We start from the raw sequence: 42155 nt of genomic DNA, 5'->3' as shown, positions 1-42155 counted from the left end.
GACTTATGCTTATCTTTTTTGACTCATCGCCTTATCTGGTTAAGTGGGAAGAACCAGATTTCTCTCCCTCAAACAGCGTTTAAATTTTCTTACAATCTTAAGTTGGTTTTATTCTTGAGAGGCACTAAGGCGCATCTCGATTTGGTCGATGTTGAGATTATTGATTTTTTCTTCGACAGAGATAAAGGCCTTTGTTTTTTCGTCCAAAGCGGCTTTCAGCTCATCAAGGCTCATGTCGTGGACTGATTTTTCGCCGAAGTTCAATTTATATCCGAAATAGGCGACGGCAGAAGTCAAAGCCGCGAAGGAAGCGCCCAGAAGAGTCTTCTTATAGATTTTCGCTTTTTCTCCGAACTGAACGAATTTACCTAAATTTCGCATTTGATAGATGTAGTCCTTGGTCAGTTTTGTGCGCATGACTTTTTGATTTTTTACCATGTCCAGAGATTTCTGAGAGAGAGCTTTTAGCTCCAGTTCAGAAACTTGAGGTTTCATGGTGGCTGCACGAAGCTCTTTGAGATGTGAAACATTTCCTTCGATGATCTCGCTATAGAGGAAGAGGCGGCGGGTGGCGACGGGATCATTCACCTTTTTGGACTTCAGTAATTGTAAATTCGCCTCTAAAGAGGAGATCATAGAGTCCATTCGTGCCGTCACCTGATCGGCGGCAATATTGTTTGAGGCCATAAGTTTTTTTAGCTCAAAAGATTGATACAACATTTGTCTGTTATTTTTTAACAAGACCAAAGTGTTTTCTAGTTCAGCTTTTGAACGTGCTCCGACCTCGATGGTTGAGTTCATCTCATCGACGTGACTCATTACGGCCAAGACACTTCCTGTGAAAACTGCAAAGAGAAGAGCTGTTTCCGGGCCTGCCTTGAGGGCTTGGCTACTTGATTTGGCCTCTCGATCCAAGAGCTCTTGATTTATTTCTAAAATATCGTGTTCTAATTGGCTTCGCAGTTCATATGATTTTTTAAGAGTTTCATCGACAGATGGGGTTGCTGCTGCTGTTGAGGACGTTGCCGCAAGGGCAGAGACCTGCGCTTGGGCGATAGAGACATTCATAGATAGGGCCATAACTAACGACAGGCAAAGAGCCTTCTTGCTTTGATTTTTCATAAATTCCTCCAATGCCTGATAAACAAAGCAACAAGTGGTCCAAGAAGGATTTGTCTCAAAACGAGACAAGATGATTTTCAAACTTGATTTATTGGAGATGGAGTGTGTGGGCAGAGGTCGCGAAGGACACGCCCCGTTGAAACTTTATGCGGAGTCCGACAAAGATTGTTTTTCGAGAGCAAGCTGCTCTCGAAGCTTGATATCAGTATTAAGTCTTAAGATTTTTAAAATCCCAAAGTTCCTGATCCATCAACTGGCTGGGTTTTACATTCGACATCGCTGTCTGAATGGAGGCGTAGATATTAGGGATTTCTTTTTCGAGATCCCGAACAAGTCGCTTCATACGTTGACGTTTTAATCCATCCTGGGACCCGCAGAGATTGCAAGGAATCACCGGGAACGCCCAAGCTGCGGCGAGTTCTTCAATATCTCTCTCTGAAACATAACATAAGGGGCGAACTAAAATATTACGTTCATCATCAGACTTCAGCTTAGGTGGCATGCTTGCTGTTGTTCCCACGTAAAATAAATTTAGAAGAGCGGTATGAACCACATCGTCTCGGTGGTGCCCTAAAGCCAGTTTGGTGAAGCCGTTGTCATGCGCATAATCGTATAAAATCGCGCGACGAAGGCGCGAGCACAAAGAGCAGTAAGTGTTTCCTTGAACTTTTTCTTTAACAATAGAGTAAGTATCGCGTTCAACGATATGCAGCTTCACGCCCAGGCTTTCAACCCAGAGTTTGAATTGACTGGGTTCAAATCCCGGCTGTTTTTGATCTAAAATGGCGGCTTCAAGTTGGAAGCGTCTTTCCGAGCGTCTTTGAATCTCGGTCAATAAAGCCAAGAGCACGCTGGAGTCTTTTCCTCCAGAAACGCACACCATGATTTTGTCGCCGTCTTCAATCATATTGAAGTCGTTAAGAGCTTGGACGATTTGTTTTCTGATTTTCACCGCTAAGGGGTGATTAAAATCTACTGCTGTTGTCATGATACGGGCGTTCTATCTGAAAGTTCGATCACTTGTCGAGCTAATTTCACACCCGCTGAGCGCAAGGACTCAACCCCGCGGACGTACACTTTATCTCCCACGCTGAACTGGGATCCATAATTGTCGATAAAGTAAATAATTTTTAGTTCAATCCAGTGTTCATTCGTATCGCTGACATAGGCCCACGGAGCGGGAATCCCCCGGACCTCTCCAATCCCCGCAGCGGTGCGCTCTAAAAGCTGTTTTGCCAGCTCGACATTTTCACCATAGGCAATGCGAAAAATTTGGCGACGCAGAATGGGGGTGTCAGGCGGGGAGTAATTCGAGATCGTGGCGTTCGCCATAAAACGATTCGGCAAAGTGATCAGCTCATCCGAGAAACCGACCAGGGTCGTTGAACGCCAGGTGATTTCACGCACCTGACCTACGGTCTTTTGAATACCGCTGACAATCTCAAGCCAGTCGCCGATTTCAAAGTTTCGATCCACCTGCAAAGAAATGCCCGCAAAAAGATTTCCCAAAGTGTCTTGCAATGCCAAACCCAGAATCACCGAAGCGGCTGCTGATGTCGCAAGCAAAGGCCCCACCTCAAGTCCGAAGACATGGGCAATACCCCAGAAGGTCAAAACAATAGAAAGGATTAAAGAGAAGATATTGACCAAGAGGAGAGGGACTCCATGTTTCATGGATCCGAGGAAAAGATACTGTAAAACGATCAGTCGAGAGGTCTTAACAAAAACAACGTTTCCCCAGATAAATAAAACCACGGCGACGTAGGGAGTGACTTTGGCCATATTGCCAAGTTGAGGCTCGGAGGTTTGCAAAAATATGAAAAGTAAAAAAAGAAAACTGAGAACCACATAGTGACGAAGCAAAGTGCGGAAGTGATTGCGAATGCTGCGATGTCTTTCTTCGCTGGCCTCGCGTAAAAAGAACTTATAAAAAACCCAGGTGATCGCAATTAAGCATCCAAGAAGAATGAAAGGTTCAAGCTCAAGAAGCCCATAAAGTGCCTGAATTCTGATAAACTTTTCTGCCATAGTGTGAAGGTCCTTTTAAAGTCCCATTATAGTGACTAATTTTTAGTCTAGTCGAGTCTAAAATTTGTGAGGAGGGTCATCTGTCGACTCAGAGCTGCCGATAAAGTCAGCATGAGAACGCACAGTATTTATTTTGCCCTTGGGGTAACGACGACCTTGATGATGACGGCCTGCGCCCCGAAAGGCTATGAAGCCGTAAATGATATCGCCTCCCAAACAGTTCAGGACATTGCCTGTAAAGACAACCAGCTTGAGACCAAGCTTTGGGATGGACTGAAGACCTATCTTCTAGAGCAAAAGTCGATTCCCGCTGCCGACACCATGAAGCAAGCGCTTCATGAGCAGTTAGAAAAATTGGCTAAGGAAAATCCTCAGCTTAACGATAAAGACCTAGAGCTTCTCTCTAAAGATTTAGACAAGCTTGTGGAAGCTCTTTTGGAAGAAGCCCCTCAAGGGGAGCGCGTGGAGAGTCCTGAGCAGCTCTTAATACTGCTTTCCGCCATTGATGTCGGGGATCGCTCGACTGTTTTCCGTGCCTATATGCAAGATAAGGTTCGTGGAAGTTTTGGTCGTCTTCAGAAGACGGTTCAAACTTTTGATTTAAACTGCCCGGCTCCTTCCACGGATACGGGAGACTCCAGCGCGGGGTCCGTCAGTGGAGGTGGAGCGGAACCTCAACCTCCCGTTTCAACTCCGGAGCCGAATCGTGATTATGAGTACCATAAAAACCAAGCCTTGAGCAGTGGTTCTAGTTTGGCTGTTTTTGGTGGCCGCTGGGCCTTTGCGACGGCTTATCAGAGTTGTCAGAGTTTACAACTGCCCTCCATGAATGAGCAAACTCCGGAAGTGCAAGGGATCAGCATTGTGGGTAAGCATCCCGACGGCGTGGGCAGTAAGCGTATGATTGCTAGTCTTCCTCAAGTTCAAAGTACTCACTACTATATTCGCGACATGAGCAGCTACGGACAGGGTTGCTTTAATGTGCGCCAAAGTCCTTTGATTTATGATTATGGCGGAAAACCTTACGCCACCACGGCCGCAGATTCTCCGATTGATTTGTTTAAGAACAATGGAGATGGAACCAGTGTTTTAGGAATTGATTGCTCGGGATATGTCTTCACGTCGATGGCGACGGCGGGACTTCGTTTGAAGGCGGGGCGACCTTTAAAAGCGTCGGACTCTTGGGCCTGGGGTTCAAGTTCCTATGTAGAGCCGCAGGACAATGGATTAACCTGTTTAAATAAAATCTCAGTGTCTGCGACAACAACCATGAAGGCCGGAGACATTGTGGCGGTCTATGGGCATGTGCTTCTGATTGATAAAGTCGGAGCGGATCCTTTTGGAATTTCGTCAGTAAAAACAGAAGCGGACTGCTCTAAACTCACGTCAGATCGTTTCGATTTCGTGGTTGCGCAAAGTGCCCCAAGCAAGGGGGGGATCGGAATTAACTATTACGAAGCCCGCAATTATCTTCCCACCAGCGCCAAGATGAAGACCGGTCTTGAGAAGTACGCCTACTATACCTGTTTGGCAAAATTCAACGGCAAGACGTACACACCCAATATCGGAACTCTCTCTGTTGTTCGCCACAAAGGGACTCCGGACTGTATGGCTCCTCGCGTGACCCTTGCTCGAGAAAGTTGCATTCAGTCTTGTTCGTCCATGAGTCGGTGATTTCGCTGACGAACTTTCTTACAAAGTGACAAGTTTAGGTCCTTGCAGAAGCGCAGGGACCATTTTATTTTCAGATAACACTTCAAAATGTTTTACAAAAAAATAAAACCACAAAGCCATGCTTCATAGGGCGGTCTGTGTTATAACTTCAAGTCATGAAAAAAACTCTTCTGGTGCTTCTAGCTTTAAGTTCTCTATCTACCCACGCTCAGGCGGCTTCGAAAGCCGCAGACAAGAACTATCGTTTTTGTAATGACATCACTCAGGTTGATAAGCTTTTAGATCGCTCGAATCAGACGGTTCAAAGACTTAAAGATGAAGGTGTGAAGATCGAGCGGATTGTGGTTTCCAAGGATCGCAAAGAACTTTATTTGATTTCGGGCGAAGTGGTCTTGCGATATTATCCCGTGGCTTTTGGTGGTAATCCCGTAGGGCACAAACAATTTGAGGGCGATAATAAAACACCCGAAGGCGTGTATTTTGTAGACTATAAAAATCCCCAAAGTCAGTACCTGAAAAGCCTGCACATTTCCTATCCCAACAAGAAAGACCTTGAATTCGCCAAAGCCCAAGGAAAATCCGCCGGCGGTGACATCATGATTCATGGCTTTCCGACGGATAAACGCAAACGCTATTGGGTTGAAATGGCGCATCCTGCGAATTGGACCCAAGGGTGTGTGGCTGTGACGGATCAAGAGATCGAAGAGATCTATTCTTTGGTTAAAGAAAATACTCTTGTAGAGATCTGTAAAATGACGGTCGAGGATAAGGGGGATGATGAAAAGAACCCTGAAGAGCCTAAGACGGTCATTTCAATTCCCGGAAAACGCACCAACTAAGGTCTGGCTAATCAAAGAAAACATCCTCAGTGAAGCCCCCTTCGTTTAGTATAAAAACGGAGGTTGGATGACACAGGCAGAGCTTAAAAAGCCCGCGGGGATTTTTCTTTTAGCATATCTTTTTCTTTTAGCCCCCCTTGGTAATTTAGCGATCAGTTTTGCTGGTAGTGGAATCTCGGAGTGGTATAAGCCTTCGGTTTTTTATGCATTTCTGCAGACGGTTTCTTCGTTAGATTGGTTCTGGTTAAGTCTTCTTTTTGTGACGGGTCTATTGCTTTTTCGTCCCCATAAAACCACGTGGTCTTTGGCGATCGGCGCCCTTTTTGTGGTTTTGGCAATCAATAGCTATCGTTTTTTAAGCCATGACCTTAATTATGAGGGGAATTTTGCCCAGTGGCAGTTGGGAATTTCTAGTTTAGTCACCGTTTCGATTTTATTTGTGGTTTTTTATTTCCGGTTTCCTTACTTGGATCGTCGGGCTCGTTGGCTTTTTCCAACGGCGCATCGTTACGAATTCCGCACCCCCGTGGAAGTCGTGGCTCAAGATATTTTTACCGGCGTGACAGAGTCGATTTCTGCCAGTGGTGCGCGCATTCGCTTGAAGCGGCACATGGCGGGTGGCTCCCGGGATCTTCGTTATGTGGATGTGATCTTTCCTGAAATTCGCAATATTAAAATCAAAGCCAGGGTGGTCGAGTATGGCGACAACCTTTTGCGTTTGAAGTTTAAAGGATTGGAAGGGCGGGATCGCGCTTACCTGCTGGACTGGTTTCGGTCTCAAATTGAGACAAATGAAGAAAGCTCAGGGTAAGTCTAGGTTCTTGTTAAGTTATTTAGAAAGTGTACCGAAAAGACTCAAAAGCATGAGGTCGTTATGAGATGGAATTTTAAACCTGTTTCTCTATTAAAACAATTTGCTGCCGGGATCTCCGTTGTGACGATGTGTATTTCCCCCGTGGCAGAAGGCGCCGCGGCCGCGAATCAGAAGAAGCTGATCAATCAATACTTAAAAGAAACGGCTCTGACTACAAAAAAAATGACAGTAGGTGAATTCTGGCGAATGGTTCGCCATGTGTATCCTGCGACTTTGCAAAAGCAGATGGATCAGTGGGTGGCATTGAATCACCAAGAGATGATGCCTTCCGTGGAAGCCACAAGCTTTAAAGATGCTGACGGTAAAGAACAGGTTCGTTTGACCTTGTCGAAGGACGGCCAAAGCACAAGTTTGACGTTCACAGGTGACGAAGAAAATCCATTGAAGGTCAATGGTGTTTCTTTTACGAAGAAAGAGCTTCTTAACTACAACAGCTTTAATGATCTTGCGGGAAAAATGGCGAAGCAAGATCCCATCGTAGGGAAAGCTCTCAAAACGGGGACTCAACCGGTTTTGGGTAAAAATTCTGTTTTGACGTTTAAAGAATATAAAAGCCTGACTTCTTATCAGAAAGCGGAATACCTCATCCGTTTGCGTTTAGCGATGGAGTCTGCGCAACGTGTTTATAAAGTTATCTACGGCGCTCAGGCGTATAACGAAATCAATAAAAAGTATGAATGGGTTTTGCAGTACTTCTTCGGTGAAGAGGCTCAAGCTGCAGGAACAGGTTTGACGGGAAAACCTTGTATCGTCGCGGGATACTTATCTATCTATGGTGAGTCCGGATCTTGCGGTGGAAGCAGCCAAGGCGCTTTAGATTTAAAAGCGAAAATGCGTGATAGTCAGGCTAGTTGTGCGAACAATGGCGTGGCATGTAACCCGATGGTTTACGGATTTGATCAAGGCGGGGGTGCGTACTGCGTATCTCGTTCTGAAGTAAAGTATGCGACGCGCGTTTGTAACTCTAAATCTCCCCTGCAAAATGCAGATCCTAAAAAAGAGGGTGAGAATAAAAAACGCATTATTGAGTCCTACTTGAAGAAAGTTAAAAACCAAGATATCAACTTAAATCTCAATGACGAGGGAAAGATCTCGGAAGAGCAATATGCGCAGATCTCTTCTTACCTTGGTGACTTGCAAACTTATATTAACTCGGCTATTGCAGAGTGCGGACAGGCTCCTTTAAAAGATATTCAAAAGAAGCGTGAAGACCAAGTGTCTGCGTGTGAAGAAATTAAGACTCGTGCCTTCTCGCTTCAGTCTTTTGCGGCGAACCCAGAACCTCCAGGCCCTCCGGGACCTCTTCCAAATCCTGGCGAACCTAATTGTAACGACAAAATGCCGGGCTCTGTGGCTGGACCCGATGGAAAATGCGTATGTGCTGAAGGCTCTAAAGAGGGTGAGATCGGCGAAGGCGATAAAAAAGGTCCTGGTTGCGTGGTCGTTGATGCTGGTGGAAGTGGTGATTTGCCCGGTGGTAAAGACACTCCTCCAATCAAAGGTGAAGACAGCAGTTGTGGATTCTGGTGTCGCAATAAGAACTGGATTATTCCAGTAGGTATCGGAGCTTTGGCTTTAGGATTGTTCTGGTGGATCACAAATAAAGACAGCAAAGCGAAAAACAATAGTCCTGTCTATATTCCACCAGCTCCAGTGCCTGAGCCGACAGCGACGACAAGTCCGACGGTGACTCCGGCGCCGACAGTGGAGCCTCCTCCTGTGGTTGTGCCTCCTCCGACTCCGACAACCACTGAGGGCGGTTCAAAAACAGATTCTCCAGGAAGAGCGGGCGGCGTTCGCTAAGACTCTTTGAAAGAGAAAAATGAATATTGATAAACATCAAGATAGATTGAATCCGCAGCGGGCTCCTCTAAAAAGAGAAGCCCCTGTGCCGTTAAGAGGGCCGACTCCGCGCCGACGTTCTCCAGGGGCCCCTGCGCCTTCAAGAATTAATAATCTTTTTAAAGATCGCCAGAATATTCAGTTTGATCAAAATACGGGATTTCATGGTGGCCCTTCCGCGCGTCGCAAAGGACACCGTTTGGCGCTATGGTCTTGGTTGGCGTCTCTTATTGATGGACTTATTTTGATTTCCGCAAGCTGTGTCTTTATTTTGATGTTTTCCCTTGTCGTGAAAACATCAGTCGGCGGTATTTTTAAAGGGCTTTTGCACAGCCAACATGAAGCCACTTTCTTTTTTGAAGTTTTCTTTGTTTGCGGTTGGATCTACATGGTGACCATTCGCAGTTTGATGGGATCCACCATTGGAGAGTGGTCCTGTGATTTACGCTTAGGGCAGCCCCATGAAAGACTTCAATCGGGTTACCTGGCTCGAGTGGCCTTAAGAAGCACCCTGATCCTACTGACGGGGGTCGTTACGTTGCCTATTCTTTCTCTTTGTTTAGGGAAAGATCTCGCGGGAATTATTTCCGGACTGCGTTTATTTTCTTTGAAGTAGCGCTAAAACTTCGTAGTGAGAGGTCTGTGGGAACTGATCGACGATGTAGACCTCCTCTAAATCATAACCACATTCTTTAAGTCGAACGACATCCTTCGCCATGGATTCAGGAAAGCAAGACATGTAAATGAAGAAGGGCGGCCTTTTGTTGGCAGGAAGTTCTTCAAGCGGACTTAAAAAATTCATAAGACCAGAACGGGGTGGATTCACCAAGACCCCATCGAATTGAGAAAAATCCTGAGTCAGCTTCTTTTGAAAGTCACCGCGATGGATCTCAATCTTTTGACGTAAAACTTGTAAATCCTCAGGCAGACTTTCAAGTGTCTTTTGGAGACCCTCTAAAGACAAGGCATCAATTTCACAGGCTGTCAGAGACTCCGCCGCAGCTAAAGCGGGCAACGTTAGGTTGCCGATACCAGATCCAAACTCAATCAAGCGTGATCGAGGAAAAGATTGAATCCAGCCATTAATAACATCACAGATAATCTTATTGGCGCGAAGACTGGGTTGAGTGAAGCTCGCCACTTGGCAAAATAAATCAACGGGACGCTCGTTCATCCAGGTTTGAAACCAAACATGCATTTCAGGATCACGAAGTTTAAATTCACTCCCGGTCCAAACAGGGACCTTGCGGCGTTGACCGATTTCCACCAAGGCCTCTTTTTGGAGGTTGTGTAAAATCGTCTTTTCATCGAGCAATGTTTTAATATCGATATTTGCAAAATCAAGCCAGACCCCCTTTTGTCCTTGGGGCCCGATGCGTAAGCGGATGGAACCTTTTTGAAAGGGCCATTGTATCTTTCGAAACTCCGAAAGCCAGGATTGTAAGACTGGGGAAAGCTGGGAACATCCTGGAATATCCAAAATCTCCCGTCGGTCTTTGCGGTAAAGCCCGAGGCGACCCTCTTCAAGGCTGAAATCCAAGCGGTCCCGAAGAAATGCAGGACCGGCAGATAGGACCTGGATGGATCCTAAATAAGGTAAACTAAATTCTGTAAATAATTGGAGTAATTGATCTTTTTTAAAGTCACACTGGGCCCCATAAGTGAGATCCAGATGTTGGCAGCCAGAGCACAGGTCTTGAAGGGGGCAAAGCACTCGCTCATCCCTGTTAAAACTTCCTTTTTTCAATAATTTGGCCATTGAATACTTGCCCCTGGTCTGCTGCTGTTATATTCCTTGGGCTCATTTTACCAGGAGTTTGGGGGGATGATGAGAGTTTTATTGCTTTCTATTGCGATGATTTTTTTGGGCGCGTCTTCAGGAATTGCCGCTAGCAACCCTTGGATGAGGACTTGCCGTATTGACCTAGGTCAGTTCTGGGTTTTAAAAGCGGGCAGCGAAGAACTTGCCATGTGTTTCTTTGGAGACGCCGGAGTTGGAGCTGAGGCCTTCTTTCTTTTTAAAACAAACTCTGGAGTGACTGAAGCTATCGAAGCTTATAAGAGCAGAAACTCGTCTTCCGCTCGTGGGGGAGTTTGCGGTGCTTTCGGTGCGGAGTTGGTTGAAGGAAAAGACACCAACGGACAAACGTTCAATGTCTGCCGTTTTACGGATCAGTCTTTGATTGAAGAAACCACTTTGTGGTTGGGACCTGGTTCTGCCGGACATGGCGGATTGGACCGCGCCCTGTCATCAACTTACTAATTTCTTTCGTTTTCTTCAGGGCGCAAGGAATAGATACAAGAACTTGCGTCCTTGATCACCCCATCTTCCAAGTGAAGATCTCTTTTGGTAAAGCCTAAGGTCACATGAGGATGATACGTTTCGGGGCTGAAGTCTTCCGCCTTTCCGCCTTTTGAAGTGTAGAGCAGATGTACCGCTTTACGAATCTGGAAAAGTCGATCTGATTCAACAACAACGTAATATGTGGACTCGTCCTTCCCGTGATCCTTCGCGGTCCCTTTTCCTACGCAAAGAAGCTTATAGGGAGCTTTATTTAAATCCATACTTTCTGCCAACGCAGAGATCTCTTTCATAGAGATTTTCTTCTGCATCTTTTTGTATTCCGGAGGAGTGATGACAGTGATATGCGCCTCTCCGCGATTTTGCAAAGAGGTATGTTGTGATTTTTCCACATCATGGCGGATCTTTTCAAAGGTCGCATAAGGCAGATCCAAAGAGAGATATGATTTATTCTCTTTTTTATGGTCAACCGAGGCGATGGATCGATTGGCGGTTTTTAGATCTTGAGGGGAGTAGCGCAGTTGAGAGAGGGCGTAGGGAGAAGGACTTGCACAGGCTGTCATTGAAAGGGAAATGATAATCCAGTGAAACGTGCGCATCATAAGTTCTCTTTTCATAGGCGTTGAGTTGACTTCAGCAAGACCTCCTTTTAGCCTACACACACTATGAAAAAAGTGAAAGTTCTTCTTACAAGTGCCTGCATTTTCTCTGTAATTTCCTGCCAATTTAAGGAAGCTAAACCAGTAAAATCTCCCTCTGAGACTGGCTCTTCCCAAGGGTCTTTTTTGAATGAACCCAACGCTTTGGTGGGTGAAGCTCGTCAGATGACCTTCGTAGGTCCTAAGTCGGGAGAGGGGTATTTCAGTCCCGATGGAAAAAAGATGATTTTCCAAAGTGAACGGGAACCGGGAAATCCTTTTTATCAAATGTATGTCATGGATCTTCTCACCGGAAATACCACCCGCGTTTCTCCGGGGCATGGCAAGACGACCTGTGGATGGATTCATCCGTCGATGACGAAGGTATTATACTCTTCAACTCATTTGGATCCCGAGACTCAAAAGAAAACTCAGGATGAATATGAAAGTCGTAAGAAGGCAGTGAAGGCTCGTTATGCTTGGAGCTTTGATGATAACTACGACATCTTCACGTCGGATCTGCAAGGTAAGAACATTCAGCGCTTAACCAAGGAAAAGGGATATGATGCCGAGGGCTCTTACTCTCCCGATGGTCAGTGGATCGCCTTTGCCTCCAATCGTGCTGGTTATACGGAAACTCTGACGGGGGAAGATAAAAAGCTTTTTGATCAGGACTCGTCCTATATGATGGATATTTACATCATGAAGGCGGACGGAACCCAGGTGAAGCGCCTTACAAACAGTAAGGGATATGATGGGGGACCGTTCTTCAGCGCGGATGGCAAAAAGATCACATGGCGTCGTTTTTCTCCGAATGGTTCAACGGCTGAGATCTTTACCATGAATGTCGATGGCAGTGATCAGAAACAAATCACGCACTTGAAGTCGATGTCTTGGGCACCCTTCTTTCATCCTTCTGGTGATTACGTTATTTTTGGGTCCAGCGTTCTGGGTTATTCCAATTTCGAACTCTTTATTGTGGATGCAGCGGGAACCAAAGCCCCTGTGCGCGTGACTTTTGATGACGGTTTTGATGGACTTCCGGTCTTCACTCCTGATGGGAATGGACTTTCCTGGACTCATAGAAATGAAAAGGGCGAATCGCAAATTCTAATTGCGAAGTGGGATGACGCTTTAGCGAGAAAGCTTTTGGGTCTTCCGGCTCAGGATCCCGCCCTAGGCTCTTTGAGTCCTGATGTGCGAGTGGAAGATGTTAAGAAATGGGTTTACTATCTTTCGTCTCCCGAGATGCAGGGGCGCGGAACGGGCACTGGCGAAGAAAAGGTTTATACGGAAAAGCTCGCGCAACTCTTGAAGTCTTGGGGGCTTGAAGGGGCTGGGCCTAAGGGTTCCTTCTTTCAGACCTTCGAATTCACTTCAGGTGTGAATTTGGGAGCTCAGAATTCACTTGAAGTTGTTGGCTCTTATGCCAAGAAATTCGAACTTTCTAAAGATTATGAGCCCGTATCATTCTCAAAAACCGGAGAGTTCAGAGAAGCGCCGATTGTTTTTGCCGGTTATGGAATTAAGGCGCCTGCCAGCGATAAAGAGGTCGAATACAATTCCTACAAAGGTCTGGATGTGAAAGGGAAGTGGGTTATGGTTCTTACGGACCTTCCTGCGGATATTTCCCCAGCACGCCGTCATTATTTGAATCTTTACTCTCGCTTGCAACATAAGGTGACCGTTGCGAAAAATGAAGGTGCGGTAGGTATTCTTGTTATCAACGGGCCTCTGAGTGGTGTGCCTGATAAGTTCGGTAAGGTGAAATTCGAGGGATCTTTGTCTGAAAGCACTTTAGGTGTTTTGAGGCTTTCGACTTCGGCTGCGACAGATCTTTTAAAATATGCAGGACATGATTTAAGTTCTTTGCAGAAGACCTTGGATAAAGGCGGCTCTATCGAAGCTGTAAGTATTCCTTCAGCGTATGTGAAGGCGAAGATTGATTTGCAGTTCCAGAAGTCTCAAGGCACCAACGTGATTGCGAAACTTCCCATCAAAGGGGCGAAGTCCGCAGTGTTGATTGGGGCTCATGGGGATCATCTGGGCTTTGGTCAGTTTGGCAACAGTCTGGCGCGTGGTGCAGAGGTAGGACGCCCTCATTATGGCGCTGACGATAATGCTTCGGGCGTTTCGGGCGTTATGGAGCTTGCGCATTACTATGCAAATCTCAAGAAGACAGCTCCGCATAAGATTCAAAAGAATTTGTACTTCGCTGTGTGGTCTGGGGAAGAGCTGGGTAATTTAGGCTCCTCTCATTTTGCCAAAGAAGCTGTGAAACATAATTTGGAGGCCTATATCAACATGGATATGATCGGCCGCTTGAAAGATCGCCTTTTTGTGCAAGGTCTAGGTTCGGCTGACAACTGGACCCGTATTGCTGAAGAAGTGGGAATTCGCACAGCGACGCCCATGATCATTCAAGAAGACCCCTATTTGCCAACGGACTCTTTGGCCCTTTACATGGCTGGCATTCCAACGGCGAACTTCTTTACAGGATCTCATGGGGAGTATCATACACCTCGAGATGTGGCGGATTTAATCAACTATGAGGGCGTGGTTAAGGTCCTCAATGCTGTTCAAGGATTTACGGATTTATTGACGGACTCAAAAGTGCAGATGGTCAAATACGTGAAGGTAGCCAGCGCCCAAAGTAAGATGGAAGGTCGTACGTTCCGTGTTTATCTAGGCACCATCCCAGATTACTCTCAAGAGGGAGTCAAAGGCGTCCGTATTACAGGCGCGTCCAAGGACAGCCCTGGTGAAGTTGCGGGATTAAAGGATAAAGACATCATCACTGAGTTTGATGGAACAAAGATTGAAAACCTTTATGATTACGTTTACACGCTTCAGTCGGTGAAACCGAATAAAGAGACGACGATGAAAGTCTTAAGGGATGGCAAGTCGTTGGAGTTGAAGATCACTCCTAAGCTGAAAGAGTAGCGACAAAGGAACAGTTTAGTTTTCAGATATTTATGAACCCACAATTCGGCAAAATTGTGGGTTTTCTTTTTTCAAAGGGCTCCCAAAGACGTTCTGGTATTGCCAATGACGGCAAGAGGGGCGGAGCATCAAACAAAAATAACCAAATCTGGACTCGATCCTTTTTAACCATTTGTGGTTTTATAAGAGTCTCCTTGTAAGTAGTGAGGCTCTGACGAAATGTCATCTTTTGTAGAAGAATTCAAAAAATATCAAAAACAAGAAGGCATACTGACGGGTGCTATTGTGTTGGTCTCGGTTCTGTCGCCGGTGTCTTTCACGTGGATGATGGAACATAAATTCCACTGGATTCTTTCAGTTTCCGTTGGGGTGATGATGCTTGTTGCTGCCTTTTGGATTCAGTTGATTCGCAATCGTGTCTCCGCAAAGCTTCTGGGAAAATATGAAACCCTGGATGTCGGTTCTATTCTTTCAAAAAAATTAACGCCCAAGCAGCCTCGTCGTTTTGTGATAACAAACAGAGGCTATAATCACTACTATCTGAAATGCCTCAATACGGGAGAGCAGGTGCTTGTGTCTAAGCACAGAGTTCGGGAAGATTTCGATATTGCAAATTGATTTTTTAAAGGCCTCAAGGGACCCTCTGTTTTATAGAGGGGGAAGCCATGAAGACTCTATTTGTGATATCGCTCCTTCTGTGCGTTTCAGTGTCATCTCAAGGTTCTTTTGAGAATGAAGTTGAAATAGAAAAAAGAAATTACTCTTGCGGCAGTGAAAACCTAAGCGGGATCTCTTTTCGATATTGTTATCGGAATGCAGAAGCCACCACAAGTAATGACATTATCTATTTTTTTCACGGCCTTGGAGGGTCTGAGGAAACCTGGTTCACGCAATGCCTTGGAACATTGGTGATTCAAAAATGGTGGCAGTTCCGAGGATACAGACCGCGAATCGTAGCGATTTCTTTTGGACCGCAGTGGCTTCTGGTGAACAACAAACGATTTCCTCTGCTCCCCTTATTTACTAAGGGAATTATGCCTTTTTTAGAGAAAAAAATGGGGGGACTACAAGGAGGTCGACGGCATCTGATTGGGCAATCCATGGGGGGATTTAGCGCGGCAGAGGTGGCCTTGCGTAATCCGGGTCTGTTTTCTCGGGTCGCTCTTTTATGTCCTGCGATCACGACGGTGGGGCCCTTTTCATCCTCGGAGGAGATTGAGAACTACATCGAGAGAACAAATGCAAATCCACGACTTGTCAAAAGGATGCTCAAGATCTCGCGAGGGGTCTTTCTTAATCAGAGAGACTGGGAGAATCACGATCCTTTGCGACTTTTGCAGAAATATAGCTCTGCCAAAAGATCCAAGTTCTATGTCTCAACCGGTCTGTCGGATGGCTACGGCTTTTTAGAGGGTTCAGAAGAGTTTGTGGATATTGCGAAGGATCAGTCCATTATTTCTAAATGGGTTCCTGTTCCTGGTGGGCATTGTAATTTTGGACGGAAAGCGACCGCATATTTCATCATGGGAGAAGAATAATGGGTGATATCGAAGCCTATAAAATCGAAGAACATAAAGCTAAAGGTGCTGACATAGATCAGGAGGCATACAGAGAGGAAATTCGACTCTTGATTGAACACATCGTTCGCCTCTTGGTGGACAATCCCGAAACTGTCACGGTCACTACTTATGTCGGTCCAAAGACAACGGTCTATCGCGTGAACTGTGTGAAGGAAAATTTAGGACAAGTCATCGGGACTCAAGGCAAAACAATCATGGGTCTGCGAGCGGTCGTCCACGCAATGACGGCGCGGACGGGAATTCGCTCTATCGTGGAAATACCTGTCTAGAAAATAGATTTAAGCACTTGCGATCACACAAGTGCTTATAGTGACTTTATTTCTTGCGACTTTGGTATTCTTTTTCTCTTTGAAAGTGACTCTCTGAAAGACCATAACTTTCTACGTTCCCAAGATCTTTCATCAAAGAGGCGAGGTCTTTCTGGCCATTGATAAAGTCTACGTGGGCTTGAATCTTTGTGATCAACTCAGAGCTTCTTTCCTTTAGAGCTTCATAGCGAATGTATCCAAGTCCCAGTCCTTCCCACTCTTTCAGATAACGAGCTGCCGATTGAGAAGTGCTATTAAACATCGTATTGCGACACTCTTGATCGGGCTTGATTTGATGCCAATGTCCAAATTGATCTTTCAGTTTTACTTCATGTTTTTCGCACGGTTTGCCGCAATCTCTATAGCTTGAGCCCTGACTTAAGAAGGCCGCAAAAACACAATGTTCCATATGGAAGCTAGGCATGTACTGATAGACGGTAACCTCAAAGCGATTGGAGGGGCCTGCTTGAATCAATTCGTTGACCTGCACATGATTAAGATCGTACCCCAGGCAAAGGCTGGAAAGACCTTTTTCAAGAAGATATTTCGCCGTTAAATGGTTTGTCACATTTAAACTAAAATCTCCGAGGATTTGCCCTTGGTATCCGTGGGCTTGCTGGTATTGAACGGCGCCTAAGTTTCTGGCCAAGATCGCGTCGGGATTAAGGCTTTGCAGGTGCTTAATATTACGATGTTCGTTGGGTTTGAGAATGCGAGTTGTAGCTAGGCCCACTTTGAGGCCTTGTTGTCTTAACATTGTCAAACTGGACTCGAAGTCGCGACCGAATTCAAAATCCAGAATTACGAGATGAATTCCCTTTGAGGTGAGTTCCCCTTTTGCAATCGCTTCCGTTAGATCCTCGACTTGGGCTTTTTCCCGTAGAAGTAAATTAAGCTGAGGCCGTTGAGGTTGTAAGCCAGGGGATTTTTCATTTTCCAGCCATTCATCAAGCTGAGCTCGAGGTGTCACGGCCCGTTCCTCACCATTGAGAATTCGCAAATCCGTCAATTGCTTCACAAGTTGTTGTCGCAATTCCTTGATCTGGCGGTGAGGTAAGAAAAGGGGAGTCTGAGGATCTATCTCGCAAGAAAAGGAATCCCCTCGAAAAGGACTTCCCATTAGCGCAAAAAGCTCTTCCTGCAGGTCGCTGGCGCTCAGGCCCTTATTTTTTGCTGCTTCACAAAGATTTTCTGAAAATGCGGAAACGGTATTTTTTCCGTCTGAATACTCGACCTTCAGGGGTTGTCCTAATGAGGCTTGCGCGCGAATAAGGACGGGGATGCGTTTCTTTCTCTGTTTGTCTTCCACGCTAAGAGAAACGTCTTTTTTGAGATCCTTGTCGTGATTATAAAAAACACGCGCGCCAACGAAAAGACTGTCCATCTGAATTTCTCGAGAGAACTCAAGCTCGACGCGACGATCTGAAGTCGCTTTGGCGGCGAAAATAAAACCACCTTTTTCGATACTTCGCCCTTGCGCATCTTTATAGACCCACAGGATGCCGTCCCCGGCTTGAAGAAAGTTTGATTTTAAGTTCTGTGAGAAAACGTCTTCGTTGAGTTCTACTTCCAACGAACTTCCTCGGACGTGAAGAATCTTTCCAAACTCAAAGCCCCGATGGGAACTGAAGGTTCCTTCCACCAATTTTTGGTGATTCACGCCATGAAGCCAGCCACTATAAAAGCCTCGTGAGTAAGTTGAAGCCATTTGCTTTTTTAACTGCCCCAGATTGCTCAGGGACTGACCGTTTTGAGTGGCACTGATGGCGTCATCAAAGCTGCGTGCTGCGGTGGCCACGTATTCAGGAGTTTTTAAACGTCCCTCCACCTTAAAGCAGTCGACTCCCGCCTCGATCAGACCAGGAACTTCGTTGATCCCGCAAAGATCTTGAGGTGATACCAAGAATGATTTTCCGTTGAGATCTTTCTTTTCGCCATCAACATACATTTCATAACTGAAGCGGCAACTTTGAGCACATTGCCCTCGATTGGCTGATCGTCCGCCAATCCCCTCAGAGGTGAAACATTGTCCTGAATAGCTGACGCACAAAGCTCCGTGGACAAAGACTTCGATTTCTTTATTGGTGTTTTTCTTGATGGACTGAATTTCTGCAAGAGAGTTTTCGCGTGCCAAGACAAAACGCTGAATGCCTAAATCATCCAACCATTGAATGGCTTCCGCATTGCTGATACTCATTTGTGTGGAACCGTGAATTCGCTGAGTCGGAGCCATTTTTCGCACTAAACGAACCAGACCTAAATCTTGAATGATAAAGGCATCCGGTTTTAAAGGCAGAATCTTTTCCAAAACATCAATCGCCTTCGACAGCTCATTTTGGAAAACCAGGATATTAAAAGCAAGATTCACTTTCACGCCATAAAGATGGCAAGTTTCTATGATTTCTTTGACCTCTTCAATTTGAAAGTCGTAACTTCTGCCGCGAGCATTAAAGCCTGGAACGCCCATAAAAATAGCATCCGCTCCATTGTGGATGGCGGCTAAGGCCATTTCTTTTGTTCCTACGGGAAGTAGTAGTTCAGGTCTTTTGAGATTTGATAGTTCCATGACTTGTTATAAGCCAGACGGGAAGCTTTTGGGCAAGGGGATTTTACCCCCGCCCGTGGGAACCGGAAAAAGGATCACTTTAGGAGGGCCTAGAAACCCTCCTAAAGGAAAAACTACAATCAATAACCACCCTTAGATTCCTCTTTAGATTCCTTCATCATGCTTCGGCGGGACTTCTTACCCATCATCATATCGTCCATCATGGGGCAGCCGTCCTTGCCCATCATATCTTGGCAGTTCGTTCTCATTTCGGCGTGACAGTCCTTCATGGACTTATCTGAACGCAAACAGGTTGCCATTTTCTCGTGCATTCCGGCCATGGAATCGCGCTGCTCTTTGGTCCATTCTTTATCCATCATCATTTTGGGTTTCGTTTTCGAATCTTTAGGGGAGTCTGCGCTCCAGGCGGTATTTCCAAGACAGACTGACAAAATAGAGATCAAGAGAATTTTTCTCATGAAAAGTCCTTTCTAAAAAAGTTTTTTGTGACACGTAAAAAAAAATTTTAGAAGAACTGCTTTGGCAGAGCACTTAAAAGACGCCAGAAAGAATAAAAAACATTCGATAGTAAAATATTATGTAATGGCAATTAACAGGCATCTTCGGGCGAAGCCATTTGCTTTTTCATTTCCTTAAATTTCGGGACAAAGTACGCAATTACAACTTCTTTAATTACTTATCTGTAGTTTGAATTCAAATCACTCGTGTTGATAGAGCTACTCCATTCAAAAAATATTTCCAATTAAGGAAACAAGAAAGGGAAGTTATGAAAATTAAGATGCTCTTAACTGGTCTTTTGCTTATGACCGGTATACAGGCGGCAGCGACGGAATTTGACAACGGAAGTGACGAATTTGAACCTCGTCCCCTTCCTCATTACTCTGAAGCGGAACTCCAGAAACAGATTGAAAACGAGATGGCGGTCGCTTGCTCAGGAAATCTTTGTAAGATCGTGGGTCAAGACAGTCATGGTTCTGGATGGACAGTCCAGTTTCAGGTCGGTTATGGACGCGCTAATGGTGGCAATGGCGACACGATCTATATCGGGGATTACCGAGACAATAACGATAACAAGGGATTTGCCAGCATTACGGTCAGCTACAAAAACTATAAGTGCCATTCGAGCATGTTGGTGACTCCGGCCGTTTATCGTTTCGTGAATACCTATCTTTATAACATGGTGAATTCTGATGGATCAGTGAAGAGAAATTTTTCTCCCGCAGATCAGACGGTCATCCTCTTTTACACCACGATGTTAAACAAAGTGAATTCGTGCGGTACAGGTCTTAACTAGGAGTCGAGTCGATATGGTTATTACAGAGTCTATCGGTAAAATCGCAGTCGCGGCCTTTGTGGCCGGACTGTTTTGGGGAGAGGCGCAGGCACAAACTGCGCCGTCGGAGATCCAACTAAATAAACTAAGAATCACGAACCGAGCCCAATGTGCCGTTGACTCTGATTTTCCCACTGAGTCCGCATTTATTGTCGTCGATGGTTATAATGCGGGGAAACTTGTTCATTCCTTGGGTAAAAATATCGGAGGTAACGCCGACGAAATGAGTGCCAAGGGAATGCAGCAATTTCGGATTTCGGTCACACGACTGACCAAAATCATCGTGAATAAGCTATTAGCCGGGCAACTTCCTTTGTTGCCGACAAATTTAAAGACGTCGTCTTTGGCAGGTTACAATGACATCGTCAAAAAATGTGAAGGCAAGACGTATTGTCCAGAACTGAATGGTTATCTGGCAAAAATATGGGATAACTCCGAGGGCAATGGGACGCCATGGAACTCTTTAGATAAGTTTACGGGAGCTTATTTTCTAAAGATGAAAAAGGCCGATCGAGTGGCTTGTCACTACGTCAAAAGATTTTCCCCCCTCCAAGAACACCTTAATTCTGTCGAAGTTGATAAAGCTGTTTTGCAATCCATCGCGCAAGCGGTGTCAGATAAAGACAAATATCTCACGGATTGTGAAAATACAGACAGTGCGCTGGACTCTCGATATTCCATCACTCAGTTGGATCTAAGGATTCCCAATTCATTTGATTTTAGGGCGGTGGGTTTCGACTTTTGGAATAGCGTGAAGATCTATCTTTCGTTCGCTTGGCGCTACTCAAATATTCCGCTGCAGGTGGCCCCACAATATGGTGCCCTTTTTAGATCCGTAGCCCTGGAAGAGTCGATCATGATGATTCCAAATGGGTGCAAAAGCATTGAAAAGCCTGAGTGCGATGCGGCCTCCTTATCTATGAATAGTCTTCGTGAGTTGGCCGGTATGGAAGGGGATCGCAGTGAACACTCGAAAGAGGTTCCGCGAGGTCCAGAAGACGATGTTGTTAATCGAGGGGCTCGTGGTGTGAACGATGACTTCCTGGGCACTCGAAGCTACGAAGATGCCTCCGATTGGGTGGAAAATTTCCGCAAGAACTATGTCTCTGTTCGGGGTTCCATGAAGAACAGAGTCCAGAGTGCCATCCAATTTATGAATATTATTTCGTCTTCCATGACTCCCATGGAGTTAAGTGAATTTGTAAAACCTTTGGCTTTTGCGCCAACCTATTCTTCGCAACATCGCGATGAACTGTACTCTCTTTGTACAGAGGCTCGACTGGCGGCTGATCAACGTATTGATTTTATGCGAACCGGAATTGATAAGGTACAGCAACTGGATGTTATTAAGAAGTCTTTTGAAGGGTCTCGAGTGAGTCTCGCTGATGCTGTTCAGTATTTCGATAAGGCCAGTGAAGGGATTCTTTCGTATTGCGATTCTTTGGAAAGACAGAATATCTGGAATGTCGAAGGGTATACGGTGAATAAGACCGTCCTGAACTCTTGGGCTCGAGAGCTTTTAAACATCCCCCCCTCTGCGACTATTGATGTGAAACCCATGAAATTCGGGGCATCGCTTTTAGTCTGGGATGCCAGCAAGGGGAGTGATCCTGGAAATTCGATCTGCGCCTCAGCCATTGATTGTTCACGTAAAATGATCAAGTCTTTGGTGGATCTCTATGCTGTGGCAAAATATGCTGATGCATTTTTGCCCATCAACTCAACAGTTGCAACGCCTGATATTTTTAATCCTTATGCGGATCTGAAGGCATGTAAGGTTTATGATCCCTGGTATCAGACCCGTCGTGCGAACAAGCGCCTGATGGCTGATTTGGCAAGTACGGCTTTGTTTGGTTGGAATGCCTTACCACTATATATTGACGTGGATTTTAAAGCCCCACGCGTAACCAGCCTTAATCAACTGATTCAAAATGGCGTGGTAAAATTTGATCCTAAAATTCAAAAAGAAAAAATGGAGATGGCTTTATTAGCTGACTTCGGTCCTTTGGTTGGAGCCCCCTGTGCTGTCTCTATTGCTCCTGATAGCGCCAAAGAATTCAATTTCTACGCCTTTAATGGGATCTCGGTGAACTATTGCCGAATTCGTGAAGGAGGGGAATCGATTGGAAAGTCTCCTGGTGATGTCCAGGCCGGCACCCCCAACAGTCGATCCTATTGCGGTGGATGTTCTATCAACTTTGTCGGGGTCGCGGGAGGAAGCGCCGTTTCTTCAGGCGGTTTGCCTTTAAATCCTTTAAAACTTGGGGTTTATCTTTTCCGCAGTATTCATCGCTTCATCACAGCAAAAAAAGACAAGGTGAATATTCCCCGTGTGCAGATGGTGGATGTTAATAAGGTCGCGGCTGTTTACAAAAAATACGGCACAATTCCAGATCGCTGTGTTCCTCAGTTAAGCGAGGGCGTTGATTGTTATCAGAATCTCTGCGCCGCCAAAGCTGCGGATTTCTTTGAACGCTACACCGGAAAGAAAGTGAAAGATCTTGAGGTCGAGGAAGAAAACTCTGACGGAGTGAACAGTTCTGCCGTCACGAGATCCGTCGTCATTCGCTCAGACTATTGTAACGGCCCCGTGCGCGTTCGGTTCAACTGCTATGACGACGGAAAGACTTTCAAAACATACGAAAAGTTCGGCGGACTTTATGGCCTGACCAAAGACTGCCGCGACACCATTGGTCAGAATATTTGGGGAAATTAAAGTGAAAGCAATAGTGAAAGCCATATTTTTTAGTATTCTATTTCATTCGCTCTTTGCTGGGGCCTTCGTTGTTGAAAGCGGCTATCTCCAGCAGGATGACGGTCAATACATCAAAGCGACAAAGGTTACCTGTGATGGCGGTACGAAGCAGTACTGCCAGGCTCTTTGTCAGAATGGTTCTAGTTGTCAAAGAATAGAACCCTATTGCCGTAACTGCGCGGGAACCAGTTCACCTCTTTTACGGCAATTATTTACGGAGATCTCTCGATTCTACAAAATTAAAAGAGAACTGTCTGATCGAGCTCCCCTTGTTCAATATCTTGCCACGGAAAAGTACGTGCTTTTAGACGTAAAAAGCGTCTTTAACTATTACACTCCCGTCGGAGGAGAGAATTTCGTAAAAGAACTGGGGGCCCTTTGCGGCAAACAAGCTGAGACGGCTTTACTGGCAGTTCGTCTTGATCAAGTAAATCAACCCATCGAGCTTAACTATGTTCTTTGTCGAAATAATATCGGACAAACAACGGCCTTTGAGGTTGAACCTCGCAAACCAGAATTGGGCCAGCAACCTTTAAGTACACCATTATTTTTTAATTTAAACTGAGTTTCTCAGTTTGAATATCAACACCCTTAATTGGGAAAGGAGACAACATGAAACGTTTAGTGAAAGCGATGGCCACGACGGCTGTCACCCTGATGGCGATTCAAGCAAACGCTATCCAGGTAAATTACAGCTTTAGAGTGAACAGCTCGGGGCCTAGCATTTATCCGTGTAACGCGGGTTTGTTGACTGAAGATAAATACGGGGGCGACAAAGTAGCCTGTTATACGGCGACCACCCATGAAGCTTGTACTCCAAAATGTGAAGGCTTGGATTGTGATGGTGGATTTAAGCCGAAGCCACATTCTCTGGAGCTGATTAGCTTCCATGGGGGAGGTCCAACACCTCCACCTCCGTCAACTCCAGATCCTAAGAATGCTTGCGTCTGTACAACGGATAAGGGCCGTAAATACGGAAATTATCTGCACGTCAGTCATCGCCCTTGGGGTGAAAGTGTAGATCCTACGTCCAATGTAGTTTCTAGTATTAACACGGGTAAATTTGCGCAGACCTTTAATGAAGTGGATGCTTACAAGAACGTCTTGGAAAAGCTCTCTTTCAATCTAGGTACTGAATTATATAACGCGAAATACTTCGTTGATATCTGCTACCGTGGATCGCAAATCGATTACACGAACTTCGCAACCAAATGGAATGTTTTGGCTGAAGCGTCTGTTACCGACTATGGTTTCGGTGCACCTAATGATGGCTACAGTGAGATGGCCGGACTTAAGCATAAAGCTTATGTTATTTGCAGCCTTCAAAATAGATCCTGTGCCGACGGGGAGTGTGACGACAAAAACTGGGTGATTGATAGCAACTCTGTTCCTCAGTTTAACGACCTCTTCCTCAGCTCATTTATGCCCATCAAGGCGGACTTCAAGTATCAAGGCAGCAGTCATAGCACTTCCTCTGGTGGCTTTACAGAGCTAGTGGATCTTACGGACAAAGATCTCAAAGATCTTCGCGCAACGAAGTTCTGTAAAATTCGCTATGTCTTTGAAGAGACAAACGGAGACAACCCCACTACGGCTAAACAAAGAAAATGGCAAAAACATGGTGCGGATGTTTGCACGCACTCAAAGATCGAGATGAGCTATCTGGCTGATGCCTGCGCTGGCGGCGACTGCAGATAGGACAACTAAAAGGGAGAAGGACGATGTCTAAAGTTAATGTAGTACAAAATTGGTATAACAAAGGCAGAGGAGTATCGCTTCTTCTCCTGAGCGTTGTTTTTTTAATCTATGGATCGGCAGCCCATGCCCTCTGTGTTTTTGAAAATGACGAAAGAGTTCAAATGTATATGTCCCCCGAGACTCGATCTTGGGGGACATATGATGGAAAACAGCTTGTCACGGCCTCCAAGGCATTTAAATGCCAACAGGATGTCGGGCGATATCTCATGATCACTTTAGGATCTGTAAAATGGGGGGCAAGTACCGATTCAAAGAAGAACTATATCTTTGATTCTTACAACCCCGGCGTTTGCAGTCTGGAAAACTCAAAAACCAATATTTCTCTGGACTCTGCCAGAAGCAAAGAAAGCTTCTCTAAACAATATAATTTCCTTCGCAGCTGTATCGACATCCGGGTCGTTGACCTAGGCGGAGAACCTTTGATCGCCAAAGAACAGCAGAAATACTGCCAGGTCGAAAAAGGAGTTGATGGTCAATATGTCCTTCATGGCGATATGTGTTTCATAAAGATTCGCTCTGCAAATCAGTTTATGATTCAACCTGTTTTGAACCCCAAATGTCTGGATCCGGCCTATCTGGATTCTTTAGGAATTGAAGCTCAAGACATGTTTGCAAATCTCAATGTCTTAGTGGCCGGCGATGACTCTGGAATAAGCACAGACGTCCAGCACATTGGAAGTCGCCCTATTCAAATCAATATTTCTCCATCATCAAAGCTCCTACGGCTTTCCGAAGATCTTGGTCGAGGGACGCCTCAGTTTATAACTGACTATAATGTCGATTCCGATTGGGGAAATGTCCATATTGAAACAGAAAGAGAAAGTACTGAAATCAATCTTTCCTTTTTTGTCTCAAATCTTATACAGAAGAAGTGCTTGAATGGCTCTTGTTCTAGTACCTCCAATTATATGCAGCCTTTTTTTGGTCAAATCGAATTATTCAAGCTGCATAAAAATCGAAATCCTGAACTTATTGAAGAGTGGTGGGATGGCGGCTTGATTCCTCCGAATTGGCAGGGATTTGCAAAAGGAATCGGCTATCGAAGCCCCGACAATCTATTTAAGAATGGCGGCAAGTATCGTATCGTCGCAACTTTTCAAAATCCCACGGACGATTACGCCATTTTTCTTAATGGCCTTAAACAAATGTTGATCCATCGTTTTGAAGTCGAAGGAAGTACGGTGGGAATTGATAATATTCCTGGATTAACAACATTAGGCCAACTGGGCGTGGTTCCAACTCTGAATGGAGTTCCCGGATTGGGCGGCAACAATCAGCAGGTGGACCTTGAAGAGACGATCAATGGTCTTGATGGGATCATTAAAACGACTGTATGGCCTTCTTATTATGCCTCTATTTGCGCAAACTCATCCACCTGTATGAAGCTGGGTAATAAGAAATTCCATCAGCGCTTAACACTGGAGTTTACAGCAGGTTTAGACAATTCAGGCATGGGGACTGTGCGAATGACTGACGTTAAGATGAAAAAAGAATCTCCTATTTTTGAATCGTACCCTTTGCAGTCAGCAGATTTTATAAAAATGAATTGCACGAGGTAGAACCGTGAAAAGCCTGATCATTTTAGCAGTGACGCTCTTTATTAACGCCTCTGTTGCTAGAGGCGAAACCTTCATAGAGACTTTCGTCGACCCTTCGACCGGAGAGCAGCTTTATGCGTGCAACGCCAGCATTCAACATAAGACCCCCTTGGATTTACAGGAGTGTTTAAATCTTTCTACCGGCGAGGTTTGCGATCCGAAGAATTTGAAGCCGGGGGGCGAAGCTTGTGTTTGTCGAACCAAAAGAAGCCTTGGCGACTCGATCACGGCCGTGGACAGCAAAGGCAAACTGCAAACTTCAATAGCTGGTGAATCCATGAGAGGTCTTGTTGAAGACAATAAATCTTTCGTCAATAAGCTCTCTCGTATTGATATCAACCTAGGAAGTGAAGATTACGGTTCCGAATACTCCGTAAGATTCTGCTATTTAGGACCACAGGAACTCAAACAAAAGAAAAGCTCTGGAAAAGGCGGTGAGGGGGAAACGACAATAGATCTCTCCGAGGGAAAATACCGGGTCGATTTCTCGATTTCCGGAATGAACTACCATCGCGCCCTGGACAAGGTCTCATTTAATGTTGTTTGTGATCAAAGATTTTGGGGGACTCATATGCAGGCTCGGAAAAGCACGGATTTAACGCCCCCTTCGGGCCTTGTGGAATCTGATTACGGATTTAATCATGTATTTCTAGGGCAAAATCCGAACGAAACCCCAGATTCTATTGAGTATATGAGGCAGGATTTGATGCTAAATAATAATCCCTCGATGGTCCCTCGATTTTGTGTCTTTGAATTCAGGTTTAAAGAAAAAAGCGGGCCTCGATGGAAACGGGATCCACAATTCTCAAACGGAAACTTTATCGGCAAGATCAGAGTATGCAAATTGGAAAACTGTCCTCCGAGTCTTTGAAAGTAGATGGTTTGAAGACTCGGAAAGAGACTGTTTTATTGAGATTTTCGAGGGTTAAGCAGAGACATACATTCTTCTGATAAGTTATATTATGTAACGATGAGTATGGGCCTTTTCGAAGGTATTCGTTTAGAGGCCTATAATTTGATTCATTTTCGGAATTTCAACATCCAATTTAAGTTGATCCTGGATGCGTCTTCGCAACTCATCAGCGGCGGTACTTTCTCCATGCACCAGAAATACTTTTCCGGGTCTCTGATCAGCCGCTTTAATCCAATTTAAAAGATCTTTTCGATCTGCATGGGCTGAAAAAGAATCTGATGGAACGACTTTACAGCGAATATCCACGTACATTCCATGAACTTTTACATCTTGAGATCCATTTAATAAACTCCAGCCACGAGTTCCCGGGCTTTGAAAACCTGCCAATAACAAAATGTTCTTGGGATCCGGCGCAAAGGCTTTTAGATGATGTAAAACCCGGCCTCCTGTAAGCATTCCGCTGGCGGCAATAATAATCATGGGGCCAGGGCTTTGATTTAAAGCTTTGGATTCTTCGGCTGTTTTAACGATATGAACTTCAGACATCACTTCGGCGAACTGTCCTGGACCAAGGCGGTGTCCTGTCGCGTGATCTTCATACAGTCCAGAAACATCTTCAGCCATAGGGGAGTTGAAGAAAACGGGGATTTGCGAGGGAACTTCCCCTGCCCGTTTCAATTCAACAATTTCATAGGCAAGATTTTGCGCTCTTCCCACGGCAAAGCTGGGAATCAGCAAAACCCCCTTTGATTTTGCGATCTCTAAGATGCATTCCTTAAGTATTTCTTTAGAGGGAACCGTGGAATGATCACGATTCCCGTAAGTGGATTCCATCACAAGGTAATCGCAGTCTTGCGGAGGTTCTGGAGGCCACATTAAGGGATCATTGTTTCGTCCTAAATCCCCGGAAAAATAGATACTTTTTGAGCCGTTAGAAACAAGAGCTGAAGAAGCCCCTAAAATATGTCCCGCATTGTAGAGTTCAACTTTTAAAGAGCCGACTTCAAATTGTTCATGAAGTTTTTGGGGTTGAAATAAAGGTAAAGTCTTTTCAACATCTTCCACCGTATAGAGAGCCAATGCCGGATGATGCTTTGAAAAGCCTTTTTTATTTGCGTATTCCGCATCTTCTTCTTGGATTTTTGCTGAGTCTAAAAGAATGATTTTAGCAAGTTCCCGAGTCGCATCCGTGCAGTAGATCGGCCCCTTAAAACCTTTTTTCACCAATAAAGGAAGAGCCCCGCAATGGTCCAGATGGGCATGAGTTAAAATGACAGCGTCGATATCTTTGGCATTAAAAGGAAGGTCTGCCCAGTTTAATAGGCGCAGCTCTTTAAGCCCCTGAAACATACCACAATCAATAAGGATTCTTGTATTATCATGGTGGACCAGAAATTTTGATCCTGTCACTGTACCCGCGCCGCCAAGAAATCCAATTTCCATAGTGATCCCCCTTAACACTCAGAAGAGATCACTATAGCATGAAGGACGGCATAAATTAAAAGACTTTAGAACAACTCATCGCCTTAAGGTTCACTTCTGTCATTTGTTTGAAGAATTCATGACCTTCGCGATTGTAACGCTCTTTAAGACCTTCGTCGTTAGTGTCTTTTGCCGCCGCCCAAGAAGAGAAATTAATCTTCGTCTTATCGGAGACGTCCTTAACAAACATCTCGTAAGTATAATCTTTGTTAAAAGAGCCCTCTTTGTAAGTCACAACTTCATCCGGAAAAACGATGAGTGGAGCCAAAAGTTCAATTTCTGTTGAATACATCGAAGGAATATTTGGAATCATACGGCGAGAATCCATTTTCACGACCAAAATGCCACCGTAGGGAACCGACACCTTCTCCCCTTTTACTTCCTTTGTCACGTTTTGACCCATAAAACGAAATGCAATCGCGGGATCATAAGTGAAAGAGATAAAACTAGAGGCCTTGGGGTCTTTCGCATGAGCTGTCATTTGATCCGTAATTTTTATGGATCTCACTTGAGAACCATGATTTGCAAAACCAATATCACCATTCTTTTCGCGGTTTGTTGAAAGAGATCTCAAGCGACGTGTGTAGCTGCCTTGATTCTTCGTGAGAACCGTCGACATGAAACCAAAAATTTCACCTTGAGACGTTTGACGACGTTGAATCTTATCCGTGTCGTATTTAAGACCACGGAAAGCCACCGTGGATTTTTCATGATTAGGATTTTCAATCGCTTCAAGCCAAATCTTCCAGGTGTTGGCCTCAACAGGTTCCATCACAGCCCAAGGAAGATAAGCCTCCAGCAACTGACGAACTCCTTTTCTGTCATTTTTCAAGATCAAATCATCAAGCTTTTCCTGCATAGCCTCCAATTTGTCCAAAGAACCCGTCTCAGACTTCCACTTATCAAGGGCTTTTTGCTGTTTACGGGCAAATTGAGCCGCTTCTGCATCCAATTTCTCAGAGTGATCCTTAAGTTCCGTACGGATTTCTTCAATAATGTTAGAGTTTAACTTCATTTCCTGAACGAAAAGCGGTTTCAATTCAACATTTTGAAGAAGATCAATTTGCAAAGCATTCCAGCGCGCTTTAGCCGTGGGACTTCCTTCGCGAACATTCGTTAAAAGTTCCGCCACGGCATGAGGCGACTCCACTTCAGCATGAATCTTATTATCCAATGATCCAGAGAACGCGGGCGAGTGACTTCCAAAGGAAGAGGTTGACGTTAACATTGTAATCAAAGCCAAGTCTTTCACTAAAAGAGCGGGGCTTTTTACAGCCGTCTCATCATAGCGAAGGCGGAACGTGAGACCTTTTTCTGTGTATTCTGGAATGATCTCGGTGTGTGTTTCCGTATTAACAAAATCCACTTTTTCTGCCACCGCTCGAGACGTCTTACGTAGCGCATTTGATACGTAAGCATTTGTCGACTGCGTGGACTTTACAATGTTGTTGATAAAATCAGTTTCGACAGAAAACTCGACTTTAGGAGTCCCTTGCGTTTGAGTCGCCACTTGCGGCCCACCGTCATAGGTCGCCGTTTTCATCGTTTGTGACTTAGATGAGTTCAGAATCTGTGCTGCTGCAGCGACCATTTTGTCGAAAAACCCTGCATGCGCTGGCATAGAGTGTACAGTCACGGCCAATACCACCGCCAAACAAGGAAGAGTTCTTTTTACAAAAGGATGGCTTCGCATCTCATACCTCCAGCAGACTCAGTGATTTCGCGGAAACGAACACCACCGTTTTTATCAATTTCTTTAGTTAAACCCAATTTCTTTAAAATCTTATTTTCATAGTGCTGAGCCAAAACTCGTTGAGAGCGTGAGTTGAAAAACACCGCTTGACGAGTTTTTTCCGCATCGAAAGAGATCATTTCGATGGTCAATTCTTTACCCAGAGCTGCTTGGACACGACTGAGTTCTGAACCGTAAACTTTCATAGCATCGGCACTTGTCATATTTCCAGCCATCAACTGAAGTTTCAAAGCCTTCTTCGGATTCCAAGTTCCATTTAAGAATTCTTCGCCGCCGACAATCGCAAAGCTGACGTTAGCGATCTTCTTAGAAACCGTCTCCAAGGCCCCAGAGAACTTTTCAAGTTTATCCATCAAAAGCTGACGATCAAAAGCTGGCTCTGCCTTAATCAAGGCTTCCAATTCTTCCGTCGTCGTCAGTCCCTTACGGATAGCAAGCTGAGTCAGTTGGACTTTCGAAGTCACATCACGGGAAGGCCTTAATGCATCAATTTTTTGATACATGGCTTTGATAACTTTTTCAGAAGAGATCATTTCAAAATTAGAGATCGGAGCTTTGATGCCATTGTTTACAAAAAGGCTTTCAAGAAGTTTCAACTGTCCATTCTTACGTTTACCAGAATCCGCCGCCGCCACAGCCAAAGTCTCATGCTCGGATCCGACCACGTCAGAAACCAGGAGATAAGGCTGGAAGCTCACTCGAGATCCCAGATTTTCTTTAAGATAACCTGTTTCAAGTTCGACCACATCAATTTTACCACTCCACTGATTGAACCATTTCTTGGTTTCATCAAAAGGCGACGTCACTTGTCCCAAGGTCATGCCCGTCTTAACAAATTCAGTTCCATAGCTAGGTCTTTCAAGATCAAGAAGTTTTCCTGCTTGAGTGTAGGTCTTAGAGGGAGCAACCACATCGCCGACCTTAAGCCCCTTATCAATGATAGCCCCCGCAGTCCCAATGTAGACCACCTTCTCGTGTCCTGAGTTCCTAATTGCACGCGCTACGGGGATAACTTCATCTCCCCACATGTTAGAGATAAACCTCCAGCGCACGATCTTTCCGTCTTTCGTTTCAAGCAGAACGTCAGAAACGTCATGACTCGATTGCTCAGAGTTGAAAATTTCATAACTTGAACTCATCGGGCTTGGGATTTTTTCAAATTCCGTTTTTACTACAGAAGCTTTTGTTGTAACTGAAAAATAAGTTCCCGTTTCAGCCACTTTCTGAGAAAGCTTTTGCAGCTGGGAACGCTCTGCGCCCACAGCCTCTTTGATGTTGGGCTGTACTTGAGCCATCATGCCCGCCATGGCAATCACATTGCCGATAGCTGATTTTTGGCCGATAACCACCATGTCTGCTTTTGGCAATGTCTTAAATAACTCAGACAAGCGGCGCTCTTGTTCTCGGTGAACAGCGTTGGCGTTACCGTAAACACGAACAAAATCATTTTTCAAAGCCACTTTGCCTTCGAACTTCAAAATACGAAGTTGAGCGATCAAATGTTTCACGCGATCGTCACCGGAAATACGCGTAAAGGCGTAAGAATACTCTTTTGAGCGAGGATCAAACACCAAATAGATCTTATTGTAGTTCGCAGAACGAGTTTTAACTTCCGCGACCACTTCGCGTTCTTCTTGAGACACTCTTTGACGGAAGTCCCGCTCAGTGCCCATATGAAATTCAATTGATTTATGAGTTAAAGCTGCGTCCCAGAAAAGGGCTCGGGTCGTTTTTTCAGAGATATATCTTTCAGCATCCAGCAAAATCGTGTCGCCAGCGACATTGGGGATGGATCTTTTGTTGAAAGAAACAGGTTCATTATTCAAAGAAGACACGGAGCCTTCACGTTTCAAGGTGATAGCATCGGCTTTAAAACCTTCCATTAACTTCTTACGGAAAAAGTTATAGTTCCACTCGATATCTTTAAGAGTGAGATTTTTAAATTCTGGAAATTTCTTATGTAACATAGAAAGAATAAGTTCATTCCACTTGTCTGGGTTGTTCAGATCTTGAAAGTGAAACTTTTCTTTGGCGTAGTCTTCAGGCTCAATACGGCGAATCGCTTCAGCCGCGAGTTTTTGATCGTGATCCATTAAATAGTCAGCCAGACCATCGGAATAGAAATCCAAACGATCCACGGCAAGAAGATAATCCAATTGAGATAACTGCACCTTATGTTCAGCCGCGACTTCAGCACGAACAGGCACCGCTATACCATGGGTTGAAATCAGAAACGCAACCAGCAGTACATAGATCTTACGCATAGGAAACACCTCACAGAGGTACTATGCAAACTTCAGGGCCATCCTTAAGTATTGGAGACTACTGGATTTCTCAAACGGAGAGACAGGTGAAATTCCTTAATTGTCACTCACCTGTAAAACGGGGAGACGTCTCAGAGTGAGACGGAGACTCCCCTACTTCATTTTCTATTCAAAGGTCCACTCTTTAAAACCGGCTTTTAAGGCCGCTTCTAAATCCTTGCGGTCAATCTCATAGACATTCGAATTCCCAGTGGGGCTTCCGCAAAGTTGAATGCGCATCATGCCGTCATTCTTGTTCACGGATGAAAAAACCTGAATACCTTTCAGCTCTTTCTGCATTTCAACCAAAGGAATCATCTTTCCTTGGCCACACTGAAGAGATCCATCAGCTTTATAAACTTTCACGCGATCTGTTCCTGCGGACTTAGTCATCGGGACCTCACTTCCGGGTGTCGCCTTATCGGTCATCTTCTGGGTTCGGCAGTTGCCGTGGGAGCACGCCCCAAGAGCAAATAAAAGAGGTAGAGTCAGAAGCAGTTTTTTCATAATTTACTCCTTAAAATAAGGTGTTTTAATCCAGCCCGCTTCAATCGCATAGAGATTGGCTTCACCTGAAATGAAGTAGATGCGATTGTTTTTTTCATCCACTTGAGGCGCGGAAAGAATGCCGCGTCCTGGCTCCATCGCGCCAAGTTCAGCCCCAGAGTTGGCATCTAAAAATCTCAACTTTCCTTGAGACTCCCCAAAAACCAAAGACCCTTTATAGTTTTTAATCTGCGTGGCGATGCCTTCCTTGAGTTTGTAACTCCAGACCTTTTCGCCATTATTCTTCTTTAGAGCCCAGACTTCGCCGTTCGTCGTCGGATAAAAGAGTTTGTCTCCTAACATAGTGATGGCACTGTAGCCGCCACCATCCACACGCCACAAGATCTCGCCTTTATCTGCAGAAACGCAGTAAAGTTTGTCATCATAGCCTGCAATGTAGATCTGATTCCCTTCAACGACGGGAGTTGCATCAATATCGCGGAATCTTTTATTGCGATTTAACTGAAGTTCCCAAGCGACAGCGCCTGACTTTGCATTCAATGCGACCAAAGCCCCATCCGAAAAGCCGACATAAAGCATTCCATTGTATAGGGCCGCCTGGCTACCTCCACGAATAGAGAACTGAGATGTGTCTTGTCTAGAGTACAACCAAATCTGACGTCCTGTGGCCGCATCTAGAGCGTAAAAAACGTTATTCCCAGCAAGGAAATAGACCACGCCCTCGTCCAACAGGGGGGGCGCTAAATTTTCTGCTTTTGTTGGGAAGGTCCATTGAACTCTTCCCGTGCTAGACTCGACAGAATAAAAATTCCCGTCGCTAGCCCCAACAAAAAGACGATCTTTGATGGCGGCCGCACTGGGTTCAACTCCGTTTTGAACAGGAAGGCGCCATTTCATGCGACCTGTGTCGCGCTCATAAGCGACAATTCCATCTAGACCATTTCCCTGAATGATCAACTCTCCGACCAACAAAGGAGTCATACGATTGATCTTACGAAACCCCAGATTGTCTTTGCCCGTCGTTTGGCGAATCCATGCGGTTTTTACTTCGTATTCTCTTTTGCTGTTATTTTTAGAGCTCCACTGCTCCAGAGTGTGGTTAATAGTCGCACACCCTGTAAGCGCCAGAAAAAGAGACCCGAGAAGAACTGACTTCATGAAATCCTCTGATTAAAGATTCTTTTTAGCTTTTAGAAGGCGCAAATATTTTTGAGCTTCTTTTGCTGCCGTAAAATCGGTTGTATTCTGATCTTCTTTTTTGCCGATTTCTGTATAGATCTCTTCCGCTTTTGCTAAATCGTTCATGGATTCGTAACAAAGTCCCATGCGCAATTTTGCTTCATCCTGCGCAAACGCCAAAGCCTTGGAATCTGCAAGAGTCTGCCACTTTTCGATCGCAGCTTTACAATCGTTCTTATCAGCTTGAACATTCCCCATTTGCATCAGCACAAGAGCTGTCAAGGTATCACCTTTGCTGAGGCCTTTTTCAACCTTCTGAAGAGCCGTCAAAGCTTCCTCATGCTTTTTGTAAGAGAGATAAATCTCGCTTAAGTTGAGTGCTGCCATTTGCGCTGCTTTTGTATTAGGAGATTCAGAAATAAACGCCTCAAAGCCCGCAACCTCAGTCCCGTAATCTTTCTGAAGATCACCAGAAGCTTTTTTTGCTGGATCAAATTTGGGAGCCTCTTTTTTGTCTTTAGCTTGATTCGCCATCACTTCCGCACGTGCGGCTTCTTCATACCCACGCTTTTTCTCAGTATAGGCTTTCTCAAGAAGGAAGTACTTTTCTTGCTGAGTTACTTCCTTTTTCTCGGTCATGTAATTTGCGATAGAAGCACCTAGACCGATGACTACAAAAACCGCTACGGCCGTAATAACGATTTTTGAATGAGTTGTAGTCCAAACGAAACCTTCTCTGAGAGTCTTCGTGACCTGATCTGGAGATTTCAATTCTTCTTTAGAAAACTTAGTGCTCAAGATAATCCCTCGCTGTTAGCTGAATCAATATATGAGAAGTACTTTTCAATACTTACGAGAGAAGATTGTTCTTTGGTCGAGGCGAGATGTCAATAACGAAGGAGATTATACTTTTGTGCGACTTTGCCAATGATGCAAAGTGCCTGAGTCACGAGAAGGCTGCTCGCGGACAGTCTAGAGACCTCATCCGAGAGCAGCGACACGAAGAAATTAACGGTTATAAACTTCTTTCAACGTTGTGAAAGAGCGAGACGACTTACCTGGATGACGCTGTTTCAAACGACCGATCGTATTGATGCGCTCTTCAGCCAAACGGTCCGCAGCTGTGTGAGTCCCGATATTGTCACGTTTCGCAATTTCGTAAACTTTAAGAATGTTATCGTAAACACGCTTTGTTTTTTCAAAAGCACGTTCAGGTGAATATCCTTCAAGTTCGACAAATACGTTCATCAAACCGCCGGCATTGATCACATAGTCTGGAGCGTAAAGAATACCAAGTTCTTTAAGCTGATCGCCATGGCGAGATTCTGCCAAAAGGTTGTTTGCGCCGCCAGCAATCACTTTTGTTCTAAACTTCGTAATAGTTTGATCGTTAACGACTGCACCCAAAGCACAAGGAGCCAAAATATCACATTCAGTGAATAGAATCTCATCAGGAGAAACGGCCTTAGCGCCATTTGCTTCCGCAACAAGCTTGGTACGGCTCATGTCAATATCAGCCACAGTAATGATCGCACCTTCTTCTTTAAGGTACTTCACCAAGTTGGAGCCCACATTTCCAAGCCCCTGAACAGCTATGCGAATGCCCTTTAAAGAGTCCGTGCCAAATTTTTCCTTCGCAGAAGCCTTAATGCCCATCAAAACGCCGTGCGCTGTGTAGGGAGATGGATCTCCGGAACCACCGAAATCCTTAGGAATGCCCGTCACCCAAGGAGTCTCCATGTAAATGTGCTCCATATCCTGTACGCCAGTTCCAACGTCTTCTGCAGTAATGTATTTACCATTCAAAGAGTTTACAAACTGACCGAAGGCGCGAAAAAGACCTTCTGACTTCTGAGTTTTAGGATCTCCAATAATAACAGCCTTACCACCACCAAGGTTCAAACCGGCTGCCGCAGCTTTATAAGTCATGCCTTTAGATAAACGAAGAACGTCAATAAGAGCCTCATCTTCGTTTTTGTAGTTCCACATACGGGTACCGCCCAGAGCAGGCCCCAAAGAAGTGTTATGAATAGCAATGATCGCCTTCAATCCAACATGAGGGTCGTTACAGAAAACAACTTGCTCATGGTCTCCATGCTTAGAAATAAGCTCAAAAGTTCCCAACGTAGGCTCCTTCTTTTTGTAATTGCGAGGAGATCATGGGTCGTTTTGAGTAAAAAGACTAGCGTTAATGCGGCGAATTAGCGGATGAAGATGGAATCATGAAATAGCCCCCGAAAAACGTCGAGGGCTACTGTTGAAACTACATTTTTTCTGGAGCCGGAATCCCCAAGACAGCAAGGCCTTGTTTCAGAGTGATCCCCACGGCGGAACTCAAAGCCAAACGAGCTTCGCGAACAGCTTCATTCTTTTCTGTTCCGATAGGACACTCATGATAAAAGACGTTAAACTTTTTCGCCAACTCATACAAATAAGTGCAGATTGCCGCAGGTTTAAAGTTTTCCGCGGCCTGCGCCACGGAAGAATTAAATCCGAACAGCGCTTGCATCAATTGACGTTCCGAAGCGTGAGTTAATACACTCCAGTCTACTTTCATCTGGGTTCGTGAAAACTTTCTTCCCAAGCTGGCGATGCGTGCGTAAGAGTATTGAACAAAGGGGCCAGACTCACCATCCAGCTTCAGCCATTCATTCATATCAAAAACAATCTTCTTGTTTGTATCCATACGAAGCATGCCATAAAAAATAGCACCTTTCGCCACCTGGCCCGCGATCATTTCGATATCTTCAGAAGACCACTCATTTTGATAGCGACTTAAATAGGTCGTTTTAACATGATCTTCCATGCGATGAACCAGCTCTGTCAAAGGAACGATATTTCCTTTGCGCGAACTCATAGCGCCATCTGGAAGCTCCACATAATTATACTGGAGATGAAAACAGTTTTTGGCCTGTTCAAAACCAAGAATATCCAGGACTCGAAAGACTTGTTTAAAATGCAATGCCTGGCGCATGTCGACGACATAAACACTCTTTTCGATGTGAACGTCTTCGAACTTATGTTTTGCTAAAAGCAAATCTTTGGTCGCATAAAGCCCGGTTCCGTCAGACTTCAAAAGCATACAGAAACCAAGATTCTCCGATTCCAAATTGTAGCCGATAGCACCCTCTGATTTTTGCAGTTTCCCTTGTTCGTAGAGGTCTTTCACCCATTGCGCCGAAGGAGAATCCATCTCTGACTCAAAATACCATTCATCAAAATGAACATCAGCCCAGGCATAAACCTTCTTCATGAGCTCAATGGACCATTCGCGAGTTTCTTTCCAGAGATCAAAGTAGGGGCCTGATTTAGATTCCAACTGACGAAGAATCTCGGTCAGTTCTTGTCTATTAATATCCTCATAAGAAGTTCCTACTTGATCTTCCAATAGAAGGTTTGCCTTAGAGTACATACGTCCCAACCACTCCCCTTTTCCCACCGCGGGAATAGGTTCTTGATTGTGTTTTTTCATATACCAAAGACATTTAGCGACGTGTGTTCCCATATCACCGGGGAAGGTGGAGGAAACAATGTCTCGTCCACTGTAACGAAGCATGCGCACAATCGCGTCACCCAGACAAAGATTTCTCATGTGTCCTACATGCAGCTCTTTGTGAGTGTTCGGCTGAGAATACTCAATCATCGTGCGTGGTGATTTTTCGACAAGCTGCTTCTTAAAAAAGCTTCCATCTAAAATCGTGTCGATAATTTTATTCCCGTGGCAGGCGGAGGAAAAAGTGAGGTTCAAATAGGGTCCCGCCGCCTGAATCTTTTCAATATTTGCGTCGGCCGGGAAATTCTGTGCAATCTCTGCTGCAATCTGAGGCGGGCCTTTTTTTAGAGCCTTAGCCAAAGTGAAGCAACCAAAAGCCAGGTCTCCCATTTCAGATTGAGGAGGTTCAACAAGCGCCTTGTAGATCTCTTCTTCGGAGAGGTTTTGTCCCATCTTTTGAATAGCTTCTGAAATCTTTTGTGTCGCTAAAAGGCGAATTGAGTCGTGCTTAATCATAGACCTTTCCAAAACCAGAGCACCGCAAGGGCCCAAAAAATACTAGTGAGAAGGATGACTATACTCATCTTCTTGTGAAAATTCAGGTCTTTTTTGAGTTGCCCAATTTCACCATAAAGCTCCGTTCGCTCCGTGGATAAAACCTGCAACTGAGACTGCAGTTGGGACGACAGATTTTCCATGCTTTCCGTGCGCTGCTGGCGCTCCATCTCGAGCTCTTGAAGAGCCTTTTGATGCAAAACCTGGGGATGCGTGCTGATGAAATATTGGGGCGTAAGTCCTGGAATCTTCTCGCGAAGAGCTAAATACCATTGCAAGGCCCTCCAAATATGAGGGGGAGCTTCATCGCCTTGTTTTGTCCATCGAGTCCAACTTGAGGGGTCGACCAAAAGAAGTTGGGCCATTTTGCGCTGAGAAAGGCCTAATTCCCCGCGAATTTCCTCTAAATTTCCAAGCTGCTTTTGGATGACCGAAACCTGAGCCTCATAATGCATCCTTAAAGACGTCTTTGATCGGGGCCCTAAATCCCCCTCAATAAACCCCTCGTCAAAGCTCCCTTTTTCAAAACCTTGAAGAGTCTGGTCTAGACTGTCTTTTTCCATCAAGCCCCTCCGGACTGTTGTTTTTCACAATATTTATATTGTTATATGCAATATAAAGCGTTGTATAATACAGATATACTCACAGATCCTCTTTTGAGGTGTCAATCTAAGTATTTGAAACCACAAAAGAATTGCGAAAGGCATAGCCCTACACCCCCTTTTTCAAATTCTCCTAAAGCTTATAGTTATAAGTTTTAGTGTTAAATATATGATTTTATTAGATATTTTATATGAGATATTTTGAGGACGATTGGTCGCCGCATCGCAGCATCACTATACGCACTGCATCTAAACTAAATATTTTTACATATCACAAGATTGGACGCAGTGAGTCGATGAAATGATCTTGTCAAACCCACCTAGACTTTTCAATGATGAGATATGTCCACGGCACCTCGGTATCAACTCAACAAGAACAAATATTTACTCCCACCCGAAACAGAACGTTTGCGAAAAATTCTCACAGATTTTCAAGATAAAGATCCACGCAACTGTTTAATGATTTGGGTGGCTTTGCGAACTGGCGCCCGGGCTCAAGAGGTTTTAAACATTCAACGCAGCGATCTAAATACGTACGACGAAAGCATCTTTATCAGGGGTCTCAAGGGCTCTAATGACCGGGAAATCCCCATTCACTCTGAGATCTTCTCCCGACTTCATCGTTTTGCTGAAGCCCAAGGAGGAACCAAGGTGTTCCCCATTAGCTATCATCGGCTCTATCAGATATGGGAAATGTATCGCCCCGTTCCAAAGAAGTTCCATGCCTTAAGACATACTTTTGCGATCGAGCTGTATAGGAAGACAAAGGATTTAAGGCTGGTCCAAGTGGCGTTGGGACATCGAAATATCACCAACACCATGGTTTATGCGGATTATGTTTATTCTCAGCAAGAATTAAGAAAGCTGATTCTTTAAACTACTCTTCCAATGAATTGATTTCATTAGCAAGGCGTTCAAACTGCTTCTCTTCTGAGGCGCGGTGGCTTCTTTTTTCCTTTTTAAAGGCCAAAAGATCCTTCTTTGTAGGCGCATTATAAGAGACGCCTGAGTTTTCAACGACAACGATGCGCTCACGAACATCAGCCGCGGCCACACCTTCTCGGGCTTCTTCCACGTTATGTTTCACTGTGGAGTGAAGCTCATTTTGTACCTTAACATTCTCAGTAATAAGATCATTAAAGTCTGAAACTTTCGCAAATCCCAGAGCAGGAATCATGGCGATGACTGTTGCTAGTACTTGCTTTTTCATAAATCACTCCTTGCAGATACTCTCTTCTAAAGCAAGCCGAGTGCCAACCAGGCCCCCCGCCATTTCGAGCTCAGGACTCTTCAGCGACAACGGGCCTTACAGGTGTCAAAGAAGTAGTGATCAATTCTTGTCTTGATACAGAAATAGCCCTATCTTCATGGTTATAGAGAGAATTTACTGGTTTCCCAAAAGAGTGTCTCAAAATGATAAAACGCTTTTTCTCACATTCGTTTATTATACCCCCTCAAAAACCCCACAGGACTTAATGCGTGAAAGAAGCGCTGGGTATCCGTATTCAGAATCTCTCCAAAAGCTTCCCTAAAAGGGATGTGATTCAAGGGCTGAACCTGAATATTGAGCCTGGCTCTTTCGTGTCTATCGTCGGCCCCTCGGGCTGTGGCAAATCCACACTGCTTAGACTGATTGCAGGATTGGAATCTTCAACTCAAGGGGAGTTGCATCTTTCTTCCCAAGCCCCCGCTTCATTCAGTTTTGTTTTTCAAGAGCCGAATCTTTTAGCTTGGCGAACGGTTTATGAAAATGTCGCTCTTCCATTTGAACTTATCGAGAATCTTAGGCAAGTTTCAGATGAAAAACACACCCGCATTATGGACTGCCTAAGAAAGGTGAAGCTCGCAGAGTCGGCGTCGCTCTTTCCTCACGAACTTTCTGGCGGAATGAAAATGCGGGTGTCTTTAGCGCGAGCCCTCGTCAGTTCGCCTCGGCTTTTATTAATGGATGAGCCTTTTGCCGCGCTGGACGAAAACACTCGTTTTGAAATGCAAAACCAACTGCACCAGTTATGGCAAAGCGAACGGATGACGATTCTTTTTGTGACACACTCTTTGTTTGAATCAACTTATCTTTCAGAAAGAATCCTTATGCTCAAAGGCGAAGGTGCGAAGCTTGTCTTAGATTACAAGGTGGAACTTCCCTCAGAGCGCACGGAAGACTTGCGCACGTCGGAAGTCTTGAATCGCATCGTCAGACTGCTTTCAGAAAGACTTCGCGAATGAAACGTTATCTGCCGTCTTTTCTTAGTTTTCTGATTCTTACGGTCCTGGTGGAGCTTCTGGTGCGTCAGGGGTTTATTAGTGAGAGTCTTCTGCCATCTCCGAGTGCTGTATTTAAGACCCTCGGGGAGTTTCATGAGGAATTTCGTCAGGCATTTTTTGAAACACTTTTGAATGTCTTAGCCGGCCTTGGTTTAAGCATTGTCTTAGGCAGCCTGGTCGCTTTTGTTTTTTCTCTTTCTGACCTCATGAAGAAAGCCATCCTTCCTTTTGCGATATTCTTTCAAACGGTCCCAATTATTGCGATTGCGCCCTTGCTTGTGATTTATTTTGGTTTTGGCAGCCCCACGGTGATCGCTTCAAGTTTTATTGTCTCGGTCTTTCCGATCATAGCCAATACTTTGATGGGTTTAGAAAACACCAGTGAGTCTCAAAAAGATTTATTCCTACTTTATCAGGCCTCGCGTTTACAAACCCTCTTAAAGCTTAAAATTCCCCAGGCCTATTCGCATATCTATTCGGGCATCAAGGTTTCTGCCGGGCTTGCCATTATTGGAGCTATTGCCGGAGAATTCGTGGGCGGCGGCGGACTGGGGGCGATGATTGACTCGGCCCGCACTCAACAGCGAGTGGACATTGTCTTTGGCGCTTTGCTATTATTATCTTTTATGGGGCTCGCCTTCATAGCGACTCTTGCTCTTGTTAACAAAACCATTCTTTCTCGGCGTCCTTTCGCCTCACTCTCTTAGGAGTAACCAATGAAGACCAGTCTCTTTGTGTTTGTATTTTTTCTTTCCGCGAGCGCTTTTTCAAAGCCCCTGACTTTAGCATTAAACTGGAAAGCCGAGCCTGAGTTTGGAGGTTTTTATGCCGCAGCTCTTGAGGGTTATTACAAAAAGCACGGCCTTGATGTGAACATTATTGAAGGGGGATCGGGAACTCCGACAGTTCAGATGTTGGGCAACAACAAAGTGGACTTTGCGAT

The 42155-nt window shown here is 45.0% G+C and carries 37 protein-coding genes; 20 read left to right on the top strand and 17 right to left on the bottom strand.

Translation table 11 applies throughout. The features are described from left to right. Positions 1–108: 108 nt before the first annotated feature. The 3 genes from ACM64D_RS00495 to ACM64D_RS00485 all read right to left on the bottom strand — a co-directional run bounded on the left by ACM64D_RS00495 (position 109) and on the right by ACM64D_RS00485 (position 3150). Positions 109–1122 (bottom strand): hypothetical protein, encoded by a 1014-nt coding sequence (locus ACM64D_RS00495; protein WP_415061217.1) that lies wholly within the window; start codon positions 1120–1122, stop codon positions 109–111. Positions 1123–1330: 208 nt separating this feature from the next. Further along, positions 1331–2110: a tRNA 2-thiocytidine(32) synthetase TtcA gene (gene ttcA, locus ACM64D_RS00490; protein WP_415061216.1), complete on the bottom strand. Its 780-nt coding sequence runs from the start codon at positions 2108–2110 to the stop codon at positions 1331–1333. After that, positions 2107–3150, bottom strand: coding sequence for a mechanosensitive ion channel family protein (locus ACM64D_RS00485; RefSeq protein WP_415061215.1), 1044 nt, complete (start codon positions 3148–3150; stop codon positions 2107–2109). Before ACM64D_RS00485 ends, ttcA begins: the two co-directional genes overlap by 4 nt. Positions 3151–3261: 111 nt before the next feature. On the opposite strand from ACM64D_RS00485, the gene ACM64D_RS00480 reads away from it, so the two are divergent. The 5 genes from ACM64D_RS00480 (at position 3262) to ACM64D_RS00460 (ending at position 8995) form a co-directional block, all read left to right on the top strand. Next, positions 3262–4824 (top strand): hypothetical protein, encoded by a 1563-nt coding sequence (locus tag ACM64D_RS00480; protein WP_415061214.1) that lies wholly within the window; start codon positions 3262–3264, stop codon positions 4822–4824. A gap of 155 nt (positions 4825–4979) precedes the next feature. Further along, the gene (locus ACM64D_RS00475) at positions 4980–5663 is read left to right on the top strand and encodes a L,D-transpeptidase family protein (RefSeq protein ID WP_415061213.1); all 684 of its coding nucleotides are present in this window, start codon (positions 4980–4982) and stop codon (positions 5661–5663) included. Positions 5664–5730: 67 nt separating this feature from the next. Next, a complete protein-coding gene (locus ACM64D_RS00470) occupies positions 5731–6474 on the top strand; it encodes a PilZ domain-containing protein (protein ID WP_415061212.1) in 744 nt (247 codons plus the stop codon). 63 nt (positions 6475–6537) lie between these two features. After that, positions 6538–8340: a hypothetical protein gene (locus tag ACM64D_RS00465; protein WP_415061211.1), complete on the top strand. Its 1803-nt coding sequence runs from the start codon at positions 6538–6540 to the stop codon at positions 8338–8340. A 19-nt stretch (positions 8341–8359) separates the two neighbouring features. Beyond that, the gene (locus ACM64D_RS00460; protein ID WP_415061210.1) at positions 8360–8995 is read left to right on the top strand and encodes an RDD family protein; all 636 of its coding nucleotides are present in this window, start codon (positions 8360–8362) and stop codon (positions 8993–8995) included. Here the strand turns inward: ACM64D_RS00460 and ACM64D_RS00455 are convergent. Then, positions 8978–10138 carry an RNA methyltransferase gene (locus tag ACM64D_RS00455; RefSeq protein ID WP_415061209.1) on the bottom strand — a complete coding sequence of 387 codons (1161 nt, stop codon included), beginning with the start codon at positions 10136–10138 and terminating at the stop codon, positions 8978–8980. The two genes, ACM64D_RS00460 and ACM64D_RS00455, sit on opposite strands and share 18 nt — an antisense overlap. Before the next feature lie 66 nt (positions 10139–10204). On the opposite strand from ACM64D_RS00455, the gene ACM64D_RS00450 reads away from it, so the two are divergent. Continuing rightward, positions 10205–10642, top strand: coding sequence for a hypothetical protein (locus ACM64D_RS00450; protein ID WP_415061208.1), 438 nt, complete (start codon positions 10205–10207; stop codon positions 10640–10642). Here the strand turns inward: ACM64D_RS00450 and ACM64D_RS00445 are convergent. Beyond that, positions 10639–11283 carry a 2'-5' RNA ligase family protein gene (locus ACM64D_RS00445; protein ID WP_415061207.1) on the bottom strand — a complete coding sequence of 215 codons (645 nt, stop codon included), beginning with the start codon at positions 11281–11283 and terminating at the stop codon, positions 10639–10641. The genes ACM64D_RS00450 and ACM64D_RS00445 overlap by 4 nt on opposite strands. A 63-nt stretch (positions 11284–11346) precedes the next feature. On the opposite strand from ACM64D_RS00445, the gene ACM64D_RS00440 reads away from it, so the two are divergent. From ACM64D_RS00440 to ACM64D_RS00425, 4 genes are all read left to right on the top strand, one after another. Then, positions 11347–14262, top strand: a complete 2916-nt coding sequence (locus tag ACM64D_RS00440) for a M28 family peptidase (protein WP_415061206.1) — start codon at positions 11347–11349, stop codon at positions 14260–14262. 219 nt (positions 14263–14481) lie between these two features. Then, positions 14482–14880: a hypothetical protein gene (locus ACM64D_RS00435; protein ID WP_415061205.1), complete on the top strand. Its 399-nt coding sequence runs from the start codon at positions 14482–14484 to the stop codon at positions 14878–14880. 47 nt (positions 14881–14927) lie between these two features. Then, a complete protein-coding gene (locus ACM64D_RS00430) occupies positions 14928–15800 on the top strand; it encodes an alpha/beta hydrolase-fold protein (protein WP_415061204.1) in 873 nt (290 codons plus the stop codon). After that, entirely contained in the window at positions 15800–16111 is a 312-nt protein-coding gene (locus ACM64D_RS00425) for a KH domain-containing protein (protein WP_415061203.1), read from the top strand. Before ACM64D_RS00430 ends, ACM64D_RS00425 begins: the two co-directional genes overlap by 1 nt. Before the next feature lie 46 nt (positions 16112–16157). Here ACM64D_RS00425 and ACM64D_RS00420 read toward each other — a convergent pair whose 3' ends face one another. Further along, positions 16158–18716, bottom strand: a complete 2559-nt coding sequence (locus ACM64D_RS00420; protein ID WP_415061202.1) for a DUF3656 domain-containing U32 family peptidase — start codon at positions 18714–18716, stop codon at positions 16158–16160. Positions 18717–18835: 119 nt separating this feature from the next. Continuing rightward, positions 18836–19174 carry a hypothetical protein gene (locus ACM64D_RS00415; RefSeq protein ID WP_415061201.1) on the bottom strand — a complete coding sequence of 113 codons (339 nt, stop codon included), beginning with the start codon at positions 19172–19174 and terminating at the stop codon, positions 18836–18838. A gap of 308 nt (positions 19175–19482) precedes the next feature. On the opposite strand from ACM64D_RS00415, the gene ACM64D_RS00410 reads away from it, so the two are divergent. Genes ACM64D_RS00410 through ACM64D_RS00385 form a run of 6 tightly spaced genes read left to right on the top strand, consistent with a single transcriptional unit; the run spans position 19483 to position 27031 of the window. After that, complete coding sequence (locus ACM64D_RS00410) at positions 19483–20010, top strand: protease (protein WP_415061200.1); 528 nt, start codon at positions 19483–19485, stop codon at positions 20008–20010. Between the two features lie 13 nt (positions 20011–20023). After that, positions 20024–22765, top strand: coding sequence for a hypothetical protein (locus ACM64D_RS00405; protein ID WP_415061199.1), 2742 nt, complete (start codon positions 20024–20026; stop codon positions 22763–22765). A 1-nt stretch (position 22766) separates the two neighbouring features. Continuing rightward, the gene (locus ACM64D_RS00400) at positions 22767–23369 is read left to right on the top strand and encodes a hypothetical protein (protein ID WP_415061198.1); all 603 of its coding nucleotides are present in this window, start codon (positions 22767–22769) and stop codon (positions 23367–23369) included. 47 nt (positions 23370–23416) lie between these two features. Then, positions 23417–24502, top strand: a complete 1086-nt coding sequence (locus ACM64D_RS00395) for a hypothetical protein (protein ID WP_415061197.1) — start codon at positions 23417–23419, stop codon at positions 24500–24502. 23 nt (positions 24503–24525) lie between these two features. Further along, positions 24526–26121, top strand: coding sequence for a hypothetical protein (locus tag ACM64D_RS00390; protein ID WP_415061196.1), 1596 nt, complete (start codon positions 24526–24528; stop codon positions 26119–26121). Between the two features lie 4 nt (positions 26122–26125). Continuing rightward, positions 26126–27031 (top strand): hypothetical protein, encoded by a 906-nt coding sequence (locus ACM64D_RS00385; RefSeq protein WP_415061195.1) that lies wholly within the window; start codon positions 26126–26128, stop codon positions 27029–27031. Positions 27032–27160: 129 nt separating this feature from the next. Here the strand turns inward: ACM64D_RS00385 and ACM64D_RS00380 are convergent, their stop codons facing one another. The 9 genes from ACM64D_RS00380 to ACM64D_RS00340 all read right to left on the bottom strand — a co-directional run bounded on the left by ACM64D_RS00380 (position 27161) and on the right by ACM64D_RS00340 (position 38908). Then, on the bottom strand, positions 27161–28516 hold the full coding sequence (locus ACM64D_RS00380) for an MBL fold metallo-hydrolase (RefSeq protein WP_415061194.1): 1356 nt from the start codon (positions 28514–28516) through the stop codon (positions 27161–27163). A 55-nt stretch (positions 28517–28571) separates the two neighbouring features. Then, positions 28572–30248, bottom strand: a complete 1677-nt coding sequence (locus tag ACM64D_RS00375; protein ID WP_415061193.1) for a hypothetical protein — start codon at positions 30246–30248, stop codon at positions 28572–28574. Beyond that, positions 30227–32572, bottom strand: a complete 2346-nt coding sequence (locus ACM64D_RS00370; protein ID WP_415061192.1) for a hypothetical protein — start codon at positions 32570–32572, stop codon at positions 30227–30229. The genes ACM64D_RS00375 and ACM64D_RS00370 overlap by 22 nt, the downstream gene beginning before the upstream one ends. A 165-nt stretch (positions 32573–32737) precedes the next feature. Further along, the gene (locus ACM64D_RS00365; RefSeq protein ID WP_415061191.1) at positions 32738–33118 is read right to left on the bottom strand and encodes a hypothetical protein; all 381 of its coding nucleotides are present in this window, start codon (positions 33116–33118) and stop codon (positions 32738–32740) included. A 3-nt stretch (positions 33119–33121) separates the two neighbouring features. Beyond that, positions 33122–34276, bottom strand: coding sequence for a PQQ-binding-like beta-propeller repeat protein (locus ACM64D_RS00360; protein ID WP_415061190.1), 1155 nt, complete (start codon positions 34274–34276; stop codon positions 33122–33124). A 12-nt stretch (positions 34277–34288) separates the two neighbouring features. Continuing rightward, a complete protein-coding gene (locus ACM64D_RS00355) occupies positions 34289–35095 on the bottom strand; it encodes a tetratricopeptide repeat protein (protein WP_415061189.1) in 807 nt (268 codons plus the stop codon). A 210-nt stretch (positions 35096–35305) separates the two neighbouring features. Further along, complete coding sequence (locus ACM64D_RS00350; protein ID WP_415061188.1) at positions 35306–36421, bottom strand: Glu/Leu/Phe/Val family dehydrogenase; 1116 nt, start codon at positions 36419–36421, stop codon at positions 35306–35308. Positions 36422–36560: 139 nt separating this feature from the next. After that, complete coding sequence (argS, locus tag ACM64D_RS00345; protein ID WP_415061187.1) at positions 36561–38306, bottom strand: arginine--tRNA ligase; 1746 nt, start codon at positions 38304–38306, stop codon at positions 36561–36563. Then, on the bottom strand, positions 38303–38908 hold the full coding sequence (locus tag ACM64D_RS00340; RefSeq protein WP_415061186.1) for a hypothetical protein: 606 nt from the start codon (positions 38906–38908) through the stop codon (positions 38303–38305). Before ACM64D_RS00340 ends, argS begins: the two co-directional genes overlap by 4 nt. 381 nt (positions 38909–39289) lie before the next feature. Between ACM64D_RS00340 and ACM64D_RS00335 the strand changes: the two genes are divergently transcribed. Then, positions 39290–39823, top strand: a complete 534-nt coding sequence (locus tag ACM64D_RS00335) for a tyrosine-type recombinase/integrase (RefSeq protein WP_415061185.1) — start codon at positions 39290–39292, stop codon at positions 39821–39823. Between the two features lies 1 nt (position 39824). Here ACM64D_RS00335 and ACM64D_RS00330 read toward each other — a convergent pair whose 3' ends face one another. Continuing rightward, positions 39825–40157, bottom strand: coding sequence for a hypothetical protein (locus ACM64D_RS00330; protein ID WP_415061184.1), 333 nt, complete (start codon positions 40155–40157; stop codon positions 39825–39827). 269 nt (positions 40158–40426) lie between these two features. Between ACM64D_RS00330 and ACM64D_RS00325 the strand changes: the two genes are divergently transcribed. The 3 genes from ACM64D_RS00325 to ACM64D_RS00315 form a co-directional block, all read left to right on the top strand. Further along, positions 40427–41173, top strand: coding sequence for an ABC transporter ATP-binding protein (locus tag ACM64D_RS00325; RefSeq protein WP_415061183.1), 747 nt, complete (start codon positions 40427–40429; stop codon positions 41171–41173). Then, positions 41170–41919 (top strand): ABC transporter permease, encoded by a 750-nt coding sequence (locus ACM64D_RS00320; protein WP_415061182.1) that lies wholly within the window; start codon positions 41170–41172, stop codon positions 41917–41919. The genes ACM64D_RS00325 and ACM64D_RS00320 overlap by 4 nt, the downstream gene beginning before the upstream one ends. Before the next feature lie 9 nt (positions 41920–41928). After that, positions 41929–42155, top strand: a 227-nt coding sequence (locus ACM64D_RS00315) for an ABC transporter substrate-binding protein (protein WP_415061181.1), incomplete at its 3' end; no start/stop codon positions are given.

It is taken from the genome of Bdellovibrio sp. (assembly GCF_047637665.1).
In the GTDB taxonomy this organism is placed as follows: Bacteria; Bdellovibrionota; Bdellovibrionia; order Bdellovibrionales; family Bdellovibrionaceae; genus Bdellovibrio.
This window is presented reverse-complemented; position numbering and strand designations above follow the sequence as displayed.

Excerpts from the sequence above, each read along its gene's own strand:
- ACM64D_RS00495 (WP_415061217.1), bottom strand. The coding sequence starts at position 1,122 with ATGAAAAATCAAAGCAAGAAGGCTCTTTGCCTGTCGTTAGTTATGGCC.
- ttcA (WP_415061216.1), bottom strand. The coding sequence starts at position 2,110 with ATGACAACAGCAGTAGATTTTAATCACCCCTTAGCGGTGAAAATCAGA.
- ACM64D_RS00485 (WP_415061215.1), bottom strand. The coding sequence starts at position 3,150 with ATGGCAGAAAAGTTTATCAGAATTCAGGCACTTTATGGGCTTCTTGAG.
- ACM64D_RS00480 (WP_415061214.1), top strand. The coding sequence starts at position 3,262 with ATGAGAACGCACAGTATTTATTTTGCCCTTGGGGTAACGACGACCTTG.
- ACM64D_RS00475 (WP_415061213.1), top strand. The coding sequence starts at position 4,980 with ATGAAAAAAACTCTTCTGGTGCTTCTAGCTTTAAGTTCTCTATCTACC.
- ACM64D_RS00470 (WP_415061212.1), top strand. The coding sequence starts at position 5,731 with ATGACACAGGCAGAGCTTAAAAAGCCCGCGGGGATTTTTCTTTTAGCA.
- ACM64D_RS00465 (WP_415061211.1), top strand. The coding sequence starts at position 6,538 with ATGAGATGGAATTTTAAACCTGTTTCTCTATTAAAACAATTTGCTGCC.
- ACM64D_RS00460 (WP_415061210.1), top strand. The coding sequence starts at position 8,360 with ATGAATATTGATAAACATCAAGATAGATTGAATCCGCAGCGGGCTCCT.
- ACM64D_RS00455 (WP_415061209.1), bottom strand. The coding sequence starts at position 10,138 with ATGGCCAAATTATTGAAAAAAGGAAGTTTTAACAGGGATGAGCGAGTG.
- ACM64D_RS00450 (WP_415061208.1), top strand. The coding sequence starts at position 10,205 with ATGATGAGAGTTTTATTGCTTTCTATTGCGATGATTTTTTTGGGCGCG.
- ACM64D_RS00445 (WP_415061207.1), bottom strand. The coding sequence starts at position 11,283 with ATGATGCGCACGTTTCACTGGATTATCATTTCCCTTTCAATGACAGCC.
- ACM64D_RS00440 (WP_415061206.1), top strand. The coding sequence starts at position 11,347 with ATGAAAAAAGTGAAAGTTCTTCTTACAAGTGCCTGCATTTTCTCTGTA.
- ACM64D_RS00435 (WP_415061205.1), top strand. The coding sequence starts at position 14,482 with ATGTCATCTTTTGTAGAAGAATTCAAAAAATATCAAAAACAAGAAGGC.
- ACM64D_RS00430 (WP_415061204.1), top strand. The coding sequence starts at position 14,928 with ATGAAGACTCTATTTGTGATATCGCTCCTTCTGTGCGTTTCAGTGTCA.
- ACM64D_RS00425 (WP_415061203.1), top strand. The coding sequence starts at position 15,800 with ATGGGTGATATCGAAGCCTATAAAATCGAAGAACATAAAGCTAAAGGT.
- ACM64D_RS00420 (WP_415061202.1), bottom strand. The coding sequence starts at position 18,716 with ATGGAACTATCAAATCTCAAAAGACCTGAACTACTACTTCCCGTAGGA.
- ACM64D_RS00415 (WP_415061201.1), bottom strand. The coding sequence starts at position 19,174 with ATGAGAAAAATTCTCTTGATCTCTATTTTGTCAGTCTGTCTTGGAAAT.
- ACM64D_RS00410 (WP_415061200.1), top strand. The coding sequence starts at position 19,483 with ATGAAAATTAAGATGCTCTTAACTGGTCTTTTGCTTATGACCGGTATA.
- ACM64D_RS00405 (WP_415061199.1), top strand. The coding sequence starts at position 20,024 with ATGGTTATTACAGAGTCTATCGGTAAAATCGCAGTCGCGGCCTTTGTG.
- ACM64D_RS00395 (WP_415061197.1), top strand. The coding sequence starts at position 23,417 with ATGAAACGTTTAGTGAAAGCGATGGCCACGACGGCTGTCACCCTGATG.
- ACM64D_RS00390 (WP_415061196.1), top strand. The coding sequence starts at position 24,526 with ATGTCTAAAGTTAATGTAGTACAAAATTGGTATAACAAAGGCAGAGGA.
- ACM64D_RS00380 (WP_415061194.1), bottom strand. The coding sequence starts at position 28,516 with ATGGAAATTGGATTTCTTGGCGGCGCGGGTACAGTGACAGGATCAAAA.
- ACM64D_RS00375 (WP_415061193.1), bottom strand. The coding sequence starts at position 30,248 with ATGCGAAGCCATCCTTTTGTAAAAAGAACTCTTCCTTGTTTGGCGGTG.
- ACM64D_RS00370 (WP_415061192.1), bottom strand. The coding sequence starts at position 32,572 with ATGCGTAAGATCTATGTACTGCTGGTTGCGTTTCTGATTTCAACCCAT.
- ACM64D_RS00365 (WP_415061191.1), bottom strand. The coding sequence starts at position 33,118 with ATGAAAAAACTGCTTCTGACTCTACCTCTTTTATTTGCTCTTGGGGCG.
- ACM64D_RS00360 (WP_415061190.1), bottom strand. The coding sequence starts at position 34,276 with ATGAAGTCAGTTCTTCTCGGGTCTCTTTTTCTGGCGCTTACAGGGTGT.
- argS (WP_415061187.1), bottom strand. The coding sequence starts at position 38,306 with ATGATTAAGCACGACTCAATTCGCCTTTTAGCGACACAAAAGATTTCA.
- ACM64D_RS00340 (WP_415061186.1), bottom strand. The coding sequence starts at position 38,908 with ATGGAAAAAGACAGTCTAGACCAGACTCTTCAAGGTTTTGAAAAAGGG.
- ACM64D_RS00335 (WP_415061185.1), top strand. The coding sequence starts at position 39,290 with ATGTCCACGGCACCTCGGTATCAACTCAACAAGAACAAATATTTACTC.
- ACM64D_RS00330 (WP_415061184.1), bottom strand. The coding sequence starts at position 40,157 with ATGAAAAAGCAAGTACTAGCAACAGTCATCGCCATGATTCCTGCTCTG.
- ACM64D_RS00320 (WP_415061182.1), top strand. The coding sequence starts at position 41,170 with ATGAAACGTTATCTGCCGTCTTTTCTTAGTTTTCTGATTCTTACGGTC.